The organism is Nocardia aurantia, assembly GCF_009604425.1.
GTDB lineage: Bacteria > Actinomycetota > Actinomycetes > Mycobacteriales > Mycobacteriaceae > Nocardia > Nocardia aurantia.
This window is the reverse complement of sequence record NZ_WEGI01000002.1, coordinates 512272-569376: the sequence shown is the minus strand read 5'-3', so window position 1 is coordinate 569376 and position 57105 is coordinate 512272. Positions and strand designations below refer to the sequence as shown.

At 68.0% G+C, this 57105-nt stretch carries 49 protein-coding genes (1 of these 49 only partly in view); 26 read left to right on the top strand and 23 right to left on the bottom strand.

The features are described from left to right. Positions 1-122 precede the first annotated feature (122 nt). Positions 123-1559 carry a type I glutamate--ammonia ligase gene (glnA, locus tag NRB56_RS05990; RefSeq protein ID WP_319942610.1) on the bottom strand — a complete coding sequence of 479 codons (1437 nt, stop codon included), beginning with the start codon at positions 1557-1559 and terminating at the stop codon, positions 123-125. A gap of 423 nt (positions 1560-1982) precedes the next feature. Between glnA and NRB56_RS05985 the strand changes: the two genes are divergently transcribed. After that, positions 1983-2447 carry an RDD family protein gene (locus NRB56_RS05985; protein WP_153339429.1) on the top strand — a complete coding sequence of 155 codons (465 nt, stop codon included), beginning with the start codon at positions 1983-1985 and terminating at the stop codon, positions 2445-2447. 242 nt (positions 2448-2689) lie between these two features. On the opposite strand, the gene NRB56_RS05980 is transcribed toward NRB56_RS05985, so the two are convergent. The 6 genes from NRB56_RS05980 to sucB form a co-directional block, all read right to left on the bottom strand. After that, positions 2690-3433: a DUF4191 domain-containing protein gene (locus tag NRB56_RS05980; protein ID WP_153339428.1), complete on the bottom strand. Its 744-nt coding sequence runs from the start codon at positions 3431-3433 to the stop codon at positions 2690-2692. Between the two features lie 113 nt (positions 3434-3546). Continuing rightward, on the bottom strand, positions 3547-5760 hold the full coding sequence (locus tag NRB56_RS05975) for an elongation factor G-like protein EF-G2 (RefSeq protein ID WP_153339427.1): 2214 nt from the start codon (positions 5758-5760) through the stop codon (positions 3547-3549). 100 nt (positions 5761-5860) lie between these two features. Further along, the gene (gene lipA, locus NRB56_RS05970; protein ID WP_319942609.1) at positions 5861-6904 is read right to left on the bottom strand and encodes a lipoyl synthase; all 1044 of its coding nucleotides are present in this window, start codon (positions 6902-6904) and stop codon (positions 5861-5863) included. A 357-nt stretch (positions 6905-7261) separates the two neighbouring features. Next, a complete protein-coding gene (locus tag NRB56_RS05965; protein WP_153339426.1) occupies positions 7262-7834 on the bottom strand; it encodes a GNAT family N-acetyltransferase in 573 nt (190 codons plus the stop codon). A gap of 292 nt (positions 7835-8126) precedes the next feature. After that, entirely contained in the window at positions 8127-9038 is a 912-nt protein-coding gene (locus NRB56_RS05960; RefSeq protein WP_153339425.1) for a TIGR01777 family oxidoreductase, read from the bottom strand. Positions 9039-9059: 21 nt separating this feature from the next. Next, positions 9060-10874 (bottom strand): 2-oxoglutarate dehydrogenase, E2 component, dihydrolipoamide succinyltransferase, encoded by a 1815-nt coding sequence (gene sucB / locus NRB56_RS05955; RefSeq protein WP_153339424.1) that lies wholly within the window; start codon positions 10872-10874, stop codon positions 9060-9062. 278 nt (positions 10875-11152) lie between these two features. Between sucB and NRB56_RS05950 the strand changes: the two genes are divergently transcribed. Next, positions 11153-11500, top strand: a complete 348-nt coding sequence (locus NRB56_RS05950; RefSeq protein ID WP_153339423.1) for an oxidoreductase — start codon at positions 11153-11155, stop codon at positions 11498-11500. Between the two features lie 9 nt (positions 11501-11509). On the opposite strand, the gene NRB56_RS05945 is transcribed toward NRB56_RS05950, so the two are convergent. Beyond that, entirely contained in the window at positions 11510-13018 is a 1509-nt protein-coding gene (locus tag NRB56_RS05945) for a leucyl aminopeptidase (protein ID WP_153339422.1), read from the bottom strand. Positions 13019-13132: 114 nt separating this feature from the next. On the opposite strand from NRB56_RS05945, the gene gcvT reads away from it, so the two are divergent. Further along, positions 13133-14233 carry a glycine cleavage system aminomethyltransferase GcvT gene (gcvT, locus tag NRB56_RS05940; protein WP_319942608.1) on the top strand — a complete coding sequence of 367 codons (1101 nt, stop codon included), beginning with the start codon at positions 13133-13135 and terminating at the stop codon, positions 14231-14233. Between the two features lie 71 nt (positions 14234-14304). Further along, a complete protein-coding gene (locus NRB56_RS05935) occupies positions 14305-15405 on the top strand; it encodes a branched-chain amino acid aminotransferase (protein WP_153339421.1) in 1101 nt (366 codons plus the stop codon). A 10-nt stretch (positions 15406-15415) separates the two neighbouring features. On the opposite strand, the gene NRB56_RS05930 is transcribed toward NRB56_RS05935, so the two are convergent. The 3 genes from NRB56_RS05930 to NRB56_RS05920 form a co-directional block, all read right to left on the bottom strand. Then, complete coding sequence (locus tag NRB56_RS05930; RefSeq protein ID WP_153339420.1) at positions 15416-16129, bottom strand: MBL fold metallo-hydrolase; 714 nt, start codon at positions 16127-16129, stop codon at positions 15416-15418. A gap of 133 nt (positions 16130-16262) precedes the next feature. Beyond that, complete coding sequence (locus tag NRB56_RS05925; protein ID WP_319942607.1) at positions 16263-17237, bottom strand: carbohydrate kinase family protein; 975 nt, start codon at positions 17235-17237, stop codon at positions 16263-16265. A 144-nt stretch (positions 17238-17381) separates the two neighbouring features. After that, complete coding sequence (locus tag NRB56_RS05920; RefSeq protein WP_153339419.1) at positions 17382-17738, bottom strand: HesB/IscA family protein; 357 nt, start codon at positions 17736-17738, stop codon at positions 17382-17384. Between the two features lie 320 nt (positions 17739-18058). On the opposite strand from NRB56_RS05920, the gene NRB56_RS05915 reads away from it, so the two are divergent. Continuing rightward, positions 18059-18712, top strand: coding sequence for a DUF3043 domain-containing protein (locus NRB56_RS05915; RefSeq protein WP_319942606.1), 654 nt, complete (start codon positions 18059-18061; stop codon positions 18710-18712). An 11-nt stretch (positions 18713-18723) separates the two neighbouring features. Here NRB56_RS05915 and NRB56_RS05910 read toward each other — a convergent pair whose 3' ends face one another. Next, positions 18724-18882 (bottom strand): hypothetical protein, encoded by a 159-nt coding sequence (locus NRB56_RS05910; RefSeq protein WP_153339418.1) that lies wholly within the window; start codon positions 18880-18882, stop codon positions 18724-18726. 86 nt (positions 18883-18968) lie between these two features. Between NRB56_RS05910 and NRB56_RS05905 the strand changes: the two genes are divergently transcribed. From NRB56_RS05905 to NRB56_RS40425, 3 genes are all read left to right on the top strand, one after another. Next, positions 18969-19934, top strand: a complete 966-nt coding sequence (locus tag NRB56_RS05905; protein WP_153339417.1) for a helix-turn-helix domain-containing protein — start codon at positions 18969-18971, stop codon at positions 19932-19934. A gap of 289 nt (positions 19935-20223) precedes the next feature. Next, positions 20224-24348: an NACHT domain-containing protein gene (locus NRB56_RS05900; protein WP_153339416.1), complete on the top strand. Its 4125-nt coding sequence runs from the start codon at positions 20224-20226 to the stop codon at positions 24346-24348. Positions 24349-24455: 107 nt separating this feature from the next. After that, on the top strand, positions 24456-24764 hold the full coding sequence (locus NRB56_RS40425; protein WP_406603441.1) for a transposase: 309 nt from the start codon (positions 24456-24458) through the stop codon (positions 24762-24764). Positions 24765-24986: 222 nt separating this feature from the next. Here the strand turns inward: NRB56_RS40425 and NRB56_RS40420 are convergent, their stop codons facing one another. After that, entirely contained in the window at positions 24987-25289 is a 303-nt protein-coding gene (locus NRB56_RS40420; protein ID WP_406603440.1) for a class I SAM-dependent methyltransferase, read from the bottom strand. A gap of 173 nt (positions 25290-25462) precedes the next feature. On the opposite strand from NRB56_RS40420, the gene cobT reads away from it, so the two are divergent. Both cobT and NRB56_RS05880 read left to right on the top strand, forming a co-directional pair. Further along, a complete protein-coding gene (gene cobT / locus NRB56_RS05885; protein WP_319942605.1) occupies positions 25463-27505 on the top strand; it encodes a nicotinate-nucleotide--dimethylbenzimidazole phosphoribosyltransferase in 2043 nt (680 codons plus the stop codon). Between the two features lie 472 nt (positions 27506-27977). Beyond that, positions 27978-28727 carry an adenosylcobinamide-GDP ribazoletransferase gene (locus tag NRB56_RS05880; RefSeq protein ID WP_153339414.1) on the top strand — a complete coding sequence of 250 codons (750 nt, stop codon included), beginning with the start codon at positions 27978-27980 and terminating at the stop codon, positions 28725-28727. Between the two features lie 349 nt (positions 28728-29076). Here the strand turns inward: NRB56_RS05880 and NRB56_RS05875 are convergent, their stop codons facing one another. The 3 genes from NRB56_RS05875 to asnB all read right to left on the bottom strand — a co-directional run bounded on the left by NRB56_RS05875 (position 29077) and on the right by asnB (position 34747). Then, the gene (locus tag NRB56_RS05875; RefSeq protein WP_319942604.1) at positions 29077-30654 is read right to left on the bottom strand and encodes an ATP-binding protein; all 1578 of its coding nucleotides are present in this window, start codon (positions 30652-30654) and stop codon (positions 29077-29079) included. A 164-nt stretch (positions 30655-30818) separates the two neighbouring features. Next, positions 30819-32705, bottom strand: a complete 1887-nt coding sequence (locus NRB56_RS05870) for a purple acid phosphatase family protein (protein WP_227837195.1) — start codon at positions 32703-32705, stop codon at positions 30819-30821. Between the two features lie 116 nt (positions 32706-32821). Further along, complete coding sequence (asnB, locus tag NRB56_RS05865) at positions 32822-34747, bottom strand: asparagine synthase (glutamine-hydrolyzing) (protein WP_319942603.1); 1926 nt, start codon at positions 34745-34747, stop codon at positions 32822-32824. 563 nt (positions 34748-35310) lie between these two features. Between asnB and ctaC the strand changes: the two genes are divergently transcribed. Both ctaC and NRB56_RS05855 read left to right on the top strand, forming a co-directional pair. Next, positions 35311-36309, top strand: coding sequence for an aa3-type cytochrome oxidase subunit II (ctaC, locus tag NRB56_RS05860; protein ID WP_153339413.1), 999 nt, complete (start codon positions 35311-35313; stop codon positions 36307-36309). A gap of 29 nt (positions 36310-36338) precedes the next feature. Next, positions 36339-36755 (top strand): cytochrome c oxidase subunit 4, encoded by a 417-nt coding sequence (locus tag NRB56_RS05855; protein ID WP_153339412.1) that lies wholly within the window; start codon positions 36339-36341, stop codon positions 36753-36755. Between the two features lie 67 nt (positions 36756-36822). Here NRB56_RS05855 and NRB56_RS05850 read toward each other — a convergent pair whose 3' ends face one another. Next, positions 36823-38109 carry an FAD-binding oxidoreductase gene (locus NRB56_RS05850; RefSeq protein ID WP_153339411.1) on the bottom strand — a complete coding sequence of 429 codons (1287 nt, stop codon included), beginning with the start codon at positions 38107-38109 and terminating at the stop codon, positions 36823-36825. 301 nt (positions 38110-38410) lie between these two features. Here NRB56_RS05850 and NRB56_RS05845 point away from each other — a divergent pair, with 301 nt between their 5' ends. Next, positions 38411-39175, top strand: coding sequence for an SDR family oxidoreductase (locus tag NRB56_RS05845; protein ID WP_153339410.1), 765 nt, complete (start codon positions 38411-38413; stop codon positions 39173-39175). A gap of 99 nt (positions 39176-39274) precedes the next feature. Here the strand turns inward: NRB56_RS05845 and NRB56_RS05840 are convergent, their stop codons facing one another. Further along, complete coding sequence (locus tag NRB56_RS05840; protein ID WP_319942602.1) at positions 39275-40318, bottom strand: helix-turn-helix domain-containing protein; 1044 nt, start codon at positions 40316-40318, stop codon at positions 39275-39277. A gap of 91 nt (positions 40319-40409) precedes the next feature. Here NRB56_RS05840 and cysD point away from each other — a divergent pair, with 91 nt between their 5' ends. From cysD to NRB56_RS05815, 5 genes are all read left to right on the top strand, one after another. Next, positions 40410-41315 (top strand): sulfate adenylyltransferase subunit CysD, encoded by a 906-nt coding sequence (gene cysD / locus NRB56_RS05835; protein ID WP_153339409.1) that lies wholly within the window; start codon positions 40410-40412, stop codon positions 41313-41315. Beyond that, positions 41315-43240: an adenylyl-sulfate kinase gene (gene cysC, locus NRB56_RS05830; protein ID WP_153339408.1), complete on the top strand. Its 1926-nt coding sequence runs from the start codon at positions 41315-41317 to the stop codon at positions 43238-43240. The genes cysD and cysC overlap by 1 nt, the downstream gene beginning before the upstream one ends. A 488-nt stretch (positions 43241-43728) precedes the next feature. Then, positions 43729-44895: a hypothetical protein gene (locus tag NRB56_RS05825; RefSeq protein ID WP_153339619.1), complete on the top strand. Its 1167-nt coding sequence runs from the start codon at positions 43729-43731 to the stop codon at positions 44893-44895. 5 nt (positions 44896-44900) lie between these two features. After that, a complete protein-coding gene (locus NRB56_RS05820; RefSeq protein WP_153339618.1) occupies positions 44901-45668 on the top strand; it encodes an SDR family oxidoreductase in 768 nt (255 codons plus the stop codon). Positions 45669-45687: 19 nt separating this feature from the next. Continuing rightward, complete coding sequence (locus NRB56_RS05815; RefSeq protein WP_153339407.1) at positions 45688-46821, top strand: sulfotransferase family protein; 1134 nt, start codon at positions 45688-45690, stop codon at positions 46819-46821. 29 nt (positions 46822-46850) lie between these two features. Here NRB56_RS05815 and NRB56_RS05810 read toward each other — a convergent pair whose 3' ends face one another. Beyond that, entirely contained in the window at positions 46851-47507 is a 657-nt protein-coding gene (locus tag NRB56_RS05810) for a TetR/AcrR family transcriptional regulator (protein WP_153339406.1), read from the bottom strand. A gap of 130 nt (positions 47508-47637) precedes the next feature. Here NRB56_RS05810 and NRB56_RS39615 point away from each other — a divergent pair, with 130 nt between their 5' ends. The 5 genes from NRB56_RS39615 to NRB56_RS05790 all read left to right on the top strand — a co-directional run bounded on the left by NRB56_RS39615 (position 47638) and on the right by NRB56_RS05790 (position 51825). Continuing rightward, complete coding sequence (locus NRB56_RS39615) at positions 47638-47760, top strand: hypothetical protein (protein WP_264766992.1); 123 nt, start codon at positions 47638-47640, stop codon at positions 47758-47760. Next, complete coding sequence (gene fabG / locus NRB56_RS05805) at positions 47757-48515, top strand: 3-oxoacyl-ACP reductase FabG (RefSeq protein WP_153339405.1); 759 nt, start codon at positions 47757-47759, stop codon at positions 48513-48515. The genes NRB56_RS39615 and fabG overlap by 4 nt, the downstream gene beginning before the upstream one ends. 184 nt (positions 48516-48699) lie before the next feature. Continuing rightward, complete coding sequence (locus NRB56_RS05800) at positions 48700-49857, top strand: acyl-CoA dehydrogenase family protein (RefSeq protein WP_153339404.1); 1158 nt, start codon at positions 48700-48702, stop codon at positions 49855-49857. 31 nt (positions 49858-49888) lie between these two features. Then, on the top strand, positions 49889-51376 hold the full coding sequence (locus tag NRB56_RS05795) for a long-chain-fatty-acid--CoA ligase (protein ID WP_153339403.1): 1488 nt from the start codon (positions 49889-49891) through the stop codon (positions 51374-51376). Next, complete coding sequence (locus NRB56_RS05790) at positions 51373-51825, top strand: MaoC family dehydratase (protein WP_319942601.1); 453 nt, start codon at positions 51373-51375, stop codon at positions 51823-51825. The genes NRB56_RS05795 and NRB56_RS05790 overlap by 4 nt, the downstream gene beginning before the upstream one ends. Before the next feature lie 357 nt (positions 51826-52182). On the opposite strand, the gene NRB56_RS05785 is transcribed toward NRB56_RS05790, so the two are convergent. After that, positions 52183-53052, bottom strand: a complete 870-nt coding sequence (locus tag NRB56_RS05785) for an NAD(P)H-binding protein (protein WP_153339402.1) — start codon at positions 53050-53052, stop codon at positions 52183-52185. 81 nt (positions 53053-53133) lie between these two features. On the opposite strand from NRB56_RS05785, the gene NRB56_RS05780 reads away from it, so the two are divergent. Further along, positions 53134-53589, top strand: coding sequence for a MarR family winged helix-turn-helix transcriptional regulator (locus NRB56_RS05780; RefSeq protein WP_319942600.1), 456 nt, complete (start codon positions 53134-53136; stop codon positions 53587-53589). 305 nt (positions 53590-53894) lie between these two features. Here NRB56_RS05780 and NRB56_RS05775 read toward each other — a convergent pair whose 3' ends face one another. The 3 genes from NRB56_RS05775 to NRB56_RS05765 form a co-directional block, all read right to left on the bottom strand. Next, a complete protein-coding gene (locus tag NRB56_RS05775) occupies positions 53895-54233 on the bottom strand; it encodes a DoxX family protein (RefSeq protein ID WP_227837302.1) in 339 nt (112 codons plus the stop codon). Between the two features lie 312 nt (positions 54234-54545). Continuing rightward, entirely contained in the window at positions 54546-55604 is a 1059-nt protein-coding gene (gene trpD / locus NRB56_RS05770; protein WP_153339400.1) for an anthranilate phosphoribosyltransferase, read from the bottom strand. Positions 55605-55691: 87 nt separating this feature from the next. After that, complete coding sequence (locus NRB56_RS05765) at positions 55692-56090, bottom strand: hypothetical protein (RefSeq protein WP_153339399.1); 399 nt, start codon at positions 56088-56090, stop codon at positions 55692-55694. A gap of 253 nt (positions 56091-56343) precedes the next feature. Between NRB56_RS05765 and ctaE the strand changes: the two genes are divergently transcribed. Both ctaE and qcrC read left to right on the top strand, forming a co-directional pair. Continuing rightward, positions 56344-56955 (top strand): aa3-type cytochrome oxidase subunit III, encoded by a 612-nt coding sequence (ctaE, locus tag NRB56_RS05760; RefSeq protein WP_026343143.1) that lies wholly within the window; start codon positions 56344-56346, stop codon positions 56953-56955. A 59-nt stretch (positions 56956-57014) separates the two neighbouring features. Next, positions 57015-57105, top strand: partial view of a cytochrome bc1 complex diheme cytochrome c subunit gene (gene qcrC / locus NRB56_RS05755; protein ID WP_194290733.1) — the start only. Its footprint extends 788 nt past the window's final position; only the first 91 of its 879 coding nucleotides appear in the window; the start codon lies at positions 57015-57017; the stop codon falls past the right edge of the window.

Genomic DNA, 57105 nt, shown 5'->3' with positions numbered 1-57105 from the left:
CCGACCGTAGCGATACCGGCCGCGTCCCGCGACCCGGCAGCGGCCGCTCGGCTGGCCCGAAAACGCCGGAGCCCCGGCCGAATTCGGCCGGGGCTCCGAGAGAACGGTTGTGCCGTAACGACTTACACGTCGTAGTACAGCGCGAACTCGTACGGGTGCGGACGCAGGTTGACCGGGGCGATCTCGCCCTCGCGCTTGAGCTGGATCCAGGTCTCGACCAGGTCCTCGGTGAACACGCCACCCTCGGTGAGGTAGTCGTGGTCGTCCTCGAGGCGGTCGATCACCGACGACAGGCTGGTGGGGGCCTGCGGGATGTTCTTGGCCTCCTCCGGCGGGAGCTCGTAGAGGTCCTTGTCGACCGGGGCGGCCGGCTCGATCTTCTTCTTGATGCCGTCCAGGCCGGCCATCATCATGGCGGCGAAGGCCAGGTACGGGTTGCCCGAGGAGTCGGGGGCACGGAACTCGAGGCGCTTGGCCTTCGGGTTGTTGCCGGTGACCGGGATGCGGACCGCGGCGGAGCGGTTGCGCTGCGAGTACACCAGGTTGATCGGGGCCTCGAAGCCCGGCACCAGGCGGTGGTAGGAGTTCACCGTCGGGTTGGTGAACGCCAGCAGCGACGGCGCGTGGTGCAGGATGCCACCGATGTACCAGCGGGCCAGGTCCGACAGGCCGCCGTAGCCGGCCTCGTCGTGGAACAGCGGCTTGCCGTCCTTCCACAGCGACTGGTGCACGTGCATGCCCGAGCCGTTGTCGCCGAACAGCGGCTTCGGCATGAAGGTGACCGTCTTGCCCTCGGCCCAGGCGGTGTTCTTCACGATGTACTTGAACAGCTGCAGGTCGTCGGCCGCCGACAGCAGGGTGTTGAAGCGGTAGTTGATCTCGGCCTGGCCGGCGGTGCCCACCTCGTGGTGGCCGCGCTCCAGCACGAAGCCCGCGTTCTGCAGGTTGGTGGAGATCTTGTCGCGCAGGTCGACATAGTGGTCGTACGGCGCGACCGGGAAGTAGCCACCCTTCGGCCGCACCTTGTAGCCACGGTTCGGGGTGCCGTCCGGGTTGAACTCGGCGCCGGTGTTCCAGGAACCGGAGATCGACTCGATCTCGTAGAAGGCGCCGTTCATCTGCGAGTCGTAGCGGATCGAGTCGAAGATGTAGAACTCCGCCTCGGCGCCGAAGTACGCGGTGTCGGCGACGCCGGTGCTCTTCAGGTACTCCTCGGCCTTGCGCGCGACGTTACGCGGGTCGCGGCTGTAGGACTCGCGGGTGAACGGGTCGTGCACGAAGAAGTTCAGGTTCAGGGTCTTCGCGGCGCGGAAGGGGTCCAGCCGGGCGGTGGTGTAGTCGGGCAGCAGCAGCATGTCCGACTCATCGATGGACTGGAAACCGCGCACCGAGGAACCGTCGAACGCCAGGCCCTCTTCGGCCAGGTCGGTCGTGAACGACTTCGCCGGGATCGAGAAGTGCTGCGCCTGCCCGGGGAGGTCGGTGAAACGGACGTCGACGTACTCGACCTCCTCCTCCTTGATGTACTTGATGACCTCGTCGGCCGTGCTGAACGCCACTTAGTACTCCTTACGGATCGGTTCCCAGCCAGGTGCCGATTGCTGGGTGTCGCCGCTGAACGGTATGGACGCGGTGTTTCCCGACAATCAAGCCCGTGTTTCGCCAGTGTTACACGTACCGCTGGCGGCAAGCGACGATGCCGCCGGACCCTGGCAGGACCCGGACAGATCACCGATCGTTGCTCGACCAGCACGCTTATCCTGCCATTGCCGTTTACCGCGCGGACGTGAAGGTCCCGAAAAGCCAGGTGGCCGCACCCGCCGTGACCATCGCCGCGGACGAGAGTTTTTCGCCCGCAACCCTTTCGAATCGGGGATCGCGCGCCGGTACCGCCGGGGGCCGCACCGGGGACACCGGACCGGGATGCGCGCGGCGCGGATCCGGCCGCCCGGCGCGCCCGCGTCCGTCGCTAGGCTGGGTTCATGGCACGAATTACCGGTTCCTGGCTGTCCGGGCCGAACGCGGCCGATCCGGACGACGCGCGGCCGGCGGAGTATCCGGGTGAACTGCTGGGACTGCCGAAGCAGGGCGCCGGATCGCTGGCCGGGATGGCCCGGCGGATCGTGGCGCTGTTCGTCGACTGGTTCATCGCGCTGGGCATCACCGCGCTGATCCTGCACGGTCACAACGGCTCGCTGAACACCCTGACCCTGGTGATCTGGTTCGTCATCGGAGTGGTGACGGTAGTGCTGTTCGGATTCACCCCGGGCCAGTACTTCCTGCGCCTGCGCACGATCCGGATCGACTCCACCGGCGGTGTCGGCATCGTCCGGGCCGTGGCCCGGCAGGTACTGCTGATCTTCGTGATCCCTGCCCTGTTCACCGACTCCGACGGGCGCGGCATGCACGACCGCGCCACCGGCACCGCCCTGGTGCACTCCCGCTGAGCTGTATCTTCTGCCTCCGCTTCGCTCCGGCGGTCGAGGCGCTGTATCTTCTGCCTCCGCTTCGCTCCGGCGGTCGAGGCCCTCGTGACCCCGGGGCTTCCCTCCTCCGGCTCCTCCGCTTCGCTCCCCCGCCTCCGTCAGTCCAGGCCCGGGGCGGGCCTCGACTCCACCGACGGGAAAGAGCCGAACGGATCAGTCCGTTCGGCCCTTTTGTCGGCCTCGACCGCCGAAGCGGGCCAAAATTACCTTCGGCGGATGGTGCGCTGGACCGAGCGCATCTTCGCGCCGGCGGGCAGGGGGCCCTTCGGCATCGGCGGGCCGCCGCGGGTGGCCAGGGCCGACAGCCGGCTCTCGATCTGATCCATGCGCTTGTCGTTGATGTTGCGCGGGAGTTTGGTGAGGTAGCGCTCCAGATTCTTCAGGGGCACCTCGTTCTCGCCGTTGCCGACGATGACGTCGTAGATGGGGGTGTCGCCCACCAGCCGGGACGTCTTCTTCTTCTCCTGCGCCAGCAGCGACTTGAGCCGCTGCGGTGAGCCCTCGGCGACCAGGACGACGCCCGGCAGTCCGATCACCCGGTGCACGGCGTCGAGCTGTGTCGTGGCGGCCACACCCTGGGTGACCCGCCATTTGCCCCGCATGTTGTCCAGCACCCACGCTGCGGCGCCGGCCTGTCCATCGGCCTTCGAGTAGACGCTCTTCTGGACCCGGCGGCCGAAGATGAGGAACGCGACCAGGCCGCCGACGATCAGGCCGAACGGCAGCAACGCCCACTGGAGGTGGAACAGCAGCCCGATGAGGAACGCCACGACGGTGATGCCGACCAGCGCGCCGATCATCAGGGGCAGCAGCAGCTTGTCCTCTTTGCGCTGCATCTGGAACGCCTGCCAGATCTGGCGGCGACGCTCCTTGGACGCCTGTCTGCGCGCCGCTCTCGCCGCGGACTTCGCTTCCTTCGACGGCTTGCCGTCCTTACCTGCTGCCATGTTCCTCAGGATAGTGCGCGGCCCCCGGCGGTAGTAATGCGCGGGCCGCCGCGGTGGTAATGCGCGGGCCGCCGCGGTGGTAATGCGCGGCCCGCCGCGGTGGTAATGCGCGATCAGGTCGTGGCGGCGCCCGCCTTGCGCAGGACCTCGGCGACCTGGGCGGGCATCGGTTCGTGCCGCACGTAGTCGCGGGTGAACGCGGCGCCGCCGTGCGCTAGCGAACGCAGGTCGACGGCGTACCGGGACAACTCCAGTTCGGGTACCTCCGCGCGGATCTCGGTGTGCCCGGCGGTGGCCGGTTCGGTGCCGAGCACGCGGCCGCGGCGCGCCGACAGGTCGCCGAGCACGGTGCCGACGTGGTCGTCGGACACCGTCACCCGCACCTCGGCGATCGGCTCCAGCAGGCTGATCCGGGCGGCCGCCGCGGCCTCGCGCAACGCCAGCGCACCGGCGGTCTGGAAGGCGGCGTCGGAGGAATCGACCGAATGCGCCTTGCCGTCGTACAGCGTCACCCGCACGTCGACCAGCGGATGTCCGGCGGCCACGCCGCGCGCGGCCTGGGCGCGCACCCCCTTCTCCACGGCCGGGACGAACTGCCGCGGCACCACGCCGCCCACGACCTTGTCGACGAATTCGATCCCGGAACCCTCCGGCAGCGGCGCCACCTCGATCTCGCAGACGGCGTACTGGCCGTGCCCGCCGGACTGTTTGACGTGCCGTCCGCGCCCGGACGCGGCGGTCGCGAAGGTCTCCCGCAGCGCCACCTCGTGCTCGATCACGTCGACGGCCACGCCGAAGCGGGACCGCAGCCGTTCCAGGGCGACGTCGCGGTGCGCCTCGCCCAGGCACCACAGCACCAGCTGGTGGGTGTCGGCGTTCTGTTCCAGGCGGACGGTCGGATCCTCGGCGATCAGGCGGGCCAGGCCCTGGGAGAGTTTGTCCTCGTCGGTCTTGCCGTGCGCGCGGATCGCGACCGGCAGCAGCGGCCGCGGCAGCGGCCACGGCTCGATCAGCAGCGGAGAGTCCTTGGCGGACAACGTATCCCCGGTCTCGGCGTGCCCGAGCTTGGTGAGGCAGGCGATATCGCCGGCGACGGCCTGTCCCAGCGGGCGCTGCTGCCTGCCGAAGGGGGCGGAGACGGCGCCGATGCGTTCGTCGAGGTCGTGATCGCGCTCGTGGTCGCCGTCGGGATGGCCGCTGACGTGCACGGTCTCGTCCGCGTGCAGGGTGCCGGAGAACACTCGCACCAGCGACACCCGGCCGACGTAGGGGTCCGAGGCCGTGCGGATCACCTCGGCGGCCAGCGGCGCGGCCGGATCGCAGGCCAGCGCCGCGGCCGGTCCGCCGGGCGCCGCCGCCGACACCGCGTGTTCGGCGGGAGTGGGGAAGCCGCGGGTGATGAGGTCCAGCAACTCGATCGTGCCGAGACCCTCCCGGCCCTCACCCGGCGGCGGGGCCGCGATCAGGATCGGGTGGAAACCGCCGCGCGCGACCGCCCGCTCCAGATCGGCGAGCAGGGTCGCCGGATCGATCTCCGCGCCCGCGAGGTACCGATCCATCAGGGTCTCGTCCTCGCTCTCGGCGATGATCCCCTCGATCAGCCGGCCGCGGGCCGACTCGATCAGCTCCGCCTGATCCGCGGTCGGCTCGGTGCGGGTGTGTGTCCCCGCCGAATAGTCGAAGACCTGCCGGGTGAGCAGATCGATCAGGCCGGTGACCGGCCGATGGCCGTCGGCGCCGGGCGGCCCGTAGACCGGCAGGTGCAGCGGCAGCATGCTCTCCGCCGCGCCGCCGCCGAGGATCGCGCGGCCGGTCTCGATCATCTCGTCGAAGTCGGCCCGGGTGGCGTCCAGATGGGTGATGACCAGCGCGCGTGGCATCCCGACGGCCGCGCACTCCGCCCACAGCGTCATGGTCGGCCCGGTGATCCCCGACGCGCCCGCGGCGGCCGAGACGACGAACAGGGCCGCGTCCGCGGCGCGCAGACCGGCCCGCAGTTCGCCGACGAAATCGGCGTATCCGGGGGTGTCGAGGAGATTTATCTTGATCCCCTCCCAGCCGACCGGCACCACCGACAACTGGACGGAACGATGTTGCCGTTGTTCGATGTCGTCGTAGTCGGAGACACAGGTGCCGTCCTCGACCCGACCGGCCCGGGTGACCGCCCCGGTGGCGACGGCCAGCGCCTCCACCAGCGTGGTCTTGCCCGAACCGCTGTGACCGACCAGCGCCACGTTCCGGATGTCGGCCGGACGCTCCGCGATCACCGCCTTGCCGTTGGCCGCCGCTCTGCCGTCGGCGGCCCCGTTGCTCGCCTTCTCGACCATGTGCGCTCCCGAAGTCGACACGGGTGGTTACCCGAGCTTCCCACTCCGGACCACCGCATGTCAGCAGTTCGCGCCATCCCCGCAGGTCGGCGGGCGGGACCTACGAGCCGAAGCGGGCGAGCACCGAGGTGGCCTCCTGCGAGGCGGTGCCCTCCTCGGCCAGATGGGCCATCTCGGGGGCGATCGGGCGGCCGTGGTGGGCCATCGCCTGCGCGTACAGGCGGCCGGCGCGGTACGAGGACCGGACCAGCGGCCCGGCCATCACGCCGGCGAAACCGAGTTCGGTGGCGACGCGGGAGTGCTCGACGAACTCCTCCGGCTTGACCCAGCGGTCGACCGGATGATGCCGCGGCGACGGCCGCAGGTACTGGGTGATGGTGAGGATGTCGCACCCGGCCTCGTGCAGATCGCGCATGGCCTGGGTGACCTCCTCCGGGGTCTCGCCCATGCCGAGGATCAGATTGGACTTGGTGACCAGGCCCGCCGCGCGGGCGGCGGTCAGCACGGCCAGCGACCGCTCGTAGCGGAACGCCGGGCGGATGCGCTTGAAGATGCGCGGCACCGTCTCCAGGTTGTGCGCGAGCACCTCCGGGCGGGCGGCGAACACCTCGGCCAGCTGCTCCGGCTCGGCGTTGAAATCGGGGATCAGCAGTTCCACACCGGTATTCGGGTTGAGCTGCTTGATGGCGCGCACGGTCTCGGCGTACAGCCAGGCGCCGCCGTCGGGCAGGTCGTCGCGGGCGACGCCGGTGATGGTGGAGTAACGCAGGCCCATCGCCTGCACGCTCTCGGCGACCCGGCGCGGTTCGTCGCGATCGAGCACGGCGGGCTTGCCGGTATCGATCTGACAGAAGTCACAGCGGCGGGTGCACTGCTCACCACCGATGAGGAAGGTGGCCTCGCGGTCCTCCCAGCATTCGAAGATGTTCGGGCAGCCGGCCTCCTCGCAGACCGTGTGCAGCCCTTCGCGTTTCACCAGGCCCTTGAGTTCGGTGTACTCGGGGCCCATGGTCGCGCGGGTGCGGATCCAGGACGGTTTGCGTTCGATCGGGGTCTGCGCGTTGCGGGCCTCGATGCGAAGCAGTTTGCGGCCGTTGGGTGCACTGGCCGCATCGGTGGTTGCCGGGGTGTCGACGGAGGTCACCGAACCGATGCTACGCCGTGATCATCGGCCCCCGGCGGCGGCGTCCGGCCCGTGCGGAGCGGGTGTGACCGGCGCTACCGGATGGTCCGTCCGGCGCTACCGGATGGTCGGTGAGGGGCAGTTCGCCGTCGAGGCGCGCCGGACGGCGGTGGCGGCCCGGCGCTCACCGTGATCAACGCCTCCTCCAGCGTCGGCCGCAATCGACGACGTCGACCGGTTCGGCGAGCAGCAGGATCGGATAGCCGACCGGTTGCCCGGGCTGTGTCAGGTGATCTCCCCGCCGTGATCACCGGCAGCGGCGATGTGCCGGTGTGGGCCACGACAGTTCCGCGGGCTCGCCGGCGGCGGCCGGTTCGGTCACGAAACCGGCGGCACGCGAATGTCACTCGATTCCGCGGCCGGGGGGCCGGACGGCATGGGCACGGTCAGCTGCATCAGGGTGAGATCCAGCCAGCGCCCGAATTTCCATCCCACCTGCGGCATCTCGCCCACGGTCCGGAAACCGAACTTCTCGTGCAGCGCGATCGAGACGGTGTTGGTGGACTCGATGGCCGCGATCACCGCGTGCACCGTGCCCGAGCGCCGGGCACGTTCCACGAGTTCGGCCAGCAGCGCGGTCGCGATGCCGCGGCGATGGTAGGCGTCGGCCACGTACACCGAGTTCTCGACGCTGTACCGGTACCCGATCTTCGGCCGGAACTGCCCGTAGGAGGCGTATCCCGCGACCCTGCCGTCGATCTCGGCGACCAGCACCGGATGTCCGGCCGCGTTCCGGGACTTCCACCAGTCCAGCCGATCGTCGAGCCCGACCTGTTCGTTGTCCCAGATCGCCGTCGAGACCGCGATGTTGTCGTTGTGGATCGCCAGGATCTCCGGGAGATCCGCCTCGCGCGCGTCCCGGATCACCGGCGGGGTCATGTCCGTGCTCATCGACAGCAGCGTAACGGCCCTGGGCAGCGCCGATTCCCACCGGCGATGTGGGCTCGAGCACGTCGGCGACGGCAGCGCCGCAGCGGTCCGGCGTCGCGGCCGGACGGCGACGGCCGCGTTTCGCCGGGTTGCCCGTGCCCCCGGCTCGCCGGTGGCGGTCGGCGCGGGGTGCGGTTTACGCGCCGGTGCGTCGGCTTCCGGTGCGCACACCGCCCGGTGAGTTCGGCTGCCGGACATCACTGCTCGTCGGCGCGCGATCCAGCGCGAAAGCGGCTCGGTGAATTCGCCCGCTTCACCGGGCATTCGATACGTATTGACCCGACAACAATTCGGCGAGAGCCTCTTTCAAGGCGGGATGACGGAAAGGGTAACCGGCGGCGTCCAGGGCGGCCGGGAAGGCCCGCGGCCCGTGCAGGATGCCCTCGTCGGCGAGTTCGCCCGCGAGCAGGCGCAACGGAGCCGCGGGAACCCTCAGGCGGGCCGTTCGACGCAGGGCAGCCGCCAGGACGCGCGTGAACTCGGCGTTGGTCACCGGTACCGGTGCGGTGAGATTCACTGGGCCGCGGATGTTCTCGTCGTCGAGCGCGAAACGGATCGCGGCGACCGTGTCGTCGAGGGTGATCCACGAGAAGTACTGGCGGCCGTCGCCGAGCCGACTTCCCAGGCCGAGTGTGAACAGCGGCCGCAGCCTGCCGAGCAGGCCGTCGTGCGGGGTCAGCACCATCGCGGTGCGCAGCAGCACGACGCGGGCGCCGGCCGCGGCGGCGGGTCCGGTGGCGGCCTCCCAGTCGCGGCAGAGGGTGGCGAGGAAACCTGTTCCGGCCGAATCGGTTTCGGTGACGATCCGGTCGCCGGTGTCGCCGTAGAAGTGAATGCCGCTCGCATTCACCAGAACCGGGATCTCGGCGGCGGCGACCGCGCCGGCCAGGACGTCGGTCGGGGTGATCCGGCTGTCCCGCAGTTCCTGTTTGTAGGCGCCGGTCCAGCGGCGCCGGCCGATGCCGGCACCGCAGAGGTTCACCACCGCGTCGGCCCCGCGCAGCGCCGACGCGGGGACGCGGGCGCGCGCCGGATCCCACTCGAGTTCGTCGCCGGTGGCGGCCCGGCGGCGCACCAGGCGAATCGCCCGGTGCCCGTCGCGCCGCAGTGCCGCCACCAGCGCCGTACCGATCAGTCCGGACGAGCCCGCGACCACGACCTTCATGCGGTGTACCGGAATTCCTTGCTACAGGCCGAGATCGGCCTCGAACGCGGCTTCCTCCAGCCGGTGCCGGATGGTGGTGAGGAAGCGGCCCGCGTCGGCGCCGTCGATCAGGCGGTGGTCGTAGGTCAGCGGCAGGTAGCACATCGAGCGGATGCCGATGAACTCGTTGCCGTTGTCCGCGATCACCATCGGACGCCGCACGATCGCGCCGGTGCCCAGCATCGCCGACTGCGGCGGCACCAGGATCGGGGTGTCGAACAGCGCGCCCTGGCTGCCGATGTTGGTGATGGTGAAGGTGCCGCCGGCCAGCTCGTCCGGCTTGAGGCCGCCGTTGCGGGCGCGGTTGGCGATATCGGCGATCGCGCGGGCCAGGCCGGCCAGCGACAGGTCGCTGGCATTGTGGATGATCGGCGAGAGCAGGCCCTGCTCGGTGTCGACCGCGATGCCGAGGTGGACCGCCGAGTGGTAGGTGATCTCCTTGCTGTCCTCGTTGTAGGACGCGTTGACGTTCGGGTGCACCCCGAGCGCCTCGACCGCGGCCTTCGCGAAGAACGGCAGGAAGGTCAGGTTGACGCCCTCCCGGTCCTTGAACGCGTCCTTGGCCCGGGTGCGCAGCGCGGCGATCTTGGTGACGTCGACCTCGTGGGTCTGGGTCAGCTGCGCGGTGGTCTGCAACGATTCGCGGGTCTTGACGGCGGTGATCTGCCGGATCCGGGTGGCCTTCTGGACCGTGCCGCGCAGGTGCTGCAACTCGGGGCGGACACCGGCGGGGGCGGCGGAGGCGGCGACCGGGGCCTTGGCGGCGGCGGCCGGAGCGGCGGGCGCGGCGGCGGGAGCCGGCTCGGGGGCCTTGTTCGCCTCGGCGGCGGCCAGCACGTCCTGCTTGCGGATACGACCGCCGACGCCGGAACCCTTCACCGCCGACAGGTCCACGTTGTTCTCCGCGGCCAGCTTCCGGACCAGCGGGGTGACGTAGGGGGAGTCGCCGTTGTCGTTCGAGGCGGGCGCGGCCGCGGCGGGAGCCGGCGCGGGCTTGGACGCGGGGGCCGGAGCGGGCGCGGGCTTGGGGGCCGGTGCCTGCGCGGGCTTGGGCTCGGGGGCCGGTGCCTGCGCGGCGGCGGCGGCGGGTGCCGGGGCCGGAGCGGGTGCCTGGGCAGGCGCCGGAGCCGGAGCGGGCGCGGGAGCCGGGGCAGGCGCGGGTGCCGGGGCGGCGGCGGGCGAACCGCTGCCGATCACCCCGAGTTGACCACCGACCGCGACGACGTCGTCCTCGTTCGCGGTGATCTCCAGCAGCGTGCCGGCGACCGGCGACGGGATCTCGGTGTCGACCTTGTCGGTGGAGACCTCGAGCAGCGGCTCGTCGACGGCGACCTCATCGCCGACCTGCTTGAGCCAGCGGGTGACGGTGCCCTCCGTGACGGACTCACCGAGCTCGGGCATCTTCACCGGGGTGCCGGAGGCGCCGGAGGCGGCCGGGGCGGCGGGCGCGGGCTCGGCGGCCTGCGGCGCGGGAGCGGATTCGGCGGGCGCGGGGGCCGGCTCGGGCTCGGGCTCGGCGGCGGCCGGGGCGGGCGCCGGAGCGGACGCGGGGGCCTCGTCGGCCGCGCTGATCACACCCAGTTCACCGCCGACCTCGATGACGTCGTCCTCCTGGGCCAGGATGCGGGACAGGACACCGGCGGCCGGTGCGGGGATTTCGGTGTCGACCTTGTCGGTGGACACCTCGAGCAGGGGCTCGTCGACCTCGACCGTGTCTCCTTCCTGCTTCAGCCACCTGGTCACAGTGCCCTCGGTGACGCTCTCACCGAGGGCCGGCATCTGGACGGAGAAGGCCATGTCCGTTGACTCCTATAACTGCTCGACGGGTCTACAACAGTTGTCTCTGGCGGGCCCCACCGCGGGTCGCGATGAATGTCCCACGCCACCGAACGTTCTGCGTGGCACCGGAGATCCGTGTGGGTTCGTTGTTTCCGGTGTTCCATCCTTGCACTCGCCCGGCGGCGGCTTACCACAGGGCGGCGGTGTTTCGGCGGCGGCACCGAAACTCCGCCGCTGGCAGTATCGATGCACCGGGTGTGAGTGTTCCGGTGTTCGGAGAAGGAGGTGGGGCGGGGATGGGCATACTCGATCGTTTCCGCCGATCGGCGCGGGGCGCGAGTGGTCCGGATGCGGCCGACGCGCGGTATCTGTCCGATTGGGTGCAGGCGCATCCCGGCGTGGAGGCCTATGTCGAGCCCCGGACCACGGTGACCGATGTCACCGTGGTGCTGGTGGCCGCCGACGGCGAATGGACCCGCCGGGTCGTGGGTGAGCGTGGCGCGCAGCGCTTGTCGAATCGGTTGCAGATCCCCGTCTACGACGTGCGGCGCACCGGATACCCGCAGCGGATGCGGGATTTCGACGCCCGCCGGCGCATCGAGCGCCGCCGGGCCGTCGAGGACGATCTGCGCGATCACACCTAGGCCGCGGGCCTATTCGGCGGCGATGTCGTCCAGCACCGCGATCAACGTGCGGACCGGTACGCCCGTACCACCCTTGCCGACGTAGCCGTACGGGCCGCCGGTGTTGTAGGCGGGCCCGGCGACGTCGAGGTGGGCCCACTGCACACCCTCGGGCACGAACTCCTTCAGGTACAGCCCGGCCACCAGCATGCCGCCGTTGCGGTGCGGCGAGACGTTGGCCAGGTCGGCGACCTTCGAATTCAGGTCGGGCCGCAGCTCGGCCGGCAGCGGCATCGCCCAGCCGTTCTCCCCGGCAGCCTGAGACAGCCGCGCGACCCGGTCCCGGAACTCCTCGGTGCCCATCACGCCCGGGGTGCGGGCGCCGAGCGCGACCAACTGCGCGCCGGTCAGGGTGGCCACATCGATCAGGTAGTCGGGGGAGTCCTCGCCCGCGCGCACGATGGCGTCGGCGAGGATCAGCCGGCCCTCGGCGTCGGTGTTGATCACCTCGACGGTGATGCCGCCGTACTGGGTGATGACGTCGCCGGGCCGCTGCGCGGTGTCCGAGGGCATGTTCTCGGCCATCGGCACGGTGGCGGTGACGGTGACCGGCAGCCCCAGCCGGGCGGCCAGCAGGGTGGTCGCGATGACCGCCGCGGCGCCCGCCATGTCGGAGGTCATGTTCTCCATGTTCGCGGCCGGCTTGATCGAGATGCCGCCGGTGTCGAAGGTGATGCCCTTGCCGATCAGCGCCACCTTCTTCGGGCCGCCGGCGTAGGTGATGCGCACCAGCCGCGGCGGCCGCGAGGAGCCCTGGCCGACGCCGACGATGCCGCCGAAACCGTTGTCCGCCAGCGCCTTCTCGTCGAGTACCTCGACCTCGAGCCCGGCGGCGGCCGCCAGTTCGGCTGCGCGCGTGGCGAATTCGGCCGGGTACAGCCGGTTCGGCGGAGTGTTCACGAAATCCCGTGCGGTGGCGACGGCTTCGGCGACCGCCTGCGCGCGGAAGAGCTCCTGCTCACCGGAATCCGGTGCGGGAACAAGGAATTCGATGCGCTGGACCCGCTGCTCGTCCGGCTTCGGCGCGGACTTGTCCGACTTGAACGGGGTGAAGGTGTAGGCGCCGAGGTAGAAACCCTCCGCCGCCGCACCGAGATCCAGTCCCGACAGCGTCGTGGCGGCCGTGCCGATACCGGCGAGGGCCCGCCCGGCCACCCCGGCGGACTTGCGCACCTGCTCGGCGTCGACCTTGTCGGCCGCGCCGAGGCCGACGGCCAGCACGCTGGTGACCGGCAGATCGGCCGGTGCCGGAATCCGGGTCAGCTCCTCGGGCTTGCCCTTGGCGCCGACCGCGCGCAGCTGCTGCAGCAGGGACTCGCGAACCTCGGCGCCGAGTACGTCACCGAAGGCGTCGGCGGGAGCGAGCGCGGGGCCGTCCTCCGTGGTGACGAGTCCGATCACGAGGACATCGGTGTCCGTTCCGATGTCGGTGATACGCGCGAGTTCCGGTCCGAGCGAACGATCTGCAACAGCTGTCATGCGCCCAAGGCTACTGTCGCCCACCCCGTCCCGCCCTCCCGGTGCTCGCCCGGGGAATCACGTGTCGGCACCGGTGGACCCGGGACCGGCCCTCGTCGCAGTAAGCTCCGGCGGGTGAGCGACTCCGAGCTGCTGCAAGGTCCCATCCATGCCGTCCACGCGGAACTCGGCGCGAAGTTCGCGCCGTTCGGCGGCTGGGAGATGCCGGTCCAGTACGGCGGGACGGTGCGCGAGCACCTCGCGGTGCGGACCGCCGCCGGGCTGTTCGACGTCAGTCATCTGGGCAAGGCGGTGGTGCGCGGGCCCGGCGCGGCCGAGTTCGTGAACACCGCGCTGACCAACGATCTGCACCGGATCCGGCCGGGCAAGGCGCAGTACACGCTGTGCTGCACCGCGGACGGCGGCGTCATCGACGATCTGATCGCCTATTACGTCGGCGACGACGAGATCTTCCTGGTACCCAACGCCGCCAACACCCCCGCGGTGGTCGCCGCGCTGGCCGCGGCGGCGCCCGCCGGTGTCACCGTGACGGACCTGCACCGCGACTACGCGGTGTTCGCCGTGCAGGGCCCGGCCTCGGCGCGCGTGCTCGAGGCGCTGGGCCTGCCCGCCGACATGGAGTACATGGCCTACGCCGACGCCGAACGGAACGGATCCCCGGTCCGGGTGTGCCGCACCGGATATACCGGCGAGCACGGCTACGAACTGCTGCCGCGCTGGTCGGAGGCGGAGTCGCTGTTCCGCGCGCTGCTGGCGGAGGTGACCGCGGCCGGTGGCCTGCCCGCCGGGCTGGGCGCCCGCGACACGTTGCGCACCGAGATGGGCTATCCGCTGCACGGGCACGAGTTGTCCGCGGACATCTCGCCGGTGCAGGCGCGGGCCGGATGGGCCGTGGGCTGGAAGAAGCCCGAGTTCTGGGGCAAAGCCGCACTGGAACAGGAGAAGTCGGCCGGTCCGCGCCGAATCCTGATGGGCCTGAAGGCGATCGATCGCGGCGTGCTCCGCGGCGGCCAGGCCGTGCTGCGCGCCGGCGAGGCCGTCGGCGAGACCACCTCCGGCACCTTCTCACCGAGCCTGGAGGTCGGCATCGCGCTGGCGCTGCTCGACACCGCCGCGGGACTCGAGCCCGGCGCCGAGGTCGAGGTGGACGTCCGCGGCCGCCGGCTGCGTGCGGAGGTCGTCCGGCCGCCGTTCGTCACCCCGCACACCTCCTGACGGCGCGTCTGGCCGGAATTTGCTCCTACCACGCTGTCGGCGGGCGAGCGGGCCGTTCTAGGATTCGAAGCATGACAGTTGCCGCGCAGTTCGTCCGTGTTCCGCATCCCGCGCCCGTGCCGGCGCAGCGGCGGCAGGAGATACTCGCGGAGCCCGGATTCGGCCGGTACTTCACCGATCACATGGTGACGATCGAGTACGTCGACGGGCAGTGGGCGAACGCCCGGGTGGAGCCCTACGGGCCGGTGCCGATGGACCCGGCGACCATGGTGTTCCACTACGGTCAGGCGATATTCGAGGGCCTCAAGGCGTACCGGCAGGCCGACGGCGGCATCGCGACGTTCCGGGTCGACGCCAACGCGGCCCGGCTGCGGCGCTCGGCCCGCCGGATGGCGATGGCCGAACTGCCCGAGGAGCTGTTCGTCGAGTCGGTGCGGCAGTTGCTGGAGGTGGACGCGGACTGGGTGCCCGCCGCCGGTGGCGAGGATTCGCTGTACCTTCGCCCGTTCGTGTTCTCCACCGAGGTCGGGCTGGGTGTGAAGCCCGCCGAGGCTTACAAGTACATGCTGCTGGCCTCGCCCGCGGGCGCCTATTTCCCGCGCGGCCTGAAGCCGGTGCGAGTGTGGCTGTCCACCGAGTTCGTGCGGGCCGCACCCGGCGGCACCGGTGAGGCGAAGGCCGCCGGCAACTACGCCGCCTCGCTGCTGGCGCAGAAACAGGCCGCCGAGAAGGGCTGTGATCAGGTCGTCTGGCTCGACGCCTGTGAGCATCGCTACATCGAGGAGATGGGCACCAACAACCTGTTCTTCGTGTTCGGCGCGGGCTCCGAGGCCCGGCTGGTGACGCCGGAACTGTCCGGTTCGCTGCTACCCGGGATCACCCGCGATTCACTCATCACGCTGGCCGCCGATGCCGGTTACCAGGTGGAGGAGCGCAAGATCTCGGTGGAGGAGTTGCGCGAGGGGGCCGAATCCGGCGCGATCACCGAGGTCTTCGGTTGCGGTACCGCCGCCGTCGTGATTCCGGTGGCGTCGGTGCGGTCCGAGGAGGGCGAGTTCACCATCGGCACCGGTGAGCCGGGCGAGGTCACCATGGCGCTGCGCGAAACGCTGACCGGGATCCAGCGCGGGACCTTCGCCGATCGCCACGGCTGGCTGCGCACCCTGGCCTGATCGGCGCGATTCAGCCCGGCATCAACATGTGCCACTGGTCCAGGGTCTGCGGGCGCATCACATAGTTGCTGTCGCGGACCTGGGACAGCGCGGCGCTGGGTTCCTGGGAATACCAGTGCCCCGGATACACCGTCGGGTCGCCCTTCAGTTCCGACAGATACCGCAGGCTGCGGAACATCGCGTCGGAGTCGCCACCGGGGAAGTCGGTCCGGCCGCAGCCGTCGACGAACAGCGTGTCGCCCGCCACCAGCCGGTCGTCCACCAGGAAGCACTGGCTGCCGGGCGTATGCCCGGGGGTGTGCAGCAGTTCGATGTCCAGGGCTCCGACGGTGACGACGTCACCGTGGTCGTGGCCGGTCAGCTCACCGGGCGCGATTCCGGTGACGTTCGCCACCCAGGACAGTTCCTCCCGCTGCACGTGCACCGGCACCTGCACCCGTTCCAGCAATTCCCGCACCCCGCGCAGCGTGAATCCGAGCATGGTGCCGCCGACGTGATCCGGGTGGTGGTGGGTGGCCAGCACCCCGGTCACCCGCAGTCCGTCCGCCTCGGCGAGGTCGACGAGATCGTTCGCCGCGTAGGCCGGATCGACCACCACACATTCGCCGGTCTCCCGGTCACCGATGAGATAGGCGAAGTTGCGCATCTGGGTGGCGATCGGATCGCCCACGGCCCAGTCGCGGCCGGCGAGGAGCTGACGGAAATACAAGCGGTCGGATCCCATACACCCACCCTATTGTCTGTGTGTCAATAGACTTCACGCCCACTCATGTGACTTCTCACCGCGTCCAGCCCCATGGATAGGGAGAATCGCGGTTACAGAAAGTTAGGGCGAATTCTTCACCGCGTACGGGCAGTTACCAGCCCAGTACGGCGGCGATGTCGGCAGCGGCCTCCGGCCCGTAGGCAGCGCCGATCCGGTCCAGCGCGGTCTTCGGCTCGAGCTGCCACTCCTGGGTGCCGGTGGTCTCCAGCACCAGCACGGCGACCAGCGAACCGAGCTGCGCGGACCGCTCGAGGCTCAGGCCCGCGGTGTGGCCGGTGAGGAAACCGGCCCGGAAGGCGTCGCCGACCCCGGTCGGATCCACCTTGCCCAGTTCGGGCACCACCTCGACGTAGACCTCGACCCCGTCCGGGTCGACGATCTGCACACCCTTCGCGCCCAGCGTCGTCACCCGGATGCCGACGTGACGGCTGATCTCCTCGGGGCTGCGGCCCGTCTTCTGCAGCAGCAGGCCCCACTCGTACTCGTTGGTGAACAGGTAGGCGGCGCCGTCGATCAGCCGCAGAGCCTGCTCGCCGTCGATGAGGGCCAGCTGCTGCGAGGGGTCGGCGGCGAACGGGATACCCAGCTCGCGGCACTCGTCGGTGTGCCGGGCCATGGCCTCGGGATCGTTGGCGCCGATCAGCACCAGCTCGAGCGCGCGGTCCGCGGCCAGCCCGGCGATGGAGATCTCGCGGGCCTCGCTCATCGCACCCGGATAGAAGGAGGCGATCTGTGCCATCGTCTCGTCGGTGGTGCACACGAAACGGGCGGTCTGCGCGGTCGTCGACGTGCGCACGGCGGAGCAGTCGACACCGTGCTCCTCGAGCCAGCCGCGGTAGTCCGCGAAGTCCGGGCCGACCGCGCCGACGAGCAACGGGGTGCGGCCCAGCAGGCCCATGGCGAACGCGATGTTGCCGGCCACGCCGCCGCGGCGAATCACCAGATCATCGACCAGGAAACTCAGCGAGACATGCTCGAGCTGGTCGGCCAGCAGCACGTCGGAGAACTTTCCGGGGAAGCGCATCAGATTGTCGGTCGCAATCGATGCGGACACAGCGATGGTCACGAAGGTCGGTCCTTAGTGTGTCGAGGCGAGATCGGCCTGGGCCTTGTCCGCCTCAGCGTACCGCGTACGCAACCTACGAAGTAAGACCGACGGGCGCACGAACAGCGCGGGTCCGTGGTCGGGACCCGCGCTGTGGGGGAAATCTCAGTTGAAGCTGTCGCCGCAGGCGCAGGAGCCGGTGGCGTTCGGGTTGTCGATGGTGAAACCCTGCTTCTCGATGGTGTCGACGAAGTCGATGGCCGCGCCCTGCACATAGGGAGCGCTCATCCGGTCGACGACCAGGTTGACGCCGCCGAACCCGACGACCAGGTCGCCGTCGAGGGCGCGATCGTCGAAGAAGAGCTGGTAACGCAGCCCCGCGCAACCACCCGGCTGCACGGCGATCCGCAGCGCCAGATCGTCGCGACCCTCCTGATCGAGCAGCGCCTTCGCCTTACCGGCGGCGGCCTCGGTCAGAGTCACACCGTGGATGGCGGTCGCGGTCTCGTTCTGCACAGTCATGAACTCTCCTAAGGACCCGTGTTCAACCCGTGAACAGCGCTCGGCTCGCGCGCCTCACGCTTGCCTGCCGTCAACGCCGGCTCGCGGTCGGCTATTCCAATCTTGCCACCCTGATCGCTGCCGCGTGTCCGCGCACCCCGAAAACGGCGTGCGAAATCCCCGGCGACCGTGCCCTGTGTCCAGGGGAATTGTCGGCGGAGGCGGTTCCGCGCGGGAGAACCCCGGGTGACCGGCGGGGGAACAACAAGTACACGGTTGCGCGCGCAAGCCCAGGCCGGACTGCATTTCCGGACTCGGCCGACATCGAATAGCCTGGTCGCGTGAAGTTCCTCCGCCGCGGCGACGCCGGCACCACCGACACCCTCGCCGAAGAGTCCTCGGCCGTTCCGGCGAGCTCCCGCGGTGCGGCCACCACCGCCGGCAAGGGCCGGGCCACCCCCAAACGGCGTGATGCCGAGGGTCGCCGGCGCGGCCCGATCGCGCCGGCGCCGATGAGCTCCAAGGAAGCGCGGGCCCGCCGCAAGGGCGTCCGTGGCAATCGGGCCGAGCGCAAGGCGGCCTCCGCGGACCGCCGCGCCGCGGCCGCCGACCGCCGGGCCCGCATGCTCGCGGGTGAGGACAAATACCTCTTACCGCGCGACCGGGGCCCGGTGCGCGGCTACGTCCGCGATCTGGTCGACGCCCGGCGCAATCTGGTCGGCCTGTTCATGCCGCTGGCGCTGGTGTTGATTCTCACGATGTTCCTGACGCCGCTGGTGCAGGGTTACGTGACGATCGCCATGCTGGTCATGATGCTGTTCATGGCGGTCGAGGGCGTCATCCTGGGCCGCATCATCAACAAGCGGGTGCGGGAGCGCTTCCCGGACGCCTCGGATTCCTCGCTGTCCCTCGGCTGGTACGCCTTCGTCCGCGCCTCGCAGATCCGCCGGATGCGCGCGCCGAAGCCGCGCGTGAATCCCGGCGAGAGCGTCTGACCCGGCCTTTATCACCCGTGCTCGCGCAGGCCGGTGATGGCGCGTAGTTCGGCCGCGACGCGGGCGGAATCACGATCGGCCTCGGTGGTCTCGATGGTCTCGGTGCGGCGGTGGTCCAGGCAGGCGCCGGTCACTGCCACGATCAGCAGCAGAATCACTATGGTGAGCATGGCAGTAATTTTTCGCTCATCTAGTTACCGCCACCAGTGGCAGTAACGCCATTGTTCGCAAATATACCGCCACGTACACTCGCTCCATGTTGTCGAAGGTCGCGGTGGTGCTCAACGAGAACCTGGCCATGTTCGAATTCGGGGTGGTCTGCGAGGTTTTCGGGCTCGACCGGCGCGACGACGGCCTGCCGCTGTTCGACTTCCGCGTGTGCGGCGCCGAACCCGGACGGCCGCTGCGCTCCGCCTCACCCGGCGTCGCCGTCACCCCCGCCTACGGCCTGGACGAACTGCGCAACGCGGATCTGGTCGCGGTCCCGGCCTTCCCGGTCGCCGCGGACGATCAATACGATGCCCGGATCGTCGACGCCGTCCGCGACGCCGCCGCGGCCGGCGCGACCGTACTGACCGTCTGCTCCGGCGCCTTCCTGGCGGGCGCGGCCGGACTGCTCGACGGCCGCAAGTGCACCACCCACTGGCGCTACGTCGAACTCCTGGCCCGCCGCTACCCGTCCGCGACCGTCGATCCCGACGTGCTGTTCGTCGACGAGGGCGCGCTGATCACCAGCGCCGGCACCGCCGCCGGAATCGATGCCTGCCTGCACCTGGTCCGCCGCGAACTGGGCAGCACCGCCGCGAACAAGATCGCCCGACGGATGGTCGTGCCGCCGCAGCGCGACGGCGGCCAGCGCCAGTTCATCGAACGCCCGGTCGTGGAGCGGCCCGCCGACAGCCTCGCCGACATCGTGCAATGGATGACCGAACACCTCGACCTCCCGCACACCGTGGAGGACCTCGCCGCCCGCGCCGCCCTCTCCACCCGCACCTTCGCCCGCCGGTTCGTCGCCGAGACGGGCACCACCCCGGTGAAATGGCTGACGACCCAGCGCGTCCTGCAAGCACAGCACCTACTGGAGGACACCGCCCTCGACCTCGAAACCATCGCCACCCGAAGCGGTTTCGGCTCCGCCGCACTGCTGCGCCACCACTTCCAGCGCCAGATCGGCATCGCACCCACCGAGTACCGGCGACGGTTCGGCGACGGCAGGTACTGAGCCACTCCTGGAAGACAATCTCTACGGCTGGTCCCTGCCATTCCCAGGCCACGAACTGTCATTACGGACTCAGCCAAGCAATATGGAATCCGAAAAGACCATAGGGTCGGCTTTCTCGAATCTCTGCGTGCTGGAGCAAACGTCTCCGGTACGAGGTAAAGTTACCGCTTGGTCAGAGCTCGGAGGACTGAAATGAAGTGTACTGAGATGAAACATTGCGCTCGACTCGCACATGATCTAACTAAATTCATGTGCGAGGACGACCGACCCTAACCTAGAAGGGGGCAAGGTGGACTACGATCTGTCTCGGCTCGGTGAGAAGCAATTCGAACACCTGTCGCAAGCTTTACTTGTTCAGCTTTTGGGCGCGGAAATTTCTGTCTACGGAGCAGGACCTGATGGGGGGCGTGAGGCGGCTTGGGAGGGTGCGCGTCAGGCAAACTATGATTCCGACACCGTGCTGCCCGGAATTTGGAATGGTTACAACGTTGCTCAGGCTAAGTACTGTAGTAATCCTGGAACTCCGGCGGATAATGCGAAATGGCTCATAAAGCACATCAAAATCGAACTAGACGAATGGACCAAAACTGAAACTAAGCGTAAGCGGAAACCGGACAGTTACTTGATTGTTACTAATGTGCGGCTCTCGGCAGTCGAAGCGTCCGGCTCTGATTCGGTTAGAAAGGCCCTAATGGCTTACTCGCAGAATTGCGGTCTTGTCCTGCAAGATCTGGTGATTTGGCACTATGACCAGATTCGCGTTCTGCTCGACAATTCTGCTGATGTGCGCACGGGTTACGCCGCTTGGATTACGCCCGGCGATGTCCTGAGTAGCCTAATGAAGCAGACGACAATTTCGAATGACACCCAAGTCGCACTGGAGGCGCACGCAGCGAAACTTCTCTTAGAAGATTTAGGCTTGAACTTAACCCAAGCCGGTACAGTTAGCGATAATGCGGTGCAGATTGCTGATGTATATATCGATCTACCTGCGTACCCTCCAGAGGATTACGAGACGGAAGTTGAACCACTGGGTAACGGACATTCAAGCCGAGATGCTTGTAATATAACTGCCGAGTTGGTCGCTATAGCGAACCAAAAGCTAGATTCAGCTGCGGTAAAGGCTGATATTCGTATTAGCAGGATGTGTCGTATAGTCTTGGTCGGGGGACCAGGCCAAGGCAAAAGCACCGTCACGCAGTATCTAACTCAACTCTACCGTGCTAGTTTTCTCAGCGGCGCTTCCGTGTTGGATGTCCCAGAAATCCGGAAGGCTCAAGACGCCATAGTTAACCATGCCAAGGCGCTGGGATTATCACTTCCTAGTGCTCGAAGATGGCCGTTCAGGATAGTGCTTACCGAGCTAGCGGACGGGCTGTCTGAAAGCTCAGCTAATTCTGTTCTTGAGTATATTTCCAGAGAGTTGTCAAAAAGATCATCCTCTGACGTAGCCTTGAGCGATATTCGAGCTTGGCTTAAAGCCTATCCTTGGTTAATAATTTTTGACGGTCTAGATGAGGTTCCCGAATCGAGTAATCGAGCGGAAGTATTGTCTGCAATATCGGATTTTTACATCGATGCGAGGGGACTCGGGGCTGACGTTTCGATTATTACAACCACAAGACCGCAGGGATATAATGACGATTTTGGAATCAAAGAATGCAGGCATTATGAATTAGCGCCATTGCCGATTGAAACAGCCCTCGCATATGCCGAGATCCTCATCGCGAGAAGGCTTGGAGAAGACTCGCGCCGAGCTACCCGAGTACGATCAACCTTAGCCAAAGCGGCGCAAGATGACAGTACATCCAACCTAATGACAACACCGCTTCAAACTACTATTTTATCTATTCTGGTCGAACGACTTGGACATGCACCGAAGGATCGGTGGCGCCTGTTCTCAAGCTATTATAGGGTGATATATCAACGTGAGCAGGAAAAAGGGGGAGACCTTGCGGAAATGTTGCAAGAATATGAGTCCGATATCCATGCGATACATTACGAAATAGGCTTCATTCTGCAACGAAGAGGGGAAACGTCGGGAGATTCTACAAGTAGCATCAGTAAGCTTGAATTCATTGAATTCATTGCAGCTCGTATGATTAGAAATGGAAATTCTGCCAGCGAATCACATGAACTCGCGTCTAAAATGGTGCGTCTAGCGACCGATCGGTTGGTTTTTTTGGCTGTGCTTCGCAATGATGCGGTTGGATTCGAAATCCGGAGTCTGCAGGAGTACATGGCGGCTGAAAGAATCGTTACCGGACCTGAATCTACAATAGGTCCAAACGTACGCGCTATAGCAGAGTCGGCCTATTGGCAGAATGTACTCCTGTTTGTCGCTGGCAGCATTTTTGCAAACAAGGATCACCTCTGCGCAGAAATAGTAGCTTTGTGTGATGATCTCAATAGTGCATCTTCGGCACACAAAGCAACTTTGGCCGGTAGCCGCTTGGCCTATGCGCTTCTGACCGAAAGGATAGCGATAACTAAGCCGAGGTATTCGCGCCTTCTCGCTACTCTAGTTACGAACGTATTGCGTTTGGCCCCCGATCCTAAATATTGTTCAGAAGTTGCTGCCTTATTGGATCTCGGACACCGTGACGAGCTTGAGAGTGCGCTTGCGCAGGCGTCTGTGGGGTCACGTGCCCAACAGTTATCAGCAACTCTGGTTTTGAGCTACTTAGAAGATAGAGGAGAGATCTGGGCGAAAGATCTGCTTCACGAACTTGCTTCCTCAAGTTCCGAAAGTCTCCGCAGTGATATGCTCGCTATCGCCGTGACTTTCGGCCAATCTAATATTGTGACGCAGTTTCCATCGGTATTCGATGAAATCGGTTTTACGGCTACCGTGGAATATATAACAAAGTTGTCAAAGAATGCTTATCGCGGAATTTCGAACTTCAAGGATTGTCTTCCGGCGCATGTGCAAGCGCTAGTGTCCTGCGATCCATTCGAAGACGACCAGTCGGTTGAAGTTTCAGATGCCGCTGTAGGCCTTCAAGGTTTAGAAGTAAGATTCATTGAGACCACTGCATTATTCGAAAATCTCACGGCTTTATATAAATATAAAGGAACTGACCCGGATTGGAAAAAGTGCGCTGCCATAGCTCGGTGTGCTAGTGACTACGATGCTCCATCACTGGCTCTAGGTTTGTCGCTAGCGCGAACGCTAGAAACCGGAGCTCTGAAACTGCTGAGCCGAATATTGCCATGGCCATTCAATGCCTGTGTAAATGAATTGGTATCCTATCCTGACTGGCTTCGCGATAGAGCACATGAGCCCAACTGTGAGCGTAATATGCTGATAGTTCGTCGATATCAGCAGGATAGGGCCGATGAGCTTATTGAAGCCGTTGTGCATGGCGATTTGGGCGATAAACGGGATTGGATTGAGGCGCTGGGCGCTGATTCGCGTTCGCTCGATATTTCTTCCCTAAGAAGTTGGGCTCCACTAGTCGGAAACCGTACAGGAGTGCCCCTGCCAGTGGGGCGCGCATATCCCGATAGCGCAGTTACCTTGACGATGGGAGGCACTTTCTCTCTTACTCACAACGAAACTTTGTTTTCCGAAATCGTCGAATGGGCTCCTCGCGTCTCTGAGGTCCTAACTATGATGCCGGCAGGTCCGTTCGCTATGGATCTTTTGACATTATTGCGCTTTGTAGTTGGAATGCCAGTGATGGGGGCGCAACGAATCGGCGATTCTACTGCTGATGCAGAGATGATGACCCACGAACTTAAGATTACTATCTCTGCAGTCTCTTTTCGGAAGTTGCTCGATCTGATAGGTTTGGGTTCTTTCGAATCAACGTCCTGGACCCGTATCTCGAATGTAGGTTATGACATCCTTCCAGAGGTGATTCATAGAATTGCATCGGCGGAGTACGTGGATATCGGCGAGTCGTTTGATGTTGGATCATTATCGGAATTTTACAAAAATCAACTCATCCCGTGGCGTGTGGCACGACTTTTGATGGTGCCGTCAGTTGGTGCCGCTCTTTGGCCTACTCCGGAACAGATTGATTACGGACGAGATAAAGATTGTTGCGATAAGGAGGGGGCCAACAGGTGTGAAAGCATGGCGCAGGCCTACTCAATCGTCACCACCGGAAATAGCACCGAAATTCATCAGTGGATGAGGAGTTATCTACCGAACTTGCTGAATGATACTAACTCTATTTTCGTCATCCCGACTGGCGGTGGGCGTAGATCGGGTTATGGTTTAAATCTCGAAAGACTTTTCGAATGGTTGTGCTATGAAAGACCCGGTACCAGTAGCCTGCGATTTTCTGGCGAGCTGGCATTGCATCTTATCAATGCGCACCCGATGTATGTCGGATCGCTCGGGTCCGGTATCTACAGGATGATTTCGGCACGCAGGGCCGAAAGTCTCACTTTCGAGTCGGCATAATTCCTACTTAGACCTTGTCTCACATGGGCGTGACTCGTTTGCGGTGTGTTGAGATCGGTTGTTCTGCATGAGGTCCTGTCGTGGTGGATGCGTAGTCGCCGCGGTTGGTGCCGGATGAGTTGTGGGAGTTGGTCGAGCCGCTGTTGCCGGAGTTCCGTTGGTGCCCGCAGGGTGGTGGGGTGTCGCCGGTAGATCAGCGGGTTGTGTTCAAGGCGGTGGTGTTTGTGCTGACCGGTGGGTGTGCGTGGTGGATGTTGCCGCAGGTGTTTGGGGGTGACAGTGCAGACAGCGCATGGCCGGTTCACGGTGTGGACGAAGGCGGCGGTTGCACCGGGCGGTCCTCGACGAGCTGGGTGCAGCAGGCTGGTCGATTGGTCGAGGCGGTGGTCGACGGGGCGAGTGTGCCTACGAATTAGAGGGGGCGGCTCTACCGGCCCGAAGCCGACGGATCGGGGCGAGCCCGGTTCGAAGTTGGAGGTCCTCACCGATCAAGCGGTGCAGGCGAGGCGTTCGGCCATGGTGGTCACGGTGGCCGAGTCGTCCGAGGGGTTCCGGCGTGCGCGGCGTAGGCGGGGCGATGATGTCGGCCACGTCGCTGGGCGGCCGATGGTCGGCGGCGGTCTTGTTCACCGTGGTGATCAGCGTGCGCCAGGACGCAGGACGCGGGCGGCCTCGGTGAGCGCGGCGGTGACGAGGGTGGGCGGGATCAGGTGCAGGAGCCAGATAGCGGTGACGGCATCCGCGGTCGAATCGGCCGGCGGCAGCCGGCCCGCGTCGCCGCGAGTACAGCGTCGAGGCGAGGACGGGCGGAGGTGAGCATCCCGGCGGAGCGGTCGACCCGGACCACCCGGCGGCCGGGGGCGTGCAGGCGGCGCCGACGATGCCGGTACCGCGGGCGATGTCGAGCAGGACGGTGGTGTGCGGTGGGTGCAGGTCGTGATCGCGGTGGCGGTGGCGTCGGTGCGTTCCTCAGCGCTGTGGGTCGCGTCGTTGTGTTGCCGCCTCGTGGTCGTAGTCGAGCACGTCGCGACCGCACCGATGAGCGTGCGCTCGCACCGGCCGCGCCGGGCGGGTGTGCGGTGTCGGGCGGACGGTCGGTTGGTACCGTTCTGGCGTGTTGAACGATGCTGCCAGCGGGCGGCCGTTGCGGACGCTGGTTCTCGGCGGAGCGCGGTCCGGAAAATCGACGTTCGCCGAGGAGTTGGCCGGACGGGCCGAGCCGGTCCGGTACGTCGCGACCGCGCAGGTCGACCCGGCGGATCTCGAATTCACTGAACGCATTGCGGCGCATCGGGATCGGCGTCCCGCGAACTGGACCCTGGTGGAAGGCGACCCGGTCGAGGCACTGGCCGATCCGGCCCGGGTGACCCTGATCGACGATCTGGGCACCTGGCTGACCGGCCGGATCGACGCGCGAGCGGCCTGGGACTCCTCGCCCGGCGTGGTCGCGCCCGACGTCGAGGCGCTGGTGGCGGCGATCGAGGGGTACCGGCAGCGGCTGATCGTGGTCAGCCCCGAGGTCGGGCTCGGGGTGATCCCCGCGACCGCGGCCGGCCGGGTGTTCCAGGACGAGATCGGGACGTTGAACCAGCGGATCGCGGCGGTGTGTGACGAGGTGTTCCTCGTCGTCGCCGGGCGCGCGATCCGGCTCGACACCGCGGCTGAGGCCGGTGGGGTCGCCGAAGGCTCGGCTACCACCGGATCCGGTTCGGCTGTCGCGGGATCAGGTTCGGCTGTCGTCGGACCGGATTCGGCCGTTGCCGGATTGGATTCGGCCGTCACCGGAGCGCAGGCGGCTGTCGCTGGACCGGACTTGACCCTCGCCGGATCGGGTTCGGCTGTTACCGAGTCGGGTTCGGCCGTTGCGGGGCACGGGGATCTGGGCTTGGGGTCGGGGGCATCCGGCTCGTCGGCCTCCGGACCGGTTGCGGGAGAGCCGATCTCGCCGGAGTCGGTTACGGCGGCCATGTCCGCCGCTGCGGCGGGTGGCTCCGGTATCGCGGCCGGTACCGGGCGGGCCGAGAACGGTGCGGCAGCGGTACCCGCGCCGGTGTCCGGCGCGCCGACGATCCCGGGAGCCGCCGATCCCATCTACAGCGAAAGTGCCGCACCGGATTTCGGCCCGGTCACACCGCCGGACGCCGAGGTACGGGCGCAGGCCGAGGCGCGGCAGTTGCAGCTCACCAAGCCGGCGGGTGCGCTGGGACGGCTGGAACCGCTGGGCAATTGGGTCGCCGCGTGCCAGGGCGTATGCCCCCCACGGCAATTCGAGCGTGCCCGGGTGGTGGTGTTCGCCGGTGACCACGGTATCGCCCGGTACGGCGTCTCGGCGTACCCCAGCGAGGTGACCGCGCAGATGGTCGCCAACTTCATCGGCGGCGGCGCCGCGGTGAACGCACTGGCCCGGCTGGCCGACGCGACCGTACGTGTGGTCGACATCGCGGTGGAGTCTGATACCGATCCGAGCGTGTCGGCCCACAAGATCCGCCGATCCAGCGGCGCCATCGACCGCGAGGACGCCCTCACCGAAGCCGAGACGAACGCCGCCATCGCGGCCGGTCGCGCGATCGCCGACGAGGAGATCGACGGCGGCGCGGACCTGCTGATCGCCGGTGACATGGGCATCGGGAACACCACGCCCGCAACGGTTCTCATCGCCACCCTGACCGCCACCGAGCCGGTGGTCGCGATCGGCCGCGGCACCGGCATCGACGATCACGGCTGGATGCGCAAGGCCGCCGCCGTCCGCGACGCGATGTGGCGGGCCCGCCCCCACAAGACCGATCCGGTCGCCCTGCTGCGCGTGGCCGGCGGCGCCGACTTCGCCGCTATGGCAGGCTATCTCGCCCAGGCAGCCGCCCGCCGCACCCCGGTGGTCCTCGACGGCGTGGTGGTGACCGCCGCCGCACTGGTCGCCGAACTGCTGGCCCCCGGCGCGAAGGCCTGGTGGGTCGCGGGACACCGCTCCGCCGAACCGTCCCACACCCTGGCCCTGACCAAACTCGACCTGAAACCGCTGGTGGAGATGGACATGCGGCTCGGCGAAGGCTCCGGCGCCGTCACCGCCGTCCCCCTGCTGCGCGCCGCGATCGCCGCCCTGTCCGAGATGTCCACCTTCGGCGACGCCGGCGTCAGCACCGCCGACGCCGCCTCCTGACCAACCCCGCCGTGCCGTCCGCATCGACCGCCCGGTCCCGATCCGCCGGGTCGTGCGGTGCGAGCGCGGACCGACCGGCGGTCCTGTCGCGTACAGCCGGGGCGGATTTCTCGGCGCCCACCGGTGCGGGTCCGGCCGGCGTCGTCGCCTTGCGGCAGCCGGGTTCCGGCCGCTGTGCGGGCAGTTCTCCAGCGGTCGCCGATACCAGGGTCGGCCGGTGCGCGGCGCGGACTGTCGGAATTGCGTTGCCGCGCTTCGGTTCCCGTTGGTGCGCGGCCGTCCCGCCGCCGTTCGGCATCGGTCCGTGCGCGATCTCGCTCACCGCTGTCATCGGCCCGAGCGCGATCTCGCTCACCGCTGTCATCGGCCCGAGCGTGTCCGCACGGATCGGATCGCTCGGCACCGCTTCGGGATCGGCACGGCCGATGGACGGCGCCGCTCGGCGGCCGCTCGGGAACGCAGGTGTCGTGTGATGACCGGGTTGCGGCTGGCGGTGTCCTGGCTGACCGTGCTGCCGGTGCGAGGACCGGACACGGTGGATCGCGCGGCGGCGAAGCGGGCGATCTCGCTGGCTCCGGTGGTCGGGATACTGCTGGGCCTGGCCGCGAGTGCGGTGCTGTGGACGGTCGGCGCGGTGGGCGGTAGTGATCTGCTCGGCGGACTGCTCGCCGTTGCCGGGCTGGCGGCGGCGACCCGGGGAATGCATCTGGACGGGCTTGCGGACACCTTCGACGGGCTCGGCAGTTACGGCCCCCCGGAACGCGCCCGGGAGATCATGAAGAGCGGCGGCGCCGGGCCTTTCGGCGTGGCCGCGCTGATCTTCGTCATCGGCATCCAGGCGGCGACCTTCGGCTCACTGGCCGGGTCCGGACGCTGGTTCGCGATCGTGTTTGCGATCACCCTGGGCCGGGTCGCGGTGATACTGGCCTGCCGAATGGCCGCCGAGCCCGCGCCCGGCGCCGGATTCGGTGCCCTGGTCGCCGGCACCCAATCGGTGCCGACCACCGCCGCATGGATCGTATTCGCCCTCGCGGCATCGGTTTTCGCCGTCCCGGGCACCTGGTGGCTCGGCCCGGTCGCGGTAGTGGCCGCGCTCAATCTGGCCGCCGTGCTGATCCGCCACTGCACCCATCGGTTCGGCGGCCTCAACGGCGACGTCCTCGGCGCGGCCCTCGAACTCACCGTCACCACCACCGCCGCGGTCCTCTCCCTGCACCCTTGACCACTGACCAGGGACCGTGCCGACCGGTGTCGTCGCCGATTGCTGCCGCTGCCGCAGTCGAAGGTTTCGCCAACTGTCGGCTGGATTCATGCCTGAACCGATCAGGTTCGCAGCACGGTGATGGTGCGTCCACCAGGGCTGACGGCTTGGGGTAAGGCAGTTCGGCCCGGGAGCGACGGTCGGCGGCACTCGCTGCCGTCTCCGATTACCGCTGTTGCTCTCGCGGATTGCCGTTGCTGCCGCATGCCGCTGTTGTGAGCGCTGACCGGCGCCGGTGTCGTCGCCGATTGCTGCCGCTGCCGCGGTCGAAGTTCCGCCAACTGTCGGCTGGATTTCGTGCTTGAACCGATCAGGCTCGCAGCACGGTGATGGTGCGTCCACCAGGGCTGACGGCTTCGGAGAAGGCGGTTCGGACCGGGAGCGGAGGGGCCGAGGCTCGCCTGTCGAAGATCGCCAGGACACCGGTCGCCAGATCCAGGCGGTCCAGGTAGGCGTCCAGCTGGCCGAGTCCTTCGATGAGCGGGTCCTCGTCGCCGTCGTGGCGCACCTTCAACTCCAGCGCTTCGCGTTGCCACGCCCGGTGTCCGTCGGCTGCGGTGTAGGCCTGCCGGACCAGGAGATCGATGCGACGGTAACCGAGACCGTATTCGCGGTCTATGTAGCCGCCGCCGTTCACGATGCGGTGGAGGAATGCCATCATCACAAGCTGTGCCGCCGCCTCGTGATAACCCTGTTTGACGACGAGCACCTCACCGTTCTGCTTCCAGAATGTGACGAATTCGGCGAGCAGTTTCGGGAAGTCGAGGCGTCCGTCCGGCAGACGGAAATTCGAGGGCTGCGCGAAAATGACGTTCTCGATTCCGGATCCGAGAACCCGGACGATGACTTCCTTGTAGATCGGATTGGCGACACGGATCGTTTTGTCGTTCGCGATGAGTCCCAATTCGCGAACATACGCGACATCGTCGTCGAACGTCGGGTCCACTGCGGGTACGCTGCCCGCGATCAACGGTTCCATCACACGTCGAACGCGCGGTTCGGAGAGCTTGTCCACCAGCGAATCCAAATGCGTTGCGTGGGCGACGATCAGCCGCTCCTTCGCCTCGTCGATGTGCTCGTCGGTGATGGTTCCGGTGACGCGCATCTTGCGGATCACCTCATGGGCGAGCGCATTGACCAGCCAGGGCTGACCCTCGGAATAGGAATAAGCGAGATCGGTTGCGCGCGTGCTGAATTGCTGTCCGGTGCAGGCGGTGTGCTGTTCGTACAGGGCGGCGACCTCGGCTAGGTTGAAATCCCTGATCCGGATGGACGCGACCTTGATGTTGAACGGGTCGGCGGACCGGAGTCGAGTGAGGTCGCCGCCGGAAACGGCTGTGTAGTCCCGGATGTCACGCATTCCGCAGAGCACGACCGCATATGGGAACCTGTCGCGCTGAGTGATGTAGCCGTCGCGTAACTGCTGAAGCACGCTGACCAGTGAATCGCCGCGAATCGCGTCTATCTCGTCGAAGAACAGCACCAGCGGCATCGGGCAGCGCGCTGCCCAGGCCGACAGTCCTGTGACCACTTCGGTGCCGGGAGTGGTGTCCGGCCAGGGATCCGGTGGCAGTTGTTCGGATGGTAGCCCGGCGTTTTCCGCCGCTGTACGAATCCGGTTCAGGATCGCTTTTCCGGCGCCGACGAAATCGTCATGGAACGGCACCGCGACTTCACAGGAGAAATGCAGCGCGACGTAATTACCTCCGGCGGTCAGTTCGTGTCCCAATTCGATGAGGCTGGTGGACTTGCCCGTCTGCCGGGGCGCATTCACGACGAAATACTGGCCGTAGTCGATGAATTCGCGGGCTTTGGCGATCCGCTCGGCGGCGGGCAGCATGTAGTGCCGTCGTGGATCGCACGGCCCGGTGGTGTTGAAGTATTTCACGGCCCTCCCCGCTCAACCCGTCGACCCGAGAAACCGATGCCGGGCCGCCGCGATAGTACATGGACGCGGCGGGCCGGGACGTAGGTCGGAGTGAACGAAAAGAGCTGGACGAATGCCCATTCACTTCTGTTCGAGTGGATTCCGGGGAGGGATTTTCGGGTGGTTCAGTTGTCCGCGCGGGGGCGGGTGAGGGTGAATTTGTCGACTGTCTTCAGTTCGCTGGTGGGGCCGGTGAGGGCGTAGTAGGTGCCGGTGATGGTGGTGTGGCCGCCGGGCTTGCCGGGGTCTACGTCGAAAGCGCAGAAGCCGTAGGGGTTTTCGGCGTCCTTGACGGCGGACCAGGGGGCCTGCTCCATGACGTAGACGGGGGTCTTCTTGCCGGTGGCGGCGTCGGCCGGGCCCACCGAGGTGATCACCCGGCACTGCTGGCCGGGGAAGAACAGGGTGTTGGAGGGGGCGGAGGTGCCGCCGCCGCCGATGACGAGGTGGACGGTGCCCTTGGTGGTGTCGATCGTGCCGGTCGCGGTGTCGGCCGGTTTCGGGGTGAGGGTGTCGGTGCCGAGGACGCCGCGGATCGGGTGGGTGCGCTCGTAGTGGTGTTCGTGGCCGCACAGCACGAGATCTACCTCATACTTGTCGAACAGAGGGAGCCACTCCTCGCGGATGGCGCGGTCGCCGCCGTTGAACTTGTCGGCCGACGAGATCGCCGTCTGGTGCATGGTGACCACGATCCAGTCGATTCCCTTGTCGCCGCGGGCCTTCGACAGTTCGGTTTCCAGCCAGCGCTTCTGGGCGCCGGCGGAGTAGCCGCGGACGTAGGTGTTGCCACCGTCCTGGTAGCAGATGTCGTCGTTGGCGAGGGCGATCACGCGGACGGCGCCGACGGTGAAGGCGTACCAGAGGCCCTTGGTCAGGTCTTCGGAACCGTTGTCGGGCAGCGCGAAATAGGTCTGGAAGGCCTGGTAGCCGATGGGGCCGTTGCCGGCCTCGTTCTCGTGGTTGCCGGGCGACGGCATCCAGGGGCGGTAGCGGGCGGAGCGGGAGTTGTTGGCCCACCAGTCGTTCCAGGTGCGGACCCGGTCGTTGGACAGGTTGGCGTAGCAGAGGTCGCCGTTGACGAGGTTGAAAAGCGGTGCCAGGCGCTCGATTCCGGCGGTGACGTCACCGGCGAACGGGGAGCCGAGGTTGTCGTTGACGAATACGGGAGCCGCGGCGCCGGTGGCGCTCACCACGGGGGCGGCGGACATCTTGCCGAGGGTCGGGGTGCCCTGGTCGCCGAAGCTGGTGAACCGGAAGGCCGCCCGGCCCGCCGGGGCGGTGCGCAGGGTGCCCAGTTCGGGCGGGGCGCCGTCGTGGCCCGCGGAGTAGACGTAGTCGGTGTCGGGGGTCAGACCGGTGAGCCGGGCGTGGTGGACCTGAACCTCGATGCCGGACTTGGCATCCTTGTAGGTCTTGGTCTCGGCGTCGACGCTGCTGCCGAAATTGTCCACGGCGGTGCCGAATCGGACCACGGGCTTGCGTACCGAGCCGACGGTGTGCCAGGAGACCACGGCCTCACGCGCGGCGTCCGCGCCGAATTGGAGGTGCAGGCCCGAAACCCGGGGCGCCGCAGCGCGTTCCGGGGCGACGGCCAGGGTGGCAGCGCGCGGCCAGGCCGAGGTGCCGGATTCGGAGTCGCCGGAGGCGAGTGCCACCGCGCCGGCCCCCACGGCGAGGCCGGCCACCGCCGCGCCCGCCGAGGCACCGAACAGCCAACGCCGGCTCACGAGATTCGCACTGCCGGAAGTGGTTTCCGCATGCGGGCCGGTGTCGGCCGCACCCGCCCCGGCCGCACCCGCCTCGGCCGCAGCATCTTCGGATACGTCACGCGCGGCCGATGCGGCGTCGCCCGCACCGCCGGAGGCCGGTTCACCGGCCGCGCCGGCCGACGCGGGCTCCGCCGTCGCCGCGCCGTCCGCTTCCGCCGCGGTGTGCCCCGCGGGGCCGGGCGCCGCGTCACCCGCGGCGGGCATGTTGTCGTCTGCGGGCGGGGGAACCTGGTCCTCGGTCATGGGCACACCCAACACCCGCCGGGTGCTCACCCGACCACAACGCGGCGAACGATGAGTGAATCACTGTGAGAAAGTGCTGTGACCGGTGCGGACGGCCGCACCGGTCACGCGGGGTACTACAGCCGCACTGGGTACGCGGGCTCCTGGATGTCGGGCTTGATCCGGTTCTCGACGAAGATGCCGTGCCAGACCATGAACACCAGCAGCGTCCACAGCCGCCGGCTGTGGTCGACCGGACCGGTGCGGTGGGCCTCCAGCATCGCCTTGATCGCGGACTTGTCCAGCAGGTGGTCGGTCTGCGATTCGGCGATCTGCACGGCCGCCCAGTCGTACAGCTCCGGTCCGCGCAGCCAATGCCGCAGCGGGACCGGGAAACCGAGCTTGGGCCGGTGCAGGACGTGCGGCGGGACGATGGTCGCCAGCGCCCGGCGCAGCGCGTACTTCGTGGTCTCCTTGGTGATCTTCTGCTCGTACGGCAGCTGTTCGGCGATCGCGAAGACCTCGGGATCCAGGAACGGCACCCGCAGCTCCAGCGAGTTGGCCATGGTCATCTTGTCGGCCTTGACCAGGATGTCGCCGCGCAGCCAGGTGAACAGGTCCAGATGTTGCATGCGCGCCACCGGATCCCAGCCGCGCGAGCGGGTGTAGATCGGCGCGGTCACGTCCTGGTGGGTCCACTCGGGCCGGAATTCCCGCAGCACCGAACGCAATTGGGCGTCGCTGAAGCTGCGCGCGTTGCCGTAGTAGCGCTGCTCCAGCGGCAGCGACCCGCGATGCAGCAGGCTCTTGCCGCGGGTCCCGTCCGGAATCCGCTCCGACAGCCGGCCGGCCAGCGCGCGAAGCGGTCCGGGCAGGTATTCGAACGGCTTGAGCGACAACGGTTCCCGGTAGATCGTGTACCCGCCGAACAGCTCGTCGGACCCCTCACCGGAGAGCACCACCTTGACGTGCTTGCGGGCCTCCTCGGCGACGAAGTACAGCGGCACCAGCGCCGGGTCGGCCACCGGATCGTCGAGGTACCAGACGATCTTCGGAATCGCCGCGGCGTACTCCTCCGGCCCCACGGTCCGGATGTAGTGCTTCGCGCCGATCGCCGCCGCGGTCTCCGCGGCCACATCGGCCTCGGAATACCCCTCCCGCTCGAAAGCGGAGGTGAAGGTCAGCAGGTTCGGGTTGTGCCGGATCGCCAGCGCCGCGATGGCGGTGGAGTCGATCCCACCCGAGAGGAAGGCTCCGACGGTGACATCCGCGCGCATGTGCTTGGCGACGGAGTCCGACAGCACGTCGGCGATCTCCTCGTACCGCTTCGTCTCGCTGCCCGGCCCGAACGGCCGCACCCGGAACGTCGGCACGAAATACCTGTTCACCTCCGGCTCGGACCCGGGCGTGAGGGTGGCGTAACACCCCGACTCGAGCCGGCGCACATCCCGATGCAGCGACTCCGGTTCCGGCACGTACTGCAGCACGGTGTAGTGCTCCAGCGCCCGCACATCCAGCTCGTCGGACAGCCCGAGCGCCGGCAGCAACTCCAGCAGACTCTTCTTCTCGCTGGCATAGGCGGTCCCGTTCGGCCCGGTGGCCAGGAACAACGGCTTGATCCCGAACGGATCGCGCGCCAATACCAATCGCCGAGTCCGGGTGTCCCAGATCGCGAACGCGAACATCCCGCGCAGCCGCGCGAAAACCTCGGTACCCCAGTAGTGGTAGCCCGCGACGATGGCCTCGCCGTCCCCCTCGGTACGGAATTCGGCCCCGAACTCGTCCGCGAGCTGCTGCCGCAACTCCAGATAGTTGTAGACCTCCCCGTTGAACGCGAGAGCGTACCGCTCCGGTTCGTCCGCCGGCCCCCAGAACAACGGCTGATGCGAGTTGTCGATATCGATGATCGACAACCGGTTGAAACCGAGGATGATGTTCTCGTCGTGCCAGGTCCCGCGTTCGTCGGGCCCCCGATGGCGGCCACAGTGCAGCGCGTCGTACACCTGCTGGACGACCGCGTCGGTCGCTACATCAGCGGTCAGAAAGCCGAGCAGTCCACACACTGCGTCGAGAACCTCGTTCCGGTATCGGGGTCGGCGGTCGGAGCCATGCGAAATCAGTCTCCGAGTATGCCGTACCCACCCCCGCAACGCAGTATTTGATGGCCTCCGCTCCGCTCCGGCTGTCGAGGCCCTCGTGACCCCGGGCCTTCCCTCCTCCGGCTCCTCCGCTTCGCTCCCCCGCCTCCGTCAGTCCAGGCCCGGGGCGGGCCTCGACCTGCGCGTAAACGAATGGCGAACTCGAGAGTCGTGAGTGTCGGCATTTAACACAGACACGAATCAGACCCCGGGACAACGTCGTAGCTCGTTTGGTCTACGCTGCGTAGTACTCGGGAACTCGAGCGGTCGGTCGTGCGTTGCGTGCGGTCGGCAGCCTCGTGGGCGCACAGCCCGGGAGTGGCCCGAACGTGCTGAATATGGACCGTCCGGCCATCCGGGCGGGCTCATGAGTCGGATGGACGACCAGGAAGGCGTTGAGCGTGACGCACAAGGCGAGCGAAGCGACAGGAGCGCGCCCCGCACCGGGGCGGGGTCGCATCCTTCGGCGGGCCGGGCTGGCGGTGGCCATGGGGATCACCGTGATGCTCGTCTCCGGCTGCTCGATCGACAATCCCGTGCTGCGATTCGGCTGGCCGTCGGGTATCACCCCGCAGGCGACCAAGATGCGCGAGCTGTGGACGTGGTCGGTCATTGCCGCTCTGGCCATGGGTGTGCTGGTGTGGGGGCTGACCTTCTGGACCGTCGCGTTCCACCGCAAGAAGGCGACCTCCCCGGAGTTCCCCCGGCAGACCGGCTACAACGTGCCGCTGGAGCTGACCTACACCGCGATCCCGTTCGTCATCATCGCGGTGCTGTTCTACTTCACCGTGGTCGTGCAGAACTACGTGCACGAGAAGGTCTCCAACCCGGACGTGGTCGTCGATGTGACCGCGTTCCAATGGAACTGGAAGTTCGGCTACCAGAAGGTCGTCGGTGACAACGGCCAGGTCTACGACGGGGTGGACACCACCCGTCAGGGCCTGAACCAGGAGATCATCGACGAGTACAAGGAGCGCAAGGCCAACGGCCACGCGCAGCCGGGCCCCGACCACGGCCTGCCCGCCCAGGACATCAGCTACCTGCACTACGACAAGGTCGAGACCGTCGGCTCCAGCTCGGAGATCCCGGTCCTGGTGCTGCCGACCGGCAAGAACATCGAGTTCCAGATCGCCTCCGCCGACGTCGTGCACTCCTTCTGGGTCCCGGAGTTCCTGTTCAAGCGGGACGTGATGCCGAACCCGAAGGAGAACCACTCCGACAACGTCTTCCAGATCACGAAGATCGAGAAGGAAGGCGCCTTCGTCGGCCGCTGCGCGGAGATGTGCGGTACCTTCCACTCGATGATGAACTTCGAGGTCCGGGCCGTGTCGCCGGAGAAGTTCCAGCAGTACCTCGCCGCCCGGGAGGCCGGCAAGACGAACGCCGAGGCGCTCGCGTCCATCAAGGAGTCGCCGGTCGCGACGTCCACGCACCCGTTCGACACCTCGCGCTCGTCGCGGGAAGCCAGCCAGGCCGAGAGCAAGTAACCGAGCGCGAAAGAGGAATGTGATCTGACATGAAGGTCGAAGCACGCATCTTCGAGCTGCTCACGGTGTTCTTCATCATCGTGGCGGTCGTCTACGCCTTCTTCACCGGCGAGTCGCGCACCGGTGTGGAATGGGCCGGCACCACCGCGATCGTGCTGACGGCGGGCCTGACGCTGATCGTCGGCACCTACTTCCGCTTCGTCGCCCGCCGCCTGGACCTGCGGCCGGAGGACTTCGAGGACGCGGAGATCGCCGACGGCGCCGGTGACCTCGGCTTCTTCTCGCCCGGGTCGTTCTGGCCCATCCTGCTCGCCGGCGCCGCCGCGGTGACCGCGACCGGATTCGCCTTCTTCCAGTTCTGGCTGATCGGGCTCGGTGTGGTGTGCATCCTCACCGCGGCGGCCGGGCTGGTGTTCGAGTACCACGTGGGCCCGGAGAAGCACTGATCTCCGCGTAGCCACAGCAGCGAACCGCCCCCGAGAGATTCTCTCGGGGGCGGTTTTTCGCTTGTGACTAGTGCGGGATGTGGTAGCGCTGGCCGCGCTCGGAGGCGCAGATGTCGTCGACGGCGGCGTCGATGTCGTGCAGGAGTTCGGGGGTGCCGCGCTTGCCCGGGTAGTTGCTCGGCGGCCGCAGCCGGCAGGTGAAGCTGATGTAGCCGTGGTCCTCGCCGACCTGGTCGTGCAGATACGGCGACCGCACCCCGTAGGTCTGCGCCGAGATGACGGTGAAGCAGTCGGCGTGCTCGCGGCGCTCGGTGAGCAGGTCGTGCAGCCGGTGGAAGACCGAGTGGTAGCTCGACAGCGGCGCGAACACGGCGACCCGGTAGGCGGGGCCGCGCTCGCCCGACGAGCTGATGACCGTGTCGGCGAGGTATTCGGCGTCGCGCAGCGTGAGCACCTTGGGGGAGAACATGAGCGCGCCGGCGGCGGCGTGCCGGACCGGCATGGCGGCGCGGCCGCTGGCGTGCGAGGCGATCGCGCCGAGGCCCTTGCGGGCGCGGGCGCCGAGTTCGCGGCGGGCGCGCAGCGACGGGGTGGCGGTGGCCGGGTGCAGGCTCGACCACTGGCCGAAGCGGACGGTGCCCAGCTGCAGCTGGCCGCTGCCGACCGGGCGGGCCACTCGCAGCGGCGCGGTGTCGACCCAGCGGCCCACCTGGAGCAGGGCGTCGCCGGGCCGGTTGATCTCGGCCAGCGAATGCTCGACGAAGGTGTCGAAGTCGAGGAAGCGGTGCGCGTCGGAGGTCAGCCAGGTGCGGTCCTTGTCGACCTCGACGGCCTCCAGCGTCAGCGCGGTGATGATGCCCGCCCGCCCGGCGCTGCCGAGGATGCGGTGGAACCGCTCGCTGTGGTGGGTGCGGCCGCAGGTGCCGAAACGTCCCTCGGGATCGACGTATTCGAGGGAGACCACGTTGTCGCTGAACATGCCGTAGCGGTGCGAGGCGGCGGAAAGCCCGCCCACCGCGGCGAATCCGCCGGCGGTGATCTCCCGATGGTCGCCGACGACCGGCAGGCCGAGGCCGTGCGCGCCGAGGGTGCGGTCGATGTCGGACAGCCGGGCGCCGGCCTGTACCCGGACCAGCCGGGCGTCGGCGTCGACCGCCTGCACCCGGTTCATCCGGCGCAGCGAGAGCACGACACGCCGATCGGGGGCGACCGGACGGTCCTCATGTTCGCCGCCGCGTTCGCCGCCCCGGATGGTCAGCGGTCGCGGTCGTGAATCGCGAACCGTGCGAACGACATCCGCGGTATCGCGAGGTACGTACTCCGCAGGAGGGGTGGCGGCCAGCGTCGTGCTCATGACCCCACAGCTAACCATATGCGGGGCTGGATTGTTTGGCCTCCGCTTCGCTTCGGCTGTCGAGGCCCTCGTGACCCCGGGGCTTCCCTCCTCCGGCTCCTCCGCTTCGCTCCCCCGCCTCCGTCAGTCCAGCCCCGGGGCGGGCCTCGACGTTCCGGCTCGGTCGGTGGTGTCCTGGTGTCCTGGTGTGCGGGTGTGCTGGGGTGGGGCGGGTTTCGGGGTTGGGGATTCGTGTGGTGCGGGGGGATGTCGGGTGCGTGCATGCTTGTGGGTGTGAGCGTGTGGGGGTAGGCATACAGCTATGGCAACGGTTCTGGTTACCGGCGGTACCGGCGTGCTGGGGCAGCACATCGTCACGCGGTTGCGGGTGCGGGGTCACGACGTGCGGGTGTTGTCCCGCAGGGCGGGCGCGGGCACCCATGTGGGCGATCTGACGACCGGGGCCGGGGTGCGGGCGGCGGCCGCCGGCGCGGATCTGATCGTGCACGCGGCCTCGGATTTCCGGAAGTTCGGGAAGCCGGACGTGGTGCAGACCCGGAACCTGCTGGCGGAGATCGGCGACGTGTCGCATCTGCTGTACGTCTCGATCGTCGGTATCGATCGGATCCCGTTCCGCTACTACCAGCGAAAGCTGGCCTGCGAGGACATCATCGCGGGCAGCCTGTTGCCGCACACCATCCTGCGCGCCACCCAGTTCCACGATCTGATCGCCGCGGTGCTGCACCAGGCGGGGCGGCTCCCGGTGGCGCCGCTGCCCACGGACTTCCGCTTCCAGCCGGTGGCGGCGGAGGATGTCGCGGTCCGGATCGCCGATCTGATCGAGGGTCGGCCGCTGTGGCGCCGGGAGGATTTCGGCGGTCCCGAAGTGCTGACGCTCGCGGAGATGGCGGAGGTGTGGCGCGCGGGCCACCGGGGTTCGCGCCCGATCGTGCCGGTGCGCCTGCCGGGTGCGATCGCCCGGGGTTTCCGGGCGGGCTACAACACCTGTCCGGACCACACCGAGGGCACCCAGACCTGGGCGGAATACGTCGCCACCGACCCGGCGGCGGCGTATCGCGTGCGCTGAGCGGGCGGGAGGCGGCGGTGGCGGCCCGGACCGCCGACGGCGCCGTCACCTCGCGCGGGCCGCGGGTTCCAGATATATGTTGGTGGACAGTATGTTTCGTTATCGGGCGGTCATCGACCGGGTGACAGCGCCGGCGGTGGCGGTGGCGGCTGCTCCGAGGTCGGCCAGGGCGGCGGCGGTGAGGCGGGTGTCGGGGCAGGCGACGACAGCGGCGGCCACGGTGTCGCCGTGGAAGATCGGGGCGGCGACCGTGACGACGGCGTTCTCCGCGCCCAGTTCGTCGGGGAGATAGTCGATGGTGATCAGGTCGGCGATCAGGGCGCCCAGGCGTTGCCGGAGCGGGTCGGTGACGGGGGAATCACGAAGAGTGGCAAGGGCTTCCAGCATGGGGGCGGCCTCGTCGGCGAGGCGTTCCACGGAGTAGCCGCGGGTACGGACGGCCGACAGGATCGCATCCAGGCGGGCGGATTGGGTGGGGTCGGCTCGGGCCAGCCAGGCGCGGCGTTCGGAATCCGGTGCCCAGGCGACGAATTCGCGGGCCACGGGTGGGGCGTAGGGGAGGCGGCGGCCCTGGCGGATCCAGGGGAGGGAGGGGGTGCCGACCACCTCCGTGATCACGATGGCGTCGTCGGCGCGTTCGGCGAGGAAGACCGGAATGTCGCAGTGCGCGGCCAGGTCTCGCAGCGGGCCACGGGCCAGACGGCGCAATGGGAAGGCGTTCTCGGCGCGGCGAGCGACCGTCAGCAGGCCGAGGCCCAGGCCGTAGTTGCCGTCCGCGTCGCGGATGGTCCAGCCGTCGGCGGTGAGCTGGGTGAGGACGGCGTGCGCGGTGGCGCGGGACAGGCCGGTGTCGCGGACGATCCGGGCGAGCGACAGGTGCTCGGCCGGGCGGCGGGACAGCAGTTCCACCACTTGCACCACCCGATGGGTGGGCGGGGAGGCGACGGTTTCGGGCGCTTCGACGCCTGTGGGGAGGGGTGTGGACGCGCCGCCGGGTGTCGGGCGGGCTTCCGGGGCCGTGGGGGACGGGTGGGCTTTCGCCCGCGACGCCCGTTGCGCGGGGGTGGGGTTGTCGCGATCCGGGGCATTTTCTAGAACAGGTTCTTGACCGGCGTGCCCGGTCGGGCCTATCGTCGGTGTCACAATATCGAACGATAGCGTCGAATATTCGACACCACAATCCGGGCGCTTCGGCGGCGGGCGTGGGAGGGGACTCGGCGCGGGCGGGACAGTGATGCGGACGGGATACGAGCTGTCGCATCTGGCGGCCCTCGAGGCCGAATCGGTGCACATCTTCCGGGAGGTCGCGGCGGCCTTCGAGCGGCCGGTGCTGTTGTTCTCCGGCGGCAAGGATTCGGCGGTGATGCTGGAACTGGCGGCCCGGGCGTTCTGGCCCGCGCCGCTGCCGTTCCCGCTGTTGCACGTCGATACCGGGCACAACTTCGACGAGGTGCTCGAGTTCCGCGATCGCACGGCCGAACGGCTCGGGGCCCGGCTGCTGGTGGCTCGGGTGCAGGACGACATCGATGCGGGACGGGCGGTCGAGCGGGCGGGGGAGACCCGGAATCGGTTGCAGACCACCACCTTGCTGCGGGCGATCGGGGAGGGGCGCTTCGACGCGGTGTTCGGCGGGGCGCGTCGCGACGAGGAGAAGGCGCGGGCCAAGGAACGGGTGTTCAGCTTCCGGGACGAGTACGGCGCGTGGGAACCTCGGGCGCAGCGGCCGGAGATCTGGAACCTGTACAACGGCAGACACCGTGCGGGCGAGCACATTCGGGTGTTCCCGCTGTCGAACTGGACTGAGCTCGATATCTGGGAGTACATCGATCGGGCGGGGGTCGAACTGCCGCCGCTGTACTACGCGCACCGGCGCGCGGTGTTCGAGCGGGACGGAATGCTGCTGGCGGTCAACCGGTTCCTGTCCTCGCGGGCGGACGAGCCGATCCGGGAGGAGACCGTGCGTTTCCGCACCGTCGGCGACGCGACCTGCACCGGGTGTGTCGAGAGTACGGCCGCCACTCCGGCGGAGGTGATCGCCGAGATCGCGGTCACCCGGCTGACCGAACGCGGGGCGACCCGCGCCGACGACCGGATCTCGGACTCCGGCATGGAGGATCGCAAGCGGGAGGGCTACTTCTGATGGGCCGCAATCTGTTACGGCTGGCGACCGCCGGCAGTGTCGACGACGGCAAGTCCACGCTGATCGGGCGGCTGCTGTACGACTCGAAGAATCTGTTCACCGATCAGCTGGAGGCGATCGAGCGGGCCAGTGCGCAGCGCGGCGATCCGGCGACGGATCTGGCATTGGTGACCGACGGGTTGCGCGCGGAACGCGAGCAGGGCATCACCATCGACGTGGCATATCGGTACTTCGCCACGCCGCGAAGGAAATTCGTCATTGCCGACACTCCGGGGCATGTGCAGTACACCCGGAACATGGTGACCGGAGCCTCTACCGCGGATCTGGCGCTGATCCTCATCGACGCGCGCAAGGGGGTGGTGGAGCAGACCCGGCGGCACGCCTTTCTGGCCGCGCTGCTCGGGGTGCCGCATCTCGTGGTGTGCGTGAACAAGATGGATCTGGCGGGGTGGTCGGAGGCGCGGTTCGGTGAGATCCGTGCCGAATTCGCGGATTTCGCGGCCAAGCTGACCGTCGGCGATCTCAGCTTCGTGCCGGTCTCGGCCCTGTTGGGCGACAATGTGGTCGAGGCTTCGGCGCACATGCCGTGGTTCGCGGGGGCGCCGCTGCTGCGGCATCTGGAGGATGTGCACATCGCTTCGGACCGCAACCTGATCGACGCCAGATTGCCTGTGCAGTATGTGATCCGGCACGCTCCGGCGGCGGCCGCGGGCGACCCGGCCGACATCGTGGCACCGGGAACTCCTGCGGCCCTGTTTGATTCGGCGGCGAACGGTATTGCGGCGCAGCGGAGTTACGCGGGCACGGTGGCGGGTGGGATCTTCAAGCCGGGTGACGAGGTGGTGGTGTTGCCGTCCGGGCGGACCACGCGGGTGGCACGGATCTGGGGACCGGGTGGTGCGCCGGTGGCGGAGGCGTTCACCGATATGGCGATCGCGCTGACTCTCGCCGACGACATCGACGTGGGGCGCGGCGACATGATCGCGCGGCCGGGCAACCGGCCGCACCTCGATCGGGATCTGGACGCGATGGTGTGCTGGTTCTCCGACTCGACCGTGCTGCGGTCCGGCGGTGACTACTCGATCCGCACCGCTGGGCAGACGACCCGGGTGCGGGTCACCGGGCTGGAGTACCGGCTCGACGTGAACACGCTGCATCGGGTCGAGGGTGCGGAAAGCCTGGCGCTGAACGACATCGCGCGAGTGAGTCTGCACGCGCGGCAACCGCTGATGTTCGACGCCTATCGCGACAACCGTCGTACCGGTAGCTTCATCCTGATCGACGAGACCACGAATCAGACGGTCGCGGCGGGCATGATCCTCGCTCGCGACACCGGTTCGCGCTCGGAACGGGCCGCCGAGGTGGTGTGGCACGGGTCGGCGGTCGGCCGGGAGGATCGGCCGCACGCGGGGGCGACCGTCTGGCTCACCGGGTTGTCGGCCTCCGGGAAGTCCACCATTGCCGTGGAATTGGAACGGCAACTGGTGGCGGCGGGGCGGCCGGCCTATCTGCTGGACGGGGACAATCTGCGGCACGGGCTGAACGCCGACCTCGGTTTCGGTGACGACGACCGGCGGGAGAACATCCGCCGGGTCGCGGAGGTGGCGTCGCTGTTCGCGGATGCCGGTGTCGTCGCGATCGTCTCGTTGATCAGTCCGTTCGCCGCGCAGCGGGACCAGGCCCGGCAGGTGCACGCGGACAAGGGATTACCGTTCGGCGAGGTGTTCGTCGATACCCCGCTGCGGGTGTGCGAGAACCGGGATCCGAAGGGGCTGTACGCCCGCGCCCGTGCCGGAGAGGTGCGACACTTCACCGGCATCGACTCGCCCTACGAGCGGCCGGAGCGACCGGAGTTGACCGTCACTCCCGAGGACGGCGATCCTGCCGAGATCGCCGCCCGCATCCGCGCGGCGCTGCGGCTGTGAGCGCCGGACGACGCGGCGGTGACGGCGCTACTGCCACCGAACACGATGCAGCGCTGCGACTTTCGTCACCGGGCCACGCGACGAGTGCCGGTGCCGGGCGGTGCCCTGATTGCCGGTCCGAGCCGCGATACCGTCGGCGGGATTGCTCGGCCCCGCGGGTGCGGTGGTCGGTGCGGCCGCGCGCGGTGGCCGCCGGCGTCGGGCGGCGCCGTGAGCCCGTGTCCGGAGAGCAGCGCTGAGGCCGGGGCCGTCATCGCATGTCCGTCAGATCGATTGATGCAGGAGGACCATTCATGGAACAACCCGTCACGAGCGGGGCGGTGCCGCGCGATGTTGCCGAGGCGGTGCCTCAAGACGCTTCCGGGGCGGTGCCTCAAGACGCTTCCGGGGCGGTGTCGCGCGACGCTTCCGGGTTGGTGCCGCGCGATCCCTCCGGGGCGGTGCCGCGCGAACCCTCCGGGGCGGCCCTCGCTCCACCGGTACCGCCGCTGACCGAGCCGTTCCTGGCGGCGGTCGCGGAGGCCGAGAGGCTGGTTGCCGCAGCGGATTTCATCACCGACGAGCACGACCTGGCCGAGGGCTACGACTATCTGGCGGGCAGTATCGCGGCCTGTGTGCAGCTGGCCCGGGTGCACGGCACGACCCATCCGTCGTTCGTGGCGTCGACGGGGCCGACCACCAAGATGGCGCTGGACAATCCGGACACGCTCTACTACCACGCGAACGTCGAGGCCGGCGCGGAGTATCTGCTCACCGGAACTCGCGGCAGCACAGTGGATCTGAGCTTCCAGGTACTCAAGGGTGACTACACCTCGACCAATGTGCCCGGCGGGGACGACGCCTTCGACGACCGGCGGCTGGAGATCGACGCCGACGGGAGCTACCGGGTGAGGTTCGGTCCGCCCAAGGAGGATCCGGGTCCGAACTACTTCGTGCTCGGCGAGGGTTCCTCGATGCTGGCGGTTCGTGAGGTGTACGGCGACTGGAATGCCGAGCGCAAGGGCACGATTCGCATCGAGCGGGTCGACACGGCCGGGACCGCTCCGGCCGAACCGGATCTGGCGGTGCTGCGCAGGCGGTATCGGGTGGCGGGGCGAATGCTGGTGCAGCGCATCCACACCTGGTTCAACTTCCCGAAGTGGTTCTATCTGGATCTGCCGGTGAACACGCTCACCGAGCCGCGGCTGACCCCGGGCGGCCTGGCCACCCAGTACTCGTCGGTGGGGCACTTCGATCTGGCCGAGGATCAGGCGCTGGTGGTGACGGTGCCGAAATCGGATGTGCCGTATCAGGGTTTCCAGCTGGGCAGCCGCTGGTACATCTCGCTGGACTACGTCAACCACCAGACGAGCCTGAACAGCGCACAGGCGCAGGTGGATCCGGACGGGATGATCCGGCTGGTGATCTCCGCGCGCAATCCCGGGATCGCCAACTGGGTGGAGACGACCGGGCGCCGCCGCGGCATCATGCAGTTCCGCTGGCAGCGCACCCATCGGCCGATCATGCCCGCCGAGGGGCCGTCGATCGCGCTGGTGCCGATCGACGAGGTGCCCGCCCATCTGCCCTTCCATGACACCAATCGGATCGATGAGGACGGCTGGCGGGCGCGGATCGCGCAGCGGCAGCGCGGATTCGCGGAGAGGATGCTCGCGTGAAAGCGATGTTGGACGACAAGGTGGTCGTCGTCAGCGGGGTCGGGCCGGGGCTCGGCCGCTCGGTGTGCCGGGCGGCGGCGGAGGCCGGCGCGGCGGTGGTGCTGGCGGCCCGCACCGAATCCAGGTTGCGGGAGGTCGCGGCGGAGATCGCGCCGTCGCGAACGCTGGTGGTGCCGACCGACATCACCGACGACGCCGCGGTGGCGAATCTGGTGGACCGCACCGTCGACACCTTCGGGCGGGTGGACGCCCTGGTGAACAACGCGTTCGCCGTGCCGTCGATGAAACCGCTGGAGCGCACCGACTTCCAGCAGATCCGCGACAGCCTGGACCTGACCGTGCTCGGCGGGCTGCGCATGACCAAGGCGTTCACCCCGACGCTGGCCGAGACCCGTGGCTCGGTGGTCATGATCAATTCGATGGTGCTGCGGCATTCGGAACCGCGGTACGGCAGTTACAAACTGTCCAAGGCGGCGCTGCTGGCGATGTCGCAGACGCTGGCGACGGAGTTGGGCGGCAAGGGGATCCGGATCAACAGCGTCGCGCCGGGCTACATCTGGGACGACCAGTTGAAGTGGTATTTCGCCGAGGTGGCGAAGAAGTACGGCATCACCGCCGAGCAGGTCTACGACCAGACCGCGGGCCGGTCCGATCTGAAGCGGCTGCCCGAACCGGACGAGATCGCCCGTGCCGTGGTCTTTCTCGCCTCCGACTGGGCCAGCGCCATCACCGGCCAGACGCTCGACGTCAACTGTGGCGAGTACCACGCCTGACCGGCCCCGAGGAGTATCGATGACCCCCCGTACCGATGTCGGCACCGTCGAGGATCTGCACTTCTCGGCCACGAAGATGTGTGGCCTGGAGGATTTCGGGATCGACGACTACACCGAGGCCCTCGGTGTGCTGCTCGAGTCCTACCGCCGCGACGCCGATCTCACCGAGCTCGGCAGCAAGATGAACCGCTACTTCCTGCGCGGCGCCCTGGTGGCCCGCGCGCTGAGCGAGGCGGCCTGGCGGGCGAATCCGGGTTACGCCGACACCCCGATCCAGCGGCCGATCTTCGTGACCGGCCTGCCGCGCACCGGCACCACCGCGCTACACCGGCTGCTCGCCGCCGATCCGCGGCATCAGGCGCTGGAACTGTGGCTGTCGGAATTCCCGCAGCCACGCCCGCCCCGGGAGACCTGGGCGGACAATCCGGTCTATCAGCAGCTCGAGGCGGGCTTCGCCCAGCACCATGTCGAGAATCCGGAATTCATGGGCGTGCACTACATCAGCGCCGCCGATGTGGAGGAATGCTGGCAGTTGCTGCGCCAGACGGTGAAATCGGTGGCGTACGAGAGCCTCGCGTACCTGCCGAGCTATTCACAGTGGTTGCGACGCCAGGACTGGACGAATGCCTATGTGCGGCATCGCAAGAACCTGCAACTGATCGGACTGAACGACACCCGGCGCTGGATCCTGAAGAACCCCAGCCACATGTTCGCCCTCGACGCGCTGATGGCGGCCTATCCGGACGCGCTGATCGTGCAGACGCACCGGGATCCGGTGGTCGCGATGGCCTCCTCGTGCAGCCTGTCCGACCATGCCGCCCGCGGCTGGTCGAATACCTTCACCGGTGCGCGCATCGGCGAGAGCCAGCTGGAGTTGTGGTCCCGCGGCCTGCGCGAATTCACCGCGGCCCGTGGGCGTTACGATCCCGCGCAGTTCATCGACGTCGACTTCGCGGATCTGCGCGCGGATCCGATGGGGACGGTGGAACGGATCTACCGCGCCTTCGGCCTGGAACTCGACGACCCGGCCCGCTCCGCGATGTCGGCACTGGACGAGGAGAGCCGCACCGGCGATCGCAAACCGGATCACCGTTACACGCTGGCCGATTACGGCCTCACCGAGGCGCAGGTGAAGGAGTACTTCGCGGGCTGAGCCCGAAGTATCTTGCGTGACAACACCGTTCAGGACCGGCGGCGGCGCGCCGCCCGCCGGTCCTGAATCGCGGTGTACCGCACCTGAAGTCCGTCCACGAACGCCTGAAGCGCCAATTCGAAACTCTGCGTGTCGATTTCGTCTGCCTTGGCGCGCAGCAGATGCGCCTGTTCCAGATGCGGGTAGCGATCCCGGTACACCTGCACGTCGTCGTCGAAGCCGCGGGAGAACGAGCCGATCGTCGAGCCCAGCACCAGATAGCGGGTCGAGGCGCCGATCATGGTGGCGTCGCGCGGCGGCCAGCCGGCCCGCACCAGTCCGCCGTGCACGGCGTCGGCCATCCGCAGCCCGGCGTCGCTGCGGCCCGGCCCGGTGGCGAGATACGGCACGAAATTCGGGTGCGCGACCAGCGCCGACCAGTACGAGCGGGCCCACGCGGTGAGGCCCTGCTGCCAGGGCGTGGTCTCGAAGGCGGAGGTGTCCACCCGCTCGATCACGTCGCGGGCGATATCGCCGAGCAGATCGTCCTTGTTCGGATAGTGCCCGTAGAGCGAGGCCGCCGACACACCGAGTTCCGTGGCGAGCTTGCGCATGGACAGCTCCGGTAGCCCGTCGCGGTCGATCAACTCCAGTGCGGCGTCGCGAATGCGCTCTCGACTGAGCAACGGCACGCGGGGCCTGGCCATGGTGCACCTCCTCCACAGGTTGAACGGATGTCGAACCTATCACCGACCACCCGGGGACCTTGAATAAACGAACGTTGTTAGGATATCGTGCGGCAGTAACCTAACAACGTTTGGTTAGGAGTTTCCGGATATGGACCTCGAGCTCGGCGACGACCATCGGCAGGTGCGCGACGTCGCCCGCGACCGGGTCGATACGCGCGTCGTGCCCTACGCCGCCGCCCGGGCCCAGCCTCACCGTCAGGAGATTTCATGACCGACAAGCGCAAGGTGGCCCTGATCACCGGAGCCGCCCGTGGCATAGGCGCGGGCACCGCAGCCCGGCTGGCCGCCGCGGGCATCGCCGTGGCCGTCGCCGACCTCGATGAGAACGCCTGCGCCGAAACCGCGCAACGGCTCACCGCCGCCGGCGCCACCGCGATCCCGGTGGCCTGCAACGTGACCGACGAAGCGCAGGTGAACGCGGCCGTGGAACATGTTGTGGCCGAACTTGGTTCGGTGGACATACTGGTGAACAACGCCGGCGTCATCCGCGACAATCTGCTGTTCAAGATGTCGGTCGACGACTGGGACACCGTGCTGTCGGTCCATCTGCGCGGCGCGTTCCTGTGCAGCCGGGCCGTGCAGAAATACATGGTCGAGCAGAAGTACGGCAAGATCGTCAACACCTCCAGCGTGTCCGCGCTCGGTGCCCGCGGCCAGGCCAACTACTCGGCCGCCAAGGCCGGCATCCAGGGCTTCACCCGCACGCTCGCGATCGAATTGGGACCCTACGGGATCAATGTCAATGCGATCGCGCCGGGCTTCATCGTCACCGAGATGACCGCCGCCACCGCCGCTCGCGTGGGCGTCACCCTCGAGCAGATGGCCGAGCAGGCCGCCGCGGTCACCCCCGTCCGGCGGGTCGGCAAGCCGGAGGACATCGCCAACGTGGTCGCCTTCCTGGTGTCCGACGAGGCGTCCTTCGTCACCGGCCAGACGATCTACGTCGACGGCGGCCGGAAACTCTGAATCCGGTTGCGCGGCACCGTCGCCGAGGTCCCCACGGCGACGGTGCCCACCCGGTTCCCCCAGCGGCGCCGTGCGTCGGCCCCATGAGCGGCACCGCCGCTGAGTCCCTCTGCGCGACAACGTCACCGAGTTCGGCACCGTGACCGTTCGTCGCGAGCAGTATCGATATATCAGGAGTCACCCCATGCAGCGCACCCTCTACAACGAAGATCACGAAGCCTTCCGCAAGACCGTCCGCTCGTTCCTCGAGTCCGAGGTCGTGCCCCATCACGACGAGTGGTACGCCGCCGGCCTCGTGCCGCGCGAGTTCTATTACAAGCTCGGCGAATTGGGCATCTTCGGGATCGAGGTGCCGGAGGAGTACGGCGGCGCGGGCATCGAGTCGTTCAAGTTCGAGGCCATCCTCGTGGAGGAGGTGCACCGCGCGGGTGTGTCGCTCGGCGGCTCCGGGGTGCACGTCGGGCTGTGCCTGCCGTATCTGAAGAAGCTCGCCACCGAGGAGCAGAAGCAGCGCTGGTTCCCCGGCTTCATCGCCGGCGAGATCATGTTCGCCATCGCGATGACCGAGCCCGGCACCGGCTCCGACCTGGCCGGAATGAAGACCACCGCGAAGCTGTCCGAGGACGGCACCCACTACGTGCTCAACGGCGCCAAGACCTTCATCACCGGCGGCGTGCACGCCGACCGGGTGATCGTCTGCGCCCGCACCGCCGCGCCGCGCGAGGACGACCGCCGCTTCGGCATCTCGCTGCTGGTCGTGGACACCAAGTCGCAGGGGTACACCGTCGGCCGCAAGCTGGACAAGCTCGGGCTGCGGACCTCCGACACCGCCGAACTGTCCTTCACGGACGTGCGGGTGCCGGTCGAGGACCTGCTCGGCGAGGAGCACCGCGGCTTCTCCTACCTCGGCCAGAACCTGCCGCAGGAGCGGCTGTCCATCGCCGTCGGCGCGTACGCGCAGGCCGCGGCGGCGATCCGGTTCGCCACGGAGTACACCCGGCAGCGCAACGTGTTCGGCAAGCCGGTCGCGAGTTTCCAGAACACCAAGTTCGAACTGGCCGCCTGCCAGGCCGAGGTCGACGCCGCCGAGGCGGTCTCCGACCGCGCGATCGAGGCGCTCGACGCGGGCACCCTGACCGCGGCCGACGCCGCCTCGGCGAAGCTGTTCTGCACCGAGGTCGCCGCCCGGGTGATCGACCGCTGCCTGCAGCTGCACGGCGGCTACGGATTCATCAACGAGTACCCGATCGCGCGGCTGTACGCCGACAATCGGGTGAACCGGATCTACGGCGGCACCAACGAGATCATGAAGACGATCATCGCCAAGGATATGGGTCTGTAGGCCGGAACCTGTTGGTAGGGAGGCGCATTCGATGACCGCGACGCTGTCGGTGGCGAGTATCCTCGCCGAGCCCGCCTGGCGCGTGCCGGACAAGGTGGCCCTCGTCGAGGGCGAGCAGCGAATCAGTTTCGCCGAGATGTGGCGACAGGTCCGCGAACAGGCGGCGGCGCTGATCGAGCGCGGGGTGCGGCCCGGCGACCGGGTCGCGCTCATGTGCCCGAACGTCGCGGACTTCCCGCGCGCCTACTACGCGATCCTGGCCGCGGGCGGCGTCGTGGTGCCGGTGCATCTGCTGTTGTCCGCCGACGAGGTGGAACACGTGCTGCGCGACAGCGGTGCCGCGCTGCTGCTGGCGCATCCGATGGTGGCGCCGGTCGGCGAGGCCGCCGCCGCGCGGGTCGGCATCCCGAGTATCGACCCGAAGAGCCTGGTGGCCGGGGAGCCGATCCCGACGTTCGTGACCCGCGGCCCGCTGGACCCGGCGGTGATCTTCTACACCAGCGGCACCACCGGCCGGCCCAAGGGCGCCGAGCTCACCCACCTCAATATGGTCATGTGCGCGACGGTGAACACCTACGACGCCAACCACGTCACCGCCGACGACATCGCGCTCGGCGCGCTGCCGCTGTTCCACGTGTTCGGGCAGACGGTGTCGCTGAACTCGCAGTGGCGGGCCGGCGCGGCGCTGGTGCTGCTGCCGCGGTTCAGCGCCGAGGCGGCCGTCGAGCTGATGGTGGCCGAGGGAGTGAACATCTTCCACGGGGTGCCGACCATGTTCGTCGAGCTGATCAAGGCCGGACGGGCGGCGGACCGGCTGCCGCGGCTGCGATTCTGCATCTCCGGCGGCGCCTCGCTGCCGCCGTCGGTGCTCGAGGATTTCGAGGCCGGGTACGGCGCGCCGGTGCTGGAGGGCTACGGCCTGTCGGAGACCTCGCCGACGGTGACCGTGAACCAGCCGCTGCTGGGCATCAAGCCGAATACGGTCGGGCTGCCGGTGTGGGGCGTGAACGCGGAGATCGCCGATCCGGCCGTGGCCGACGAGATCGTGTTCCTGCCGCAGGGCGAGGTCGGCGAGGTGGTCGTGCGGGGGCACAACGTGTTCGAGCGGTACATCGGCAATCCGGAGGCCACCGCGGCGGCCGTGGTGGACGGCTGGTTCCGCACCGGCGACCTGGGCGTCAAGGATGCCGACGGCTTCCTGAGCATCGTCGGCCGGATCAAGGAGATGATCATCCGCGGCGGGTTCAACGTGTATCCCACCGAGGTGGAGGCCGCGCTGCTGCGGCATCCGAGGGTCGCCCAGGTCGCGGTGATCGGTGTGCCGGACGAGAAGTACGGCGAGGAGGTCGTCGCGATCGTGGTGCCCGACGGCGAGGTCACCGCCGCGGAGATCATCGACTACGCCAAGGAACATGTGGCCCGGTACAAATATCCGCGCCGCGTCGAATTCCTGGATCAACTGCCGCTGGGCCCCACCCACAAGGTGCTCAAGCGCGAACTGAAGGAGCGATACCTGTGACGGATTACCCGGACTTCGACGCCTTCCGGGCGGCGGTCGGCACCGAGATCGGCGTCAGCGACTGGCTCACCGTCGAACAGGATCGCATCGACACCTTCGCCGACGCCACCGACGACCACCAGTGGATCCATGTCGACCCGGAGCGCGCCGCCGCCGGCCCGTTCGGCCGCCCGATCGCCCACGGCTTCCTCACCCTGTCGCTGTCGGTGCCGCTGGTGAATCAGGCCGTGACGGTGGGCGGGGTGAAGATGGGAATCAACTACGGCCTCAACAGGGTTCGCTTCATCACCCCGGTCCCGGTGGGCGGCCGGATCCGCGCCCGGGTCACCCTGGACGCGGTGAAGGACGTCCCCGGCGGCATCGAATCGGTGCGTACCGTCACCATCGAACTCGAGGGCGCCGAGAAGCCGGCCTGCGTCGCGGAGAGCATCGTGCGCCTGCTGGGCTGAGTTCGCCGGGGGTGCAGCGGATCTCGTGGGGCGCCGGAATCGGCTCGGTCGGAGCGCCGCATACGTGCCGCGTACGGAGCGGCCGCGGGCGATGCGGCCCCGGCCGACTCCGGTGATGGTGTGGCGGACTCCGCGGCAGGCGAACATCGCTTGGTATCAAGGGATCTCGCCTCCGCGGTGCCGACGTCCGCTGATCGGCGCCGGACCGTGCCTGTGGGTGTCGGTCCGGAAACTGTTCGAGCTCAGTACTTTTCACCGGGTCGGTCGTGATCGTCCCGGTGGCCGGTGCTCGGCGGGAACGGCCGTGTCACACGACTTCCCCAGCGCCGACGACCACACGGGCGAGCGGCCCGATGCTCAGTGCTCGGTGTCCGCCGAGGTCCGGAAGCGGCCGGCGTTGCGGGCGCACCAGTCGGCGAAGCGGGCGGGGCGGCGGCCGAGCAGCTTCTCGACGGTGTCGGTGCGCAGGCCCACGGTGTCGGCGCGCATCAGGGTGAAGCCCTCGAGGATGGCCTCGGCCAGCGCGGGCGGGGCTCCGTTCGAATAGCGGGCGCGGACCGCCTCTTCCGGGGTGGCGGCCGTGCGCACCGGGATGTCGTGGCCGAGCGTCGCGGCCAGCACCGCCACCTGTTCGGCGATGGTGAAGGCTTCGTCGCCGGTGAGGACGTATTCGGCGCCGGCGTGGCCGTCTTCGGTGAGGGCCACGGCCGCTACCGCCGCGATATCGGCCGGATCGATCGGCGCGTAGCGGCCCGGCCCGCTCGGATCCAGGACCGGTTCGCCGGATCGGACGGCCGCCACCCATTCCAGGGCGTTGGTCATATAACCGCCGGGTCGCAGGATCGTCGCGGGAATGCCGCTGCCGCGGACGATCTGCTCGCGTTCGTGGTGCCAGCGGCCCATCATCGGCATCGGGTCGCCGAGCACATTGAACGACGACAGCAGGACCAGCCGCCGCACCCCGGCCAGCTGGGCCGCGGCCACGGCATCGGCGGCGGGGGTCACCGCCAGGCCTGGCAGCAGCAGGAAGGCCGCGTCGATGCCTTCGAAAGCCGTTGCGAGCGTCGATGATTCGGTGAGATCGCCGACGACCCGCGCCACGCGCTCCGGCACGTCCGCTGCTCGCGCCGGATCCCGGACCAGCATCCGCACCGCGTGGCCCCGCCGATCGAGTTCGCGGACCAGCTCACGGCCGACGTTCCCGGTGGCCCCGGTGACCAGTATCATTGTGTTCCTCCAGATCGTTTGCCGTCTAACGAATAGAACGTTAGACGGCAAACGATCCATCCGTCAACCCGAAGGAGACCCGTGCCGGAGTTCCTCGACCTGCACGGCCGCACCTCGAAATTGGTGCGGGCGCTGGCCGATCGCGATATGCGGCGGCACGGACTGCACCTCGGTCAGAACCTGGTGCTGGCGGTGCTGTGGGAGAACGACGGCCGCACCCCGGGGGAGATGGCCGCCGCCCTGAACGTGACCACGCCGACGGTGGTGAAGATGGCCAACCGCATGACCGCCTCGGGTCTACTGGAGCGGCGCCGCGACGACAAGGACGCGCGCCTGGTCCGGTTATGGCTCACCGAAACTGGTCGTGCGCTACAGGTTCCGATCGCGCACGAACGGAAAGCATTGGAGGACAAGGTAACCGCGACACTCACCGCAGCGGAACTCACGCAGCTGCTGCACGCGCTGTCCAAGATCCACGACGCCGCAGCGGAATTGGTCGGCGAACCGACCGACCACACCGACGCGATCCCCGACTGAACTCGTGGGCAGGCTCCGGGCCCGGCCGCCCTGGGCATGTCGCAGCCCAGGCCGGTCGCGCAGTGTCGGGCCGATGTCGCAGCCCCAGGCCGGTGGCGTAGTGTCGGGCCGATATCGCAGCCCCGGACCGGTGGCGCATGCGCGGGAGAACCTCGCAGATCCGTTGCGCGGCAGGGTGACTCGACCGCTGCCGCGCCGACTGTATAGAGCCGATTGCCGCGCCGACTGTATGGAGCCGACTCCGGAGTCACCGGAGCATCCTCCTCGGGCTGTTGCGCGCTACTGTGTCCCGGCCGGCTCGGGAATCAGCGTTTCGGTCGGGTGCTCCACAATGCCCACAGCACGAGTACCGGCTGGAAGAACAGGCGGATGAGCCGCTTGCGGTCGGTGTCGAGCCCGAAAGCGTCACGGCGGCCGAGGTATTGGGCGAGATTGCCGGGGAAGACCGCGACGAAGAACAGCGCGAGCAGCCGGCCGATCCGGGCCCGATCGTCACGGGCCAGCAGCAGCATGGCGCCGAGGGTGATCTCCACGCCGCCGGACGCCATGACCACGCCGTCCTTGTCCAGCGGCACCCAGTCCGGTACCTGCGCCTGGAAAGCCGTTCTGCCCCAGAATATGTGGCTGAGTCCGGCGAAGACCATCGCGCCGGCGAGGAGGGTGCGGGCCAGCGTGCGAGCCGGTGGCGTTCGCTCGCCGGGGTCCTGGGCCGAGATCTCGGACCCGGGCGCGTCGGCAATCTGTGTAGTGGGCATCGAGCGCTCCTTCCGGCGGCCGCGCAGCGGCCGAATGGGAAACGGTTCGTTCGAAGACCTACCCGATCATGATCGGCGCAAGCCCACCTCGATCCTAGGCGCATTCCGGACAATCGCACCGCCTGGACCGGCGCCAAGGCGGACCGGTGTCCGGGCCGAGCTGCCGTGGGTCGGCCGCCTCGAACCGGGGCCGCGACCGGGCTACTGCTCGTCGCCGAGCTTGTGGCTCAGGGTGGCCCAGCGGTCCAGCAGGGCGGTGGCGGCACCCGAGTCGACGGCCGCTGCGGCGCGAACGAGGTTGGCGGCGAGGGTGTCGTGGAGGTCGCCGGCGGCGACCTCGGGGGTGAGTTCGTAGGCCGTGATGGCGGCCGCGGAGTTCAGCAGGACGGCGTCGCGGACCGGGCCGGGGGCGCCGGCGAACATGTCGCGGGCGATGGCGGCGTTCGCGGTGGCGTCGCCGCCGCGCAGGGCCGCGGGCTCGACGCGGGGGATGCCCAGGCGGACCGGGTCGATGACGATCTCGGTGGCGCGGCCGCCGGTGACCACCCAGCCGCGCGAGCGGTCGGCGGTGGTGATCTCGTCGAGGCCGTCGTCGCCGCGCACGACCAGGGCGTTGGCGCCGCGTTCGGCGAAGGTGCCGGCGATCACCGGGAGCAGGGCGGGGAAGGCGCAGCCGATCAGGCCGGCCGCGGGCTGGGCCGGGTTGGTCAGGGGGCCGAGCACGTTGAAGACCGTCGGGATGCCGATCTCCTTGCGGGCGGCGCCGGCGAACCGCAGGGCCGGGTGGTAGAGCGGGGCGAAGCAGAAGGCGATGCCCGCCTGGTCCACGCAGGCCAGGACCGCGTCGGGGCCCAGCGCGATCCGGACGCCGAGCGCCTCCAGGACGTCCGCGCCGCCGCTGCGCGAGGACAGCGCGCGATTGCCGTGCTTGACCACGGGGATCCCGCCGGCGGCCACCACCACCGACGACATGGTGGAGATGTTCACCGAACCGGAGCGGTCGCCACCGGTGCCGACGATGTCGATGGCCGGGGTGGTCAGCGGCACCCGGGTGGCGTGCCGGAGCATCCCGGTGGCCAGGCCGGACAGTTCGGTGGGGGTGGGGCCCTTCATCTTGATCGCGACGCCGAAGGCCGCGATCTGCGCCGAGGTGGCGTTGTCGGACATGATCTCGTCCATGGCCCAGGCAGCCTCGTCCGCGGTGAGATCGACACCATCGGTGAGGGACCCGAGGATTTCGGGCCAGCTGCGCGCGGTCATCGCCAATACTCCTGTCGCGACATCTGTCGGCCGCCGGCGCACGCCGGGAACCAGTGCCCTTGCAGCCTAGTGGGCGCGGGCAACGAATTATCGCCCGGCGGGCGGACCCGGTTGCAGCGCCTCCCAGCCGAGGGCGGTGCCGTCGTGGCGCTGGGCGAGCCCGGCCATCCGGGACCGTTCCTGGGAGCAGTGCAGGGCGTCGAGGAGTTGTTCGCGTTGCAGCAGCAGGAGGCCGTCGTCGCCGGTCGCGGGGGTGTAGCCGTCCTGGGCGGCGATGCGCACGACCTCCTCGGTCCGGTCGGCCGGGATCCGCAGGTGGTGGCGCAGCAGCGCCGGTGTGCCCGGATTCCAGGTCGTGGCCCGGTCCAGGGCCGCCGAGCAGGCTTCCGCGTCGTCGAAGCTCGCGGCGACCACGACCAGGTCGGAGCGGGTGTCCAGCGCTACCGCCGGTTCCCGTCGCCGTTGCCACCATGTCCGTACACCCATGCGGCCATCATCGCCGCCGCCCGCACGCGCGCCGGCGGCGGGCGCGCGCGGACGCGAGACGCGCGTGTGTGGCGCCGCACATCCGCAGCTCCGGGAAGCCGGTCGAAAGGGCGTCTACCAGGGCGAAAACGGCCACGAACGGGACACGCCGGGGCATTTCCAGTGCCGCTGGGCCGCTGCGGTTTCCGACACAGGGGTGCGAGATTCCCACCCGGCTAGTCCTGTCGTACTACGACGAGTCATACTTACCGGCGTGACGACCGCAGTAGGGACCCCAGGATCGGCCATAACCCAGCGCGTGCATTCGCTGAACCGGCCCAACATGGTCAGCGTCGGAACCATCATCTGGCTGTCGAGCGAGCTGATGTTCTTCGCCGGCCTCTTCGCCATGTATTTCGTCGCGCGCGCGCAGGCCCACGGTAACTGGCCGCCGGAACCGACCGAGCTGAACCTGAAGCTCGCCGTGCCGGTCACGGCCGTGCTGGTCGCCTCGTCCTTCACCTGCCAGATGGGCGTGTTCTCCGCCGAGCGCGGTGACGTGTTCGGGCTGCGCCGCTGGTACGTGGTCACGTTCTTCATGGGCCTGTTCTTCGTCTGCGGTCAGGGCACCGAGTACCACGCGCTGTACTCGGAGGGCACCACGATCTCGAGCAGCGTCTACGGCTCGGTGTTCTTCATCACCACCGGTTTCCACGGTCTGCACGTCATCGGCGGTCTCATCGCGTTCATCTTCCTGCTGGTCCGCACCAAGGTCAGCAAGTTCACCCCGGCACAGGCCACGGCCGCGATCGTCGTCTCGTACTACTGGCACTTCGTCGACATCGTGTGGATCGGGTTGTTCGCCACGATCTACTTCGTCCGCTGACCCGGACCAGCACACCAGCCTTTGCACACGTCGGTTCCGTCTACTCCAAAGGGACACAGATGAGTTCATCTCCCCCGTCAGCGCCGGACCCCATCAGCGGGGTCGACGGCGTTTCGAGCGATCAGGCCACCAAGACCCGTAAGCAGCGCC

Excerpts from the sequence above, each read along its gene's own strand:
- NRB56_RS39615 (WP_264766992.1), top strand. The coding sequence starts at position 47,638 with ATGGACCTCGAGCTCGGCGACGACCATCGGCAGGTGCGCGACGTCGCC.
- NRB56_RS05965 (WP_153339426.1), bottom strand. The coding sequence starts at position 7,834 with ATGAGCACGGACATGACCCCGCCGGTGATCCGGGACGCGCGCGAGGCG.
- NRB56_RS05775 (WP_227837302.1), bottom strand. The coding sequence starts at position 54,233 with ATGGTCTTCGCCGGACTCAGCCACATATTCTGGGGCAGAACGGCTTTC.
- NRB56_RS05765 (WP_153339399.1), bottom strand. The coding sequence starts at position 56,090 with ATGGGTGTACGGACATGGTGGCAACGGCGACGGGAACCGGCGGTAGCG.
- NRB56_RS05855 (WP_153339412.1), top strand. The coding sequence starts at position 36,339 with ATGAAGGTCGAAGCACGCATCTTCGAGCTGCTCACGGTGTTCTTCATC.
- NRB56_RS05945 (WP_153339422.1), bottom strand. The coding sequence starts at position 13,018 with ATGACAGCTGTTGCAGATCGTTCGCTCGGACCGGAACTCGCGCGTATC.
- NRB56_RS05800 (WP_153339404.1), top strand. The coding sequence starts at position 48,700 with ATGCAGCGCACCCTCTACAACGAAGATCACGAAGCCTTCCGCAAGACC.
- NRB56_RS05810 (WP_153339406.1), bottom strand. The coding sequence starts at position 47,507 with ATGGCCAGGCCCCGCGTGCCGTTGCTCAGTCGAGAGCGCATTCGCGAC.
- NRB56_RS05850 (WP_153339411.1), bottom strand. The coding sequence starts at position 38,109 with ATGAGCACGACGCTGGCCGCCACCCCTCCTGCGGAGTACGTACCTCGC.
- NRB56_RS05950 (WP_153339423.1), top strand. The coding sequence starts at position 11,153 with ATGGGCATACTCGATCGTTTCCGCCGATCGGCGCGGGGCGCGAGTGGT.
- NRB56_RS05815 (WP_153339407.1), top strand. The coding sequence starts at position 45,688 with ATGACCCCCCGTACCGATGTCGGCACCGTCGAGGATCTGCACTTCTCG.
- NRB56_RS05905 (WP_153339417.1), top strand. The coding sequence starts at position 18,969 with ATGTTGTCGAAGGTCGCGGTGGTGCTCAACGAGAACCTGGCCATGTTC.
- NRB56_RS05980 (WP_153339428.1), bottom strand. The coding sequence starts at position 3,433 with ATGGCAGCAGGTAAGGACGGCAAGCCGTCGAAGGAAGCGAAGTCCGCG.
- NRB56_RS05880 (WP_153339414.1), top strand. The coding sequence starts at position 27,978 with ATGACCGGGTTGCGGCTGGCGGTGTCCTGGCTGACCGTGCTGCCGGTG.
- NRB56_RS05975 (WP_153339427.1), bottom strand. The coding sequence starts at position 5,760 with ATGGTCGAGAAGGCGAGCAACGGGGCCGCCGACGGCAGAGCGGCGGCC.
- NRB56_RS05820 (WP_153339618.1), top strand. The coding sequence starts at position 44,901 with ATGTTGGACGACAAGGTGGTCGTCGTCAGCGGGGTCGGGCCGGGGCTC.
- NRB56_RS05870 (WP_227837195.1), bottom strand. The coding sequence starts at position 32,705 with ATGACCGAGGACCAGGTTCCCCCGCCCGCAGACGACAACATGCCCGCC.
- NRB56_RS05985 (WP_153339429.1), top strand. The coding sequence starts at position 1,983 with ATGGCACGAATTACCGGTTCCTGGCTGTCCGGGCCGAACGCGGCCGAT.
- ctaC (WP_153339413.1), top strand. The coding sequence starts at position 35,311 with ATGGGGATCACCGTGATGCTCGTCTCCGGCTGCTCGATCGACAATCCC.
- sucB (WP_153339424.1), bottom strand. The coding sequence starts at position 10,874 with ATGGCCTTCTCCGTCCAGATGCCGGCCCTCGGTGAGAGCGTCACCGAG.
- cysC (WP_153339408.1), top strand. The coding sequence starts at position 41,315 with ATGGGCCGCAATCTGTTACGGCTGGCGACCGCCGGCAGTGTCGACGAC.
- fabG (WP_153339405.1), top strand. The coding sequence starts at position 47,757 with ATGACCGACAAGCGCAAGGTGGCCCTGATCACCGGAGCCGCCCGTGGC.
- NRB56_RS05960 (WP_153339425.1), bottom strand. The coding sequence starts at position 9,038 with ATGAAGGTCGTGGTCGCGGGCTCGTCCGGACTGATCGGTACGGCGCTG.
- NRB56_RS05795 (WP_153339403.1), top strand. The coding sequence starts at position 49,889 with ATGACCGCGACGCTGTCGGTGGCGAGTATCCTCGCCGAGCCCGCCTGG.
- NRB56_RS05785 (WP_153339402.1), bottom strand. The coding sequence starts at position 53,052 with ATGATACTGGTCACCGGGGCCACCGGGAACGTCGGCCGTGAGCTGGTC.
- NRB56_RS05935 (WP_153339421.1), top strand. The coding sequence starts at position 14,305 with ATGACAGTTGCCGCGCAGTTCGTCCGTGTTCCGCATCCCGCGCCCGTG.
- NRB56_RS05910 (WP_153339418.1), bottom strand. The coding sequence starts at position 18,882 with ATGCTCACCATAGTGATTCTGCTGCTGATCGTGGCAGTGACCGGCGCC.
- cysD (WP_153339409.1), top strand. The coding sequence starts at position 40,410 with ATGCGGACGGGATACGAGCTGTCGCATCTGGCGGCCCTCGAGGCCGAA.
- NRB56_RS05930 (WP_153339420.1), bottom strand. The coding sequence starts at position 16,129 with ATGGGATCCGACCGCTTGTATTTCCGTCAGCTCCTCGCCGGCCGCGAC.
- trpD (WP_153339400.1), bottom strand. The coding sequence starts at position 55,604 with ATGACCGCGCGCAGCTGGCCCGAAATCCTCGGGTCCCTCACCGATGGT.
- NRB56_RS05920 (WP_153339419.1), bottom strand. The coding sequence starts at position 17,738 with ATGACTGTGCAGAACGAGACCGCGACCGCCATCCACGGTGTGACTCTG.
- NRB56_RS05845 (WP_153339410.1), top strand. The coding sequence starts at position 38,411 with ATGGCAACGGTTCTGGTTACCGGCGGTACCGGCGTGCTGGGGCAGCAC.